Origin of the sequence: Bradyrhizobium sp. (assembly GCF_035652035.1) — a bacterium.
GTDB lineage: Bacteria > Pseudomonadota > Alphaproteobacteria > Rhizobiales > Xanthobacteraceae > Bradyrhizobium.
In genome coordinates this window covers 1-55658 of the sequence record NZ_DASREO010000104.1, presented here as the reverse complement: position 1 = coordinate 55658, position 55658 = coordinate 1, and the positions used below count along the sequence as shown (strand labels likewise).

Genomic DNA, 55658 nt, shown 5'->3' with positions numbered 1-55658 from the left:
AAGCCCTTGCCGGAAAGCATCACCCATGATCTCGCCATAGGCTAGAGCTGCCTCTTCCGTTAATCCAAAAATTCGACCAGCAACGGTGCCGCCAGTCAGCCAGCCCATGCTCTTGTCGCGCAGCGCGCTCGTCGGGCCGAACCTTCGCGATGCCGAAGGCGATCTCAGCGATCGTTATTGTCGGCAGAGCTAGTTCGGCATCGTATCGGACAAGCCAAGCGATCACCGCCGGGTCCGGCGCTTTTCGCAGTGTCTCCGACACGACATTGGTATCCAGGAAAATCAAAGATCCGGACCGGGATCGGCGCGGCGGGCCTCTCGAATAGTGGCCTCGATATCGATATCGGTCCCATAGTTGGCGGACAGCCGGGCATAGAATGCGGCGGCGGGCTCCCGTCCGGCCTCGCGGATCTCGTAAGCTTCTAGCGCGCGCTCGACAATATCGGCGATCGAGCGTTTCTCTCGCCGCGCAAGGCGGTGAGCCAGATCGCGCGCCTTCGCGCTGCGGACGGAAAGCTGTGGTTCGGCCATAGGAAGCTCCTTAATACAATAAAATAGCATCCAAAGTTCAAGCCATCAAGATGGCACTTGCCATCTTGATGGCTTGAGGCTTCGTGGTGCGCAAGCCACCAAATCGTCCAGCCCGTGCGGCGGGTGCATGCCCCCGGCGTCCGGTCCCACCCAAGGCGAAGCCGTCGAGCGAGAACCGCGTGGCGGCTTTGTCGTTCGCGACACGAGAAGTCGTTCCAGCCGCGATTACCAGCGCAGCGCGGCCGTGTGGACCGGCGCGTCCCACAGCGCGGTCAGCCGGTCGTCGAGCGTGGTGAGCGTGATGGAACAGCCAGCCATTTCCAGCGAGGTCACGTAGGAGCCGACCAGCGAGCGCGCGATTGTCACGCCGCGCTTTTCCAGGATGCGCCGCGCCGCCTGATACATCAGATAGAGCTCGAGCGAGGGCGTGCCGCCAAAGCCGTTGACCAGGAGCAGCGCCGGGCCGGAGGCACCGCCCTCGTAGTCGCTCAGGATCGCGCCGACCATCTGCTCAGCAATATCGCTCGCCTCCGTGAGCTTCACACGCTTGCGCCCCGGCTCGCCGTGAATGCCGACGCCCATCTCCATCTCATCGTCGGGCAGCGAGAATGTCGGCGTGCCGGCAGCCGGCACCGTGCAGCTCGTGAGAGCCACTCCGATGGATTTTGTCCGCGCATTGACCTCCTCGGCGAGCTTCGCGCAGCCTGGCAGGTCCGCGCCCTGCTCCGCTGCGGCGCCGACGATCTTCTCCACGACCAGTGTGCCCGCGACACCACGCCGGCCGGCGCTGTAGGTCGACTTGTCGACCGCGACGTCGTCATTGGTGATCACGCTGGCCGCGGGCCCATCGTAGATTTCCGCGGCCATCTCGAAATTCATGCAGTCGCCGGCGTAGTTCTTGACGATGAACAGCACGCCCGGCTTGCCGCCGACGGCGGTCGCGGCTTCCACGATCTGGTCCGGCGTCGGCGAGGTGAATATCTGTCCTGGGCACGCCGCATCCAGCATTCCGCGGCCGACAAAACCCGCATGCAGCGGCTCGTGGCCGCTGCCGCCGCCGGAGACAAGCGCAACCTTCTGCAAATTCGGCGCGCTGCGCCGCACGAATTTGCGCTCCGCGCCGAGCGCCACGATGTCGGCATGAACAGCGGCAAAGCCGTCGAGGCTCTCCGCCAGCATGGTGTCGACGGAATTGATGAATTTCTTCACGCGTCCCTCCCAGATCTTCCCTTGCTGCCATGCTCCTTTTTCGGAGCTATTTTTCGTCTTGCATGATCGCGATCAATCGCCGCGTAAACTCCTGCAACAGCGTATCGAGCTGCGCGTTTTTCTTGGCGCTGCCGAGATCGGGCAGATGCAGCGTCAGCATCCGCTCATGCGTGCCCTGGCTGAGCCGGCCGATGCGGCGCGGATGCGCCCGCGCATAGGCGCGCAGGAATTGCGACTTGGCCTGAGGCGGAAAATGGCAGACATCGAAAATGGTCGCGAGGTGCTGCACCGGGATCGGCACCGGATAGGCCGGATTGGAAATCTGGCTGACGAAGCTGCGGTTCTTGCCCATGGCATGCGCTAAGCGTATGCGCATGCCGGAGGGGCGGCTGTCCAGCACGTCCTTGAAGATGCGCTTGTAGGCCGCGACCGCGCCGGCATCGCCCTCTGCATCGAGTGCCGTGTCAGCCACCGCTTCCTCCGTGGCTCAGCCGGTCAATGGTCTGCTTGATCTGCGCCAGCGACGGCGCGTTTACCGACAATTCGCGCAAGCCGCTATGGAGGAGCTGTGGCACGCAAGCCGGATCGCTCGCCATGTCGCCGCACAGGCTGACGGGGACGCCCGCACGTCGCCCGTGCTCGGCCGTGCGCGTGATCAGTTCGATGACGGCCGGATGCAAAGGATCTATCAGGTTGCCGAGAGCCCCGTTGGTGCGGTCGCAGGCCAGGACATATTGCGCCAGATCGTTCGAGCCGATCGAGAAGAATGCGGCCTTGAAGTCGCCGATCGCCATCGCGGCGGCCGGCACCTCGACCATGATTCCAAGCTCCGGCAGCATCGCGCCGATGCCCTCCGCCTGCAAGTCGGCAACCGCTTGCGCAAACAGCGCGCGCGCCGCCTCCAGCTCCGCCGGCACGGTAACCATCGGAAACATCACCTTGAGATTTCCGCGGGTCGCGGCCCGCGCCAGCGCACGCAGCTGCACCTTGAACAGATCCGGACGCGCAAGACACAGCCGCAAGCCGCGCAGGCCGAGGAATGGATTCGCCTCGCCATCGGGCGTGAAGCCCGCGACCGGCTTGTCGCCGCCGGCATCGAAGGTTCTGATCGTCACCGGCTTCCCGTCGGCCCAGCGCAGCACCGCCTCATAGGCGCGATATTGCGTGTCCTCGTCGGGCATGCCGCCCGGCCCCGACAGCAAAAATTCCGTCCGCATCAGGCCGATGCCGTCGGCATATTGCGCGTCGGCGTGGTCGAGGTCTTCCACCTGTTGGATGTTGATCAGGAGCCTGATCTGCTCGCCGCGCCAGGTCGCGGCGGGGCGCCGCAGGATGGCGCGCGCAGACGCTCGGCTCTTGCGGTGCGCCTCGCGCCGCCGTTCGAACAGCGCGATCTGCTCGGCGCCGGGATCGAGCTCGAGCGTGGCGCTCTCGCCATCGAGCAGCGCCGTTGCCCCATCCGGCAGGCTCCCCAGCTGCACCACCATGGGAATGCCGCGGGCGCGGGCCAGCATCGCGACATGGCTGGTCGGGCTGCCGCGCAGCAGCGCCAGGCCGCCGCCGGCGGACCAGTCGATTTCCAGAAAGCGCGACGGCGGCAAATCGTCCGCGCAGATCACGGCACCGCGGGGGATTTTCGGCGCCTGCCGCTCGCCGCCCCGCAAAATGTGCAGCACGCGGTCGCGCAGATCGGCGAGATCCGAGGAGCGCGCCTGCAGATATTCGTCGTCGGCCGAGTTGTAGTCCTCGATCTGCGCGTCGAGCGCCGATAACCACGCCGCGTCGGCAGCGTGCCCGTTGCCGATGTCGACGAAGATCGGATGCATGAAATCCTCGTCCTCCAGCAGCGCAACCTGGAATTCGAGGATTTGCGCGGCCTCACCACCGGCGGCCGTCGCGAGTTCGGCGATCTGCTCGGCCGCGGACCGAGTGGCCTCACGCAAGGCCAAAGCTTCGTCCTCCGGCTTGCCGGCCGTGCGTGCGCGGTTCTCGCCGGCACTGATGCGGATGAAGGGCCCGCGCGCAAAACCGATCGAGGCGGTTCTGCCGCGAAAGCTCAGCCCTGCGACGTCCGCGCGCATGGTCATGCACCCGCATCCGGAAAATCGGTGGCGACGAGGTCGATCAACGCGGCAATCGCGGCCTCGGCATCCTCGCCATGGGCCTTGAACTCGATGGTGGCATCCCGCGGCGCGCGTAGCGCCATCACTTTGGCAACACTCTTGGCATTGATCCAATCGGCCGTCTCGGAAGCGCGGACGGAGACCTGGGACTGGAACCGCTTGGCGAGCTTGGTCAGTTTCACCGCCGGGCGGGCATGCATGCCGGCGGCATGGATCAGCCTCACCTTGCCGGTGACGAAGGGACCCTCTGCGGACGTCTCAAGCATATCCATATCCAATCCTGGCTCACCCGCCGGCCTGTTTCAGCCGGCAGTCAGTTCCTCGGCGACGGCCCTCACCTGCTCCAATGAGCTGCCGCCGGCCGCCTCGGTTGCCGCCATCACCGCACCCTCGACAATAGGGGCGTTGCAGACGACAACCATCTTCCGTCGCTCCGGCTCCAGCATCTCGACCGCCATCTCGCTGTTGGTCTCGGCGCCACCGAGATCGACCAGGATCGCGACGCCCTTTGCCGACCAGGCATCGTTGATGGCTTCCATGATCAGCGAGACATTGGTGCCGAGCCCGCCGTCGGGATTGCCGCCGCAGAACGCCACCTTCACCTCGCTGCCCACCATCTGCCGCACCATGTCGGCAGTGCCCTTCGCGATGTCCTTGGAGTGGGAGACGATCACAATGCTGACGGTCTCGCTCATGGCCGCGCCTCCAGCGTGCTGCAGACGGCGTGCACGAGCACACAGCTCGATCTCGCACCGGGATCGACATGACCGATGCTGCGGGCGCCGAGGAACGAGGCGCGGCCCTTGGTCGCCTGCATCGGAACCGTGCGCTCCACCGCCTCGCTCGCGGTGGTCCGCACCCGCTCGATCAAATCGGCGCGGCCGACGTCCGCTTTCAACGTCTCGAGCACGGGCACCAGCACATCGAGCATGGTCTTCTCACCGACATGGGAGCGGCCGCGCGCGCTCACCGCGTTCACCCCGCTGCCGAACACATCGGCCAGGTCCTCCGGCAACGTCTTGCCGGCCATCGCCTCGCCTGCCGCAAGGAAGAAGGAGCCGTAGAGTGGCCCGGATGCGCCTCCGACGGTCATCACCAGCGTCTTGCCGATGGTCTTGAGCGCTTCATCCAATGGCTGCGTGGAAATCGTATCGAGCTTGCCCAGCACGGCCTCGAAGCCGCGCTTCATATTGGTGCCATGGTCGCCATCGCCGATCGCCTGATCCAGCGCGGTCAATTCGCCGGCGCTGGCGATCACCTGTTCGGCGGCCACCTTGACCAGGGATTTGAAGGTATCGGGTTGCAACGTCATCGAGCCAGAACCTCATTGCTTCGCGGGCCGGCAATCCGGCGTCCCGCCGCATCGAAATAAAGCGGATGGTTGAGATGCAGCTCGACCTCTGCGCCGGGGTCGAGCGTCTGGTGCGGGTCGGCCAAAGTGACCAGTATCTCGCCCTTATAGGCGAGATGAACGTGATTCTGCTCGCCGAGATGCTCGACGCGGTGGACGCGGCCGATCAAGCTTCCGCCATTGCGCTTGCCGATTTCGAGATGCTCGGTGCGGATACCGATCGTCTCGGTGCCGTCGGGCATCGCCACGTCAGGAACCAGGCGCGCGGGCAGGAAATTGATCGGCGGCGTGCCAAGCCTGGATGCCACGTAGCTGTCGGCAGGATTTTCGTAAATCTCGCGGGGCGAGCCGAGCTGCAGGAGCTGCCCGTCCCTGATGACACCAATGCGGGAGGCCATGGTCATGGCTTCGACCTGGTCATGCGTCACGTAGAGGATGGTTGCCCCCAGCTCGATCTGAATCCGCTTCAACTCCAGCCTGAGCTCGGCGCGCAGCTTGGCGTCCAGCGAGGACAATGGCTCGTCCATCAGATAGATCGCGGGATCGCGCACCAACGCCCGGCCGATCGCAACGCGCTGCATCTCGCCGCCGGAGAGCCGCGTCGCCGAGTTCTTCAGCTTGCTCGAGATGTGCAGGAGCTCGGCGGTGTGCTCGACGCGCGTCTTGATCTCCGGCTCGCTGATGCGCCGCGCGGGCGAGCGCAGCGGAAAGGCGAGGTTGTCGTACACGCTCAAATGCGGATAGAGCGAATATTGCTGGAACACGAAAGCGATGTCGCGGCTGCCGGGCGGATCGCGCGTCACGTCGCGGCCATCGATGAGGATCGCGCCTTTATCCGGCTGCTCGAGGCCGGTGATCAGGCGCAAGGTCGTGGTCTTGCCGGCACCGCTCGGCCCCAGCAGCACGACCAACTCGCCGTCATCAACCGTGAACGACAGGTCGCGCACGGCCTCAATGGAGCCGAAGCGCTTACTGATGTTGCGCAAGGTCACGTCAGCCATGGCCAGCCACCCCGTAATTCGCGGTGCGGATCGCCGAGCCGCTGGTCGCGGCGAACAGTGCCAGCCGCTCAGCGCGGAAGTTGAGGCCGACGGCCTCGCCAATGCCGACATGCAGGCTCGACGGCAGCCGCGCCGCAACGCGGCCATAGGGGGTGTCCACGGTGACGATCTGGGTGGTGCCGAGATATTCCGCACCGAATACGCGCCCCTTCACCGGGGCTGTGTCCGAGAACCGAATATGCTCCGGTCGCACCCCAAGCACCAGGGGCCCCGCCGCACGCGCCTCGTGGATCTCCGGAATAGCGATGCGGGTGTCGTGGAAGCTGATCGTTTGATCGCCCGGCTTCAGGCCGCCTTCGAATTTCAAAAAGTTCATCGGAGGCGAGCCGATGAAATCAGCCACAAAGAGGCTTGCCGGCCGATCGTAGATCTCCTGCGGCGGGCCGATCTGCTCGACGCGGCCACCGTTCATCACCGCAATCGTGTCCGCCATCGACATCGCTTCGAGCTGGTCGTGGGTGACATAGATGGTGGTGGCGTGGATGCGGTCGTGAAGGTCGCGAAGCTCGCTGCACATCAGGTGGCGGAACTCGGCATCCAGCGCGCCCAGCGGCTCATCCATCAGGAACGCCTTGGGACGCCGCACCATGGCCCGCCCCAGGGCAACACGCTGCCGGTCGCCGCCGGATAGTTTCGAGATTTTGCTGGACAGGAGATGCTCGATGCGGAGCAGCCGCGCGGTCTCGGTCACCCGCGCGCGGATGTCGGCACGGCTCATGCCGCCGCATTTCAGGGGAAAGCCGATGTTCTGCGCCACATTCATATGCGGGTAGAGCGCAAACAGCTGGAACACAAAGGCGATGTCGCGGGCAGCGGCACGGCGGAAGGTGACGTCCTCGCCATCGAGCAGCACGCAGCCGTCGGTCGGCAGCTCAAGGCCTGCGATCATCCGCAAGGTCGTTGTCTTGCCGCAGCCGGAGGGGCCCAGCATGGCAAAGAACGAACCATCGGGAATCGTGAAATTCGAGCCCTGCACGGCGGTGAACTGATCGAAGGACTTGCGCAGGTTCTCGACGCGGATCTCGGCCATCGCCCTACTCCGGAAAATGGCTGACGACGACAAAGCCGAGCGTGCCGGCCAGGATCGTCACGAAAGAATAACTGTAGAGATCGAGCGAGAACGGCTGCACCAGCATGACGATGCCGCCTGCGATCAGCGCCATCGCAACCATCTCCCATGGTCCCCGTCGGAACCAGCGCGCCAAGCCGCGTTTATCGAGTGCTGCAGTCGTCATTTGCGCACCGCTCCGAAGGTGATGCCGCGCAGCAGATGTTTGCGCAGCAGAATGGTGAACAGCACGATCGGCACCACGAACAGCGTGGTCGCGGCGGCGACCGCTGGCCAGTCCTGGCCGCCCTCGCCGATGATGAAGGGAATGAATGGCGGCATGGTCTGTGCGTCGCCGCTGGTGAGCAGCACCGCGAAGGCATATTCGTTCCAGGAGAAGATCAGGCAGAAGATTGCGGTCGCCGCGATGCCGGTCACCGCCTGCGGCAGCACCACCTTCCGCAACGCCTGCAGCCGGGTGTAACCGTCGACCAGCGCCGCCTCCTCGTACTCGCGCGGGATCTCGTCGATGAAGCCCTTCAGCAGCCACACCGCGAGCGAGACGTTCACGGCGGTGTAGAGCAGGATCATGCCGAGCCTGGTGTCGGTCAGGTTGAGCTGCCGGTACATCAGATAGATGGGAATGGCGACCGCGACCGGCGGCATCATCCGGGTTGAGAGGATGAAGAACAGGAGATCGTCGGCGAGCGGGATCTTGAACCGCGAGAAGGCATAGGCCGCGAGCGTGCCGAGGAACACCGCAAGGAAGGTCGAGCCGAAGCCGATGATCAGCGAATTGATGAAGCGCGGCATCACCTTCGACGGGCCTGCGATCACCATGTCATGCTGGCGCACCAGCCTGTCGTACCAGGTGGTCGCCGGCGGCAGCTTTGCGATGAAGTCCGGCGTCTGGCGGGTGCGCACGGTGAACAGGTTCACATAGCCCTCCAGCGTCGGCTGGAACATCACCTTCGGCGGATAGGCGATCGCATCGCTCTGCGACTTGAAGGCGGTCGCGGCGATCCAGAGCAGCGGCAGGATCGAGATCACGGCATAGAGGATGACCAGCGTGCCGGCGATCGTCTTGGCCCGCGGGGTGGCCTCGACAATGGAATGGGCGGTGGATGTGCGAACCGCGGTCATCGTTGCTTCACCCGGTTGAGCGCCTTGACATAGATGTTGGCTGCGCCGAACACCGTCACGAACAGGATGATGGCGAGCGCGGATGAATAGCCGGTGCGCCACTTCTCGAAGGCCGCGCGCTTGAGCGTGATCGAGACCAGCTCGGTGGTCGAGCCGGGACCACCCGAGGTCAACAGGTTCACCATGTCGAACATCTTGAAGTTCTCGATGGCGCGGAACAGCACCGCGAGCATCAAAAACGGCACCGTCATCGGCAGCGTGATCGACCAGAACTGCCGCCAGGGCGAAGCGCGATCGACCTCCGCTGCCTCGTAGATGTAATCGGGGATCGAGCGCAGTCCGGCCAGGCAGATCAGCATCACATAAGGCGCCCACATCCAGGTATCGACCAGCACGATGGTCCAGGGCGCGAGCCCGACCTCGCCGGTCATGGAAAACGAGCTCGGCGGCACGCCGGTGAACAGCGAGACGAGATAGTTGAACGGGCCGATCTGCGGCTGGAACAGCAGCGTCCAGAAATTGCCGACCACCGCGGGCGAGAGCATCATCGGCAACAGGATGATGGTGGTCCAGAAGCTGTGGCCGCGGAAGCGCCGGTTGATCAGGAGCGCGAGGCCAAAGCCCACGAACACCTGCAATGCCACCGAGCAGATCACGAAGCGTGCGGTGGTCTGCAGGCGGTCCCAGACGTCCTCGTCGGTGAGGATGTCGCGGAAATTGTCGAGCCCCACGAACCGCAGCGGCAGATAGGACATGCTGAGGTTGAGGCTCGTGAAGGAGAGCCGGATCATCCAGATCAGCGGGAAGATGTTGATCGCAAGCAGCAGCGCGATCGTGGGTGCCACAAACAGCCAGGCGATCGAGCGGTCCGACAACCCGCGCGCCCGCCAGGCGGGGCTGGCCTTTGCCGGAACAGCGCGGGTCACCTGGGCGTCGTCGGGATGAATGATTGTGGTCATCTTGCACTTCGTCGGTGGCTGTTTCGACTTCCCCGGATCAACGCGATCCGGGGAAGCCCGCTCACATTTGCGGATCAGGTCACGTCACTCCGACGCCACCGTCTTGCCCTGCTCGCCAAAGACCTTGGTCCAGTCCTTGACCAGCAGATCGAGCGCCTGCTGCGACGTGCCCTTGTCGGCCACGACATAGTCGTGCACCCGCTTCTGCATGTCGAGCAGCAGCTGCGCATAGGACGGCTCGGCCCAGAAGTCCTTCACGATCGCCATCGACTCCAGGAACTGCGGAGCAAACGGCGCGCTCTTGGGGAAGTCGGACGCGTCGACCACGGCCTTCAGCGCCGAGTAGCCGCCGAGCTGCCACCATTTCTGCTGCACTGCAGGCTGCGCAAACCACTTGATGTAGGCAAGCGCGTCATCCTTGTGGTCGGAGGTCGCGACAACAGAGATGCCCTGCCCGCCAAGCTGGGTGAAGTGCGCCTTGGGGCCGGCCGGATTGACAAAGAAGCCGATCTTGTCGCCGCCGACATTCGGATCCTTGTAAAGCCCGGGGAAGAAGGCGAACCAGTTCATCTGCATCGCCACCTGGCCGGATTTGAAGGCATCCAGGCCCTCCTGCATGTAGGCATTGGTCATGCCCGGCGCGGTGCAGCACTTGTACAGCTCCTTGTAGAACTCCAGTCCCTTCGCCGCGTCGGGCGAATTGACAAAGCCCTGCATCTGGTAGGCCTTCTTCGGATTCTCGTACTGGAAGCCGTAATTATAGAGCACGTTGGTCACGCCCATGGTGATGCCTTCCGAGCCGCGCTCGGTGAAGATGTAGGCGCCATAGACCTTCTTGCCGTCGATCTCGCGGCCCTGGAAGAACTCCGCCACCTGCTTCAGCTCGTCATAGGTCTTGGGCGGTGCCAGGTCGCGGCCGTATTTGGCCTTGAAGGCGGACTGGATTTCGGGACGGGCGAACCAGTCCTTGCGGTAGGTCCAGCCGACCGCGTCGGCCATGGCCGGCAGCGCCCAGTAGTTCGGCGTGTTCTTCGGCCATTGCGAGTAGCCGACCACCGTCGCCGGGACGAAATCGTCCATCGAGATCTTCTCCTTGTCGAAGAAGTCGTTGAGCTTGACGTACCATTTGTTCTCGGCGGCGCCGCCGATCCACTGGCTGTCGCCGATGATGAGGTCGCACAGCTTGCCGTGCGAGTTGAGCTCGTTGAGGAAGCGGTCGGCATAGCTCGTCCAGGGCACGAACTCGTATTTCATCTCGATGCCGGACTGCTTGGTGAAGTCCTTGCCCAGCTCGACCAGCGCATTGGCCGGATCCCAGGCCGCCCAACACAGCGTAAGCTGCTTGCCTTCCGCGCGCGCTGGCCCGCTTGCGAGGGCCGACACCGCAACGCCCGCGAACAGAGCAAGCGCGCCGCCCGCCCATTTCGACCACCTTCCAGTCGTAGATTTTCGCATGTGGTTTCCTCTCCTGACGCATTCCCTCGCCGCAATCGGAAGCGCCCCGGTCCGAGGTGCGGCTTGTTCATCGATGCCCGTGAGGGCCTGCATGCGAAGGGGTTGCCGAGGAAAAGCACGCGCGCGTGCCACTCCGCACGAGCGTGATTGATTCCTTGGGCCGCCTCCAGGCGCGATGTTCAGTTTAGTTTAATACTAAACATCCGATACCAGTTTGCGAAACCCGTCAAGAGGGGATTTGTCGTCTCGAAATACGTTTTTCGATGCAAAGTATGGCTGCAAAACTGCCATACCTTGCACATGCGGACAGCAAAGCCGCAGTGCAGGTGGCGATCGGAGCCGCAGAGCGACCGACCTGCTGGATGTTTATTAAACGGGAGAGGCTAAACTGGTTGGCTCGCGACTGCTTGGCGCTGCAGATCAAATACCGCACGATACCACTGCTCCTGGCTTGCCGCTTCGCTTGCGGTTGCTGAGATTGACCAGCGCGGCTTCTCGCAGTCGTCCTCGAACTTCTCGGGCCCGAACCGACGGACTTCTGGTCGACGACTGCGCACCTTGTACGGGTACCGCAGCAGCGTACCGATCACCCCCTCGTCCAGCGGCTCGAGTGCGATGATGTGCTCGCAGTTGGTCAGCAGCGACCCTGCCGATCGCGACCATTTCCTTGATGTTCTCGCGGATCACCGCGAAGGCGCCGTAGCCGACCTTGCCGTCGGGCCGCAGGTAATAAGGCCGGATCAGGTAGCGCGGGGTCGATCTCGGCCTAGTCAACGAACTCGTCGATCGTGATAGTGCGCGTCGACTCAAGGGCAATGCAGCCGTAGGCAAAGTGCGTCCCTACAAGTTCGTCCCCTAATCGGGGCAAAGTAGGTCCCCTAGCCTGAAGCACATCAAGCCCCGCCGGCGACGGCGGGGTCTTTGTTTCTGATCGGACTATCTGATACCCGCAGCCAAATGCGTCGGTTGCCACTTGTCCGTGGATTCCGCGGCGGCGGAGCCGATCTTCGATGACGTGCTGCAGAGCGGCGCTGCCCTTAGCCGCGGAAGCCAATTTCGGGGACATCCTTTGATTGGCAAAGGTCAGTTGGCAGGCCGAAATGCAGCATTCGTCCAGTGCGATTTCAACTATTTGCCGAAGAACTAGGGGACGAACTATGCCCGGCGCCGCACGCCCCCCGGCGGCGGGGGCAAAGTTGGTCGTCGAGGCACCTGATTTCAACTACACTGCATCCCGTTGTTCGGTTCGGCTTCATTTTTTGGGATCAGATTCCGAATCTCCGCGAGAGCTTCCAGTGCAAGTTCGCAGGATCTGTCGATGAATTCCTCGCCCCGCGAAGTTGAGTTAATAAGGTTTCTCATTTCCGACTGATACTGGCGCTTCGCAAGATTCAACCTGTTTAGCGCGGACGACACGACGTGATCGGTGACTGCCGGACATTGTGCAATCTCCCCTAGAGCCGAACGATCGTACAAGTAGATCGCGGCAAGATCGAAGGCGTCGCGCGCCGTGTACGTCGATGCTCGATAGACTAATTTTTTGGTCGCGATTTCTGCAGACCGCTCCGCAGCAATGGAGCGGTCGCGAAACTTCATTTGATACGTTGGATTGTCGATGTACGATGGGGCGTTCAGAAAATCGATCTCACCAACGTCGCCCAGAATGAGTTTCAGATACTTGCCTGGCCATTGCCACGTATCGCAAAGCGACTTCGTCACCGGGTTGATATTGGGCGCGAGTTTCTTCAAGACAGTGCTTGAATCCAAGAAAATATCAATGTCGTAGCTGATCCGATGACCCAGGATCTGCGCCAAGGCAGTGCCGCCACCGAACGTCCAGGATCCGGGCCCGCCCTCCACACTATCAAGTGCGATCAGCGCTTTCTGCATGAGATCTTCCCACCTCGAAGGAAGCCATCTCCCTGATCCATCTTTCATTCTCGGACTCCGTGACCTGCCAGGTGTCGATTGCCTTCAATAGATCGTCGAACGACACGAAATGATCCAAGACGAGATTGTGAATCACGGAAACATCGACCTCATCAAACAACGCCTGCACGTACACGCGCCATTTTCGTTCGAAATTTTGGCCTTTCAGACATGCCAGCAAAGTGTCTTCGTCGATGCGGAAGGGCATCGGCGTGTTGATCGTGGTCACGGCCGCAGTCAGGTTCTTGAACGCACTCTTCGACATCTTCGAAATATGGTGCCATTCGGAGAAAGCCTCAACCACCTCCCCTGTTTTATCGTTAACTCCTCGCGCGGCCGCCGGATAAGTTATTGATAACGTTTACGTTATGCCGCGTCACGGGATTACGTGGATGGCGCTTGACCCTGGAGTGAACGGTCCTTCCCGACTTCGTTCTGGAGGGTTTGAATTAGGGGACGTACTTTGCCGGGCATCCTCCGATTTCGCCAATTCGCATGGAATTCGGGTTGTGAGATTCCAACAGCTTACAAAGGCACTAAGGGACGTACTTTGGTCGGCGCAGCAGTGCGTTGGTGACGACCCGAGCTCCCGCTCTCACCCTGGCCGTGGGCCTTGTCAAAAGGGATATCGAAATAGACCGTCCCCAGGCTGAACTCGACAGCCTCCAGGTCGAGCGTGTACTCCGGCGCAGCAACGGAATCGAACAGTAGCAGTCGGGAGCGCGGAGTAATGTTGGCATTGACGTTCGCGTTGAGCATCGCCGAGAGATACCCCGCCAATAATGAGCTTCTTGCCTCGATCGGCATCAGCATTTCCTTTTGTCGGCGCTGCAAAGGCTGCTCTCTGTGCGTTGCGTTTTTCTCCTTAGCTCTTGATCCCCTGCTCGAGCCGTCCCTCTTGCGACTCTAAGCCGGCATGCCCGAAATCAAGGGGCGGTGGGCGGCGACGCCTGGCGAAAAGGGAAATGCCGCCGCCCCAAAAGCAAAGGCCCCCGGCGAGCGGGGGCCTTTATTCTTGGACGATTTTAGACGGCGTCCTTCGCGGCCTTCACCGGCCTTGCGCGCACGATCTTGCGTGCCGGCTTGGCCTTGAACATCATCTCCTCGCCGGTGAAGGGGTTGGTGCCCTTGCGCGCCTTGGTGGCCGGCTTCTTGACCACCACGAACTTCGCGAAGCCCGGCACCAGGAAGACGCCGTTCTTCTTCAGTTCCTTGTGGCCGACATCGACCATGGTATCCAGGACGTTCTTCACGTCGCGCTTGGAAAGTTCGGTTGCAGTCGAGATCTTCTCGAGCAGCTGCGATTTGGACAGTTGGGTAGCCATTGTGTCTCCTCTGATTCGTCCGATGGCGATATTAAACGAACCGGCAAAAACCTAGAGTCTTCTGCGCGAAAATGTTGGATTTTTCCGGGGTTTTCAGCCTTTTTTGTTCATCAAGGCCGAGAAAACACGCTCCTGCAGGCATTTTTGCACCTTTCACGCGCTGCAGCGTGCCTCCAAGCGTCTTTAGACAGATTCGCAGGCGCGCGCAAAACCCCTATTTTGACAGGCTTTCGAGCCGCTCGCGATAGGCGGCAAAGCCCTGGACAAGGTCCTTGCCATCGAGCCATTCGCCCCGCTCGTTCATCAAGCCGGCCTCCAGCATGGCCGCCGCACAGGGCCAGTGCAGGTCAACCCAGCGGGCAATCTCAGGCTCGGGCATCCCTTCCCGCCTGCAGATCCGCGCCGACATTTCGCGCGCCAGGGGCTCAATATTGGAGGTCATAAGGCAGCGCGCTTAGCTCCGGGCGGCGACGATTTCAAGGCGGGCCTCTTCAAATGCTTCGCATTGCCTGGGCGGCGTCGACGTCGCATAGTGCGCGGCAGCATTGATCCGTCACGGGCATCGCCGATTACCTGATGCGTTGCCTTAACTGAACAGCGAGCGCCGAATGACCAGCAGGACCCGCCTGTCCCTTGCCGTCGCAATTGCCGCCCTCCTCGCCTCGCCCGCGCTTGCTCAAAGCAGTGTCGGCGGCCCGACCAAGCCGACCAACCATGTCGGCGGCGCGACCACACATCCCAATCCCGTCGTCCCGCCGACCAAGGGCGTGACGGCCAACGCCACGCCATCGACCACGACGAAAACTCCATCCAACCCGACGTCGACCAAGAAGAAGTAGCACGCGCGATCAGAATCCCGCCGTGACCGGCAGCTTGTCGAGCGAGCGCAGGCCCGGGCGACGGCGCCAGCGCACATCGGCCGGCTTCACGGCGAGCTGCAATCGCGGCCATCGCGTGAACAGGGCCTGCAGACCGCAGCCCGCCTCGATCCGGGCGAGCTGATGACCGAGGCAGAAATGGATTCCGGTGCCGAATGCGAGATGCCGGTTCGGCCGGCGTGCGAGGTCGAGCTTCTCGGAGTGATCATTGGCCGACGGATCCAGATTGGCCGCAACGATCATTGCCATCACCCGGTCGCCCTTTTTCAAGCTGACGCCGTCGAGCACGAGATCCTCGCGCGCATAGCGCGGCTTTGAAAATTGCACCGGCGCGACGAAGCGCAGGAATTCCTCGATGGCGAGACTGAGCCCGCCCCAGTCGGAGGTGAGCCTGGAGCGCTGCGCCGGATCCTGCAATAGCTCGAATGTCGCGCCGCTGATCAGATGGGTGGTGGTCTCCGAACCCGCGATCAGGAGCAGGAACAGCATCGCCACCATCTCATCGCCGCTGATGCGCAGCCCTTCGCTCTCGACCCGCACGAGCTCTGCGATCAGGCCTTCGCCGCCGCGCCTGCGTGCCTGGTCAAGCCGCGCCTCGAAATAGCGGCGCATCTTTCTCACCACGCCTATCATGGTGAAGAAGCTGATCGGTCCCGTGAGGCGGCCCATCGCGTTGGCCCAGGATATGAATTGCGGCCGGTCCGCCTGCGGCAGGCCCAAAAGCTCGCAGATCACCGACAAGGGCAGGATACGCGCAAAGCGCAGGACGAGATCGGCCGGCTCGCCATCCGCGAACAGCTCGTCCGCAAGACCATCGGCGATGGCGCGAATGCGCGGCTCCATGTCGAGCACGGCGTGGCGGCGGAACGCCTCATCGACGAGGCCGCGCAGACGCGTGTGGTCAGGCTCGTCCGTCGTGAGCATGTTGTTGGCAAGCACGGTCACGGTTGAAGGCATCCACCAGCGCAAGCCGGCCACCGTGCCGTCCTCCTTGCGCAGGGTGAAATGCTCCGAATCCTTCAGGACGCGCGCGGTGGCCTCGTAGGTCGTGGTGACCCAGACCCGCCCCATGACCGGAAAAGTGGTGGCGACGAAGGGCCCGAGCGCGCGCAAGCGCGCCACCGCAGCACCTGGATCGCGGAAAAATGCCTCGCTTGCGAAATCGACAGGCTGCGCCATGCATCGCTCCCGCCTGGTTGCGCCCGGAAGATGGGATGCGAACCCATCGGCGCAAGGTGTGGAACCCGCTGGACCAGATGGCGCTCGCTCAGCCGCTCCCAAGATGCGCGGCGAAGAAGCGCGTCACCCTTCCGATGGCATCTGATGTCGCAGGATCAGTATCGGAAAAATCAAAGCCGTGCGTCTTGCCGGGATAGATGACCTGCTCGGCCTCGCCGCCGGCGGCCTTGGCGAGGCGCACCAGCCTTTCGCCCTCACGCAAGGGAACGTTGCTGTCCGCCTCACCATGCAGTTCAAGCAGCGGCGGCAAGTGCTTGACCTCGCTTGCCATCAGGTCCGGCAGCCCGCCATAGAGCACGGCGAGTGCCGCAACCCGCTCATCGCGGAGCGCTGTGGCCGCGGCGACATAACCGCCGAGCGAAAAGCCGAGCAGACCAATGCGGCCGGAACTGTCGGGACGCGCCAACACCGCGCTGACCGCCGCCGAAATTCGCCTGACCCAGTCGTCGTACCGCGCAGTGTCATGCGCCTCCCGCTCCTGCTTGGTCCCATTTGCAAAGATGCGGACGTCAGCTTCGGAGAGGTAACGGACGAGATAGCAGTCAATCCCCGCGGCCTTTAGCGAATTTGCGTGGCGCTCATAGGCGGCGGGCTTCATTTCGATGCCGCGCGCGCCATGCAACAGCAGCACGGCCGAGCGTCGGGCCGTTCCGTCCGCGCCGACCCGCGACATCGTCATATCGCCTTCATCCGTCCTGACGATGAGCTGGTCTGTGGCAGCCGCCGCGGCATCGCCAAGCGCCGGAAGCAGCGCAAGACCGAGCAATGCGGTGCGTCGACTTATCCTTTGCATGCAATGTCTCGATACGTGATGTTGAGATTTGACTGCAGCGGGGCCTGACGCGCTACCCCGTCACATGGCGCACGGCGGCGCGGGCGAGGAAGCGCAGCTTTTCATTGAGCGGGAAGCGGCCGAAATTGGTCTTCACCGCGCCGAGCGTAAAGGCCGTCTTCCTGGAATAGTCGATCTTCACCGCGACGATCACCGGCCGGCCGGTAGCGGCGATGCTGCGGGCGCTGCTGATGGCCTCCGCGATCTCGCCGTTGTCGTTCATGGCGACAAAGGCCGCGCCGGTTGCCAGCGCGACGCCTTCGATGTTGAGCTTGCCGATGGTCGTGGCGGGCTTGCGGCCATAGGGAATCGATTGCGCCTGGGCGATCTGGGCAAGCTCGCCATCGTTGAAAACATAATAGACGACGCCGAGATTGTTGCTTGCGGCCGTCAGGATCTCCATGCAGGTCATCATGAAGGCGCCGTCGCCGACGATCGCCTGCACGCTGCGGTCGGGAAAGGCGAGCTTGGCGCCGATCGCCGCCGGCACCGCGTAGCCCATGCAGTTGAAGTCGGTCGGCAGGATCACGCTCTTGGGCGCGTGGATCGGCATCAGCTCGGCAGTCAGGAAGGTGTGGTTGCCGTCGTCGACGGCGAGGATGCCATCGTCGGGCGTCTGGCGCCGCAGCTCATCGAAGAAGCGGACCGGATTGACGATGCCGTTCGCATCATTGCGGTACCAGCTCTCGCGGTAGGCGGCCTTGTCCTTTTCTATCTGGCCGCGCAGCGCCTCGTTCGGCGGCCGCCGCGGCGCCTTTGCTTCCAGGCCGGCGAGCAGCTGCTTCAGCGCAGCCCCGGCATCGCCGGCAATGGCAACCTTGGCCGGATAATTGGCGTTGAACACGGCGGGGTTGATGTCGATGTGGATGAGATTGTCCGGCACGCTGGCGCCATAGCTGCCGGTAGCGATCTCGGCAAAGCGGGTGCCGATCGCGACCATGCAATCGCAATCCTTGAACGCGTTCTGGGCCGCCGGCACCGCCGAGGCGCCAAAGCCGAACCCGGTGTGCAGCGGATGATTGCCGGGAAACACGGACAGTCCCTGCAGCGTCGTCGCCACCGGCGCCTGCAGATAATCCGCAAGCTTGACAAGCTCGGCCGTCGCATCGCGCGTGCCCCAGCCGGCGAAGATGCCGGGGCGTTTTGCAGCGAGCAGCAAATCGGCCGCACGCGCGATCTCCGCGCCCGCCTCGAGCGTCGGCAGCTTTGCCGGCTGAAACTGCGGGAGATCGCTGACCTCGTCGGTCATCAGCAGGATATTGACCGGCAGCTCGACGAACACCGGCCCCGGCTCGCCCGAGGTCGCGATCTCATAGGCCTTGAACAGCGTCGGCACCACCTCCTCATGGCTGACCACACGAAACGTCGCCTTGGTCAGTCCACTCATGAATTTGTGGGTGTCCATCTGGTGCAGCTGATAGCGGTGCTCCGTGTCGGTGCGCGGTCCGCCGGAAATCACCAGCATCGGCACACCGTCAAGAAAGGCCTCGCCAATGCCGCTGGCCGCATGTGTGAGCCCTGCGGCCGGCACCACCGTCAGGACGCCGATGGAATCGGACAGCCGGCCGACCGCATCCGCCATGAAGGACGCGCCGCCCTCATGGGTGACCAGCACCTGGGTGATGCGGTTGGAGCTGTTGAGCGCATCATAAAGCTCGGTCGTGTGCACGCCGGGAATGCCGAAGGTGAAGCGCGCGCCGATCTGCTCCAGCGCATAGACGGTGAGCCAGGCGCCTGTCCGTTTCATGGGTGGTCCCCTATCCGTTCAAAGATCGCGGCCACAGATCGCCGCCGCCGCCCGTCGGCCGGAGAAGATGCAGCCGCCGAGAAACGTGCCCTCCAGCGCCCGCAGGCCATGCATGCCGCCGCCGCCGAAGCCCGCGGCCTCGCCGACCGCATAAAGGCCTGCAATCGGCTGTCCGGCAGAATCAAGCACCCGCGAGTGCAAATCCGTCATGATGCCGCCGAGGCTCTTGCGGCTGATGATGAATTCACGAACCGCGATCAGCGGCAATGCCTTGGTATCCCCGATCGGCTGGAACTTGCATAGACGGATACGGTCGCCGCGATAATTCCGCAAGTACGCGATGCGGCGCAGCTGCTCGTCATTCATCAGGCTTTTGCCCCGCGCGATCGTGGCGTCATAGGAGGCGACCGCATCCTGGACCGCCTCAAGCTCGACCGCCTGGTCGCCCTGCAGCGCGTTCATCTTCTCGACCAGCTCGGGCAGGGAATTGGCGGTGACAAAGTCCTGGCAGTGATCGAGCATCTCCTTCACCAGCCATTTGTTGCCGAGCAGGATGTCGCGCGCAAACCCGAGCTTGTTCTTCTCCCGGATCGACGGGTTGAACTCGGCGCCCGAGATCGCAAGCTCCTTGAGCGCAATCTTGCGGTTCATCAGCTGCCAGGAATATTGCCGCCCCTGGCCGCAGATGTCTCTCACCAGCCTGCGCGTGTCAAAGCCCGAGACCAGCGGCTGCGGCCCGATCCGCTCGCCCTTCCAGTTGAGCCAGAGCGCCGAGCGTGGCGGCACCAGCGACAGCCCGTGATTTTCCTTGCGCGGCCGCGGGTGGTGCACGCCGGCGGCGTAATTCCACATCCGGTCGAGGTGCGTGAGCACGCCCCCGAGTGCCGCCGTCGCATCATGCAGCCGCCCATCGGCGAAGCGATGCGAGCCGTTCAACAGCACCTCCGGCGGGCTCCCCCAATCGGAATGCCAGTTCTGCCTGACCCGCGCGAGGTCGCCGCCATTGATGCCGCCGGCGGCAACGACCACCTGCTCGGCCGCAACCTCGAACGGCGCGCCGGTTGTCTCATCGATCCCCGCCGCACCGCTCACGCGCCCGCCGGCTCGCGTGATCTGATCCACACGGTGATTGAAGCGCAAGGTCAATCGCCCCGCGTTCGGATGCGCCCTCAAGCCGCCTATCAGCGCGTCCGTGATGCCCTTGCCGGTGCCCCAGGCCACATGAAAGCGCGGCACCGAGTTGCCGGGCACGAACTCGCCGCGCTCGACCCAGTTCACCACCGGCAGGAAGCTCACCCCGAAACGCCGCACCCAATGGTGGATGTCGGCGGTGCAGCGCTCGACATAGGCCGCGGCCCAGGCGCGCGGCAAACGCTCCTCCTCGCCGAACTCCGCAAAGCTCAGCCAGTCGCGCAGCGCGAGATCTTGCGAATCCCGGATGCCCTGGCGTCTCTGCTCCGGCGAATCGACAAAGAACATCCCGCCAAAACTCTCGCGCGCCAGCCCGCCGAAGGCCGCCTCCTCGTCCCGGTCGAGCAGCGTAATGGTCTTGCCGCCATCCAGCAGATCGAGCGCGGTCGCAATCCCGGCGATCCCTGCGCCGACGATCAGGACATCGCAGTATTGGTCCGGCATGCCCCCACGCTCCCTCCGCCCCGCGATTGCTCTGTCGCTTGGGCACCTCGCAACGCGAGTAGCACGGTTCGAGGCCGCTGTGGATTGGAAAGATCAAATTGCGCAAATGCCGGCGACTGCACTCGGTTGAAGCGCTCAGCGGCCGGCGCTCAGTTGCCACGCGCGGCGCATTTGCGCATGTCTTCGATCCATCTCGCGCGCTTTTTCTCGTCAGCGAAGGTCAGCCCGTAGAGGTTCTCCCGGATCGGCTTGATTCCGGCGAAGGCCAGCATGCTGCGCTCGAATCCGCGCACCCCAAAGGCGCCGAAGTACCAGCGATAGAGCAGCGTGGGCATCCCCATGGTCACAACGATACGAGCCGAGCGCCCCGCGAGCAGGCGCTGGGGGAACGCCTTTTCCCTGTATTCCATGGCAAAGCCCGGCCGGAAAATATGTTCGAGAAATCCCTTGAAGAGCGCCGGCATGGTTCCGTGCCACAGGGGAAACAAGAACACCCAGTGCTCTGCCCAGCGCATGTCATCACGCGGCTGTACCAGGTCCGCCGGCAACGCGCCGGTCTCAAAGTCCTGTTGCGTGCGCAACAGAGGAAACTCAAGCTTCGCCACCTCAATGCGCCGGACCTGATGTCCCGACGAGACCGCTGTTTCGGCATAGGCGTCGGCCATCGCGTTCAGCAGGTGATGGCCGGCCGGATCCGGATGGCCCTGGATGATTGCGATACGCTTGGCCATAGAATGCTCCTGCGCGCGAGGCAGCTTGCGCCGCTCTTCCTAATGCGCCCGATTGGACCAGGCTTGATCTATGTCAGCGACGCCGGTGAATGCGCGTCTGCCCTTGCACTCCAGCGCATTGCGGCCGATCTTGACCGCGACGAATTGATCCGATCGCTGCCACCTGGAACTTTCGATCCTGCCACGCGTCCTAAGTGACGCCACGAAGGCCTGGCACGGGAGGTGCCGTGTCGAAGATTGGCACAGCAATTGTCGCCGTCCTGCTGGTGAGCGCCCTCTCTGGCGCTGCAGATGCACGTCGGCACCTTGGCCTCGGTCCACTCGCCGGGTTCACGCGTCTGTTTGCAGGCGGATTGTTCGTTCGCGGTCGTGTGCACCACCGCCATGCGCGCGTCCATCGGATCGAGCACGTTGCCGCGCCCTCGCAAGACGCCGTTGCGCCGACGAATGAGCGCGCTGGCGAAGAGAAGCTCGCTGTCGGGAGCCTGTTCACCGCCCCCGATTCACGCCGGCAGATCGCCGCAGATGCCGCGCTTGCCTTCTGGCATCGCGGCCAAAGCGCGACAGTCGGATGGTGGTCGCATGGCCACGGCGGATATGGCTGGGTCGGACCGCTGTTCTGGCCGTTCGCCGCTAATGATATTTATGGCTACACCATCTTTGCTGATGGCACAGGTTTCTGGGACTACGGCTACCCTGATGTCTATGCTGGACTCTTCGGGCCTTACGGCTATGACGAGTTGGCGGCCTATATGACGCCGAACTCAGGCGCCCGAACAGGGCGGAAGATTCCGCCGCTACAGCAATTCTGCGGTGCAGCCGAGCACGAAATTGCCGCCCTCGCTATCAGCCGAATCCAGCAGGCGATTCAGCCGAGCGATGAACAGCGCGCCGTGCTGGACCGTCTTGCCGACGCATCCAACTCGGCTGCGCAGAGCATTCAGGCGTCTTGTCCAACACAGGCCGCTTCAACTGCACCTGCGCGATTGGCCCTCATGCAACAGCGCGTTGCGGCCCTCCTCAAGGCCGTCACCTCTCTCGAACCACCGCTGCAGGAGTTCTATGACCTGCTGCATGACGACCAAAAAGCGCGCCTCAACGCGCTCGCCCGCAATCAACCCAAGCTGGCGGCCGCAACTGCCGAAATTGCGGCGCCAGCCCGGGGATGCGACGCATCCGGATCAGCTGCGTTGCAATGGCCGGCCGGCGAGATTGAGAGCAGGCTTCACCCGACGGAAGCCCAGCGCGAGCCGCTTGACCGGCTCCAGCGCGCAAACGCCGACGCCGTCGATCTTCTGAGCTATGAATGTCGGCCGACGGACGCGAACACGCCATCCGATCGCCTGGCCGCTGTGGATCGTCGGCTTGATGCCCTGCAACAGGCCATCAACCTGGTGATTCTTCCCCTGGAAGACCTTTACGCCAGCCTGGGCGATGAGCAGAAGGCTCAGTTCGAACGGATCGGCCAGGATCGCGCGCGGTGACGGTCGCGTAGCCCAACGCGACTTCGTCCGGCACCCTGGCTTATGTCACGGCAGACGGCGCCTCTGCCAGGAACCGGCCGATCCGTGCAATTGCCTGATGTGCTTCCGGCAACACCGGGACGAAGAGCTGGAAGCCATGCGGCATGCGCGGCCAGACTTCGAGCCGGCTTTGCGCGTTGTGCTGCCTCAACTTCTCCGCCATGCGTACGGCATCGTCGAGCAGGATCTCGTCGCTGCCGACCTGGATCAGCACCGGCGGTAATCCTGATGTGTCGCCGTAAAGCGGCGAGGCATAAGGATGTCGCGGATCAGCGCCGGCGAGATAGCAGCGCGCGAGGCTCGGCAGATCCCGAGCTGTGAGCATGGGATCCGACGCAGCATTTTCCGTCAGCGAGGCGCCGGTCAGGGCGAGATCGGTCCAGGGCGACATGGAAACGGCGGCGCGCGGCAATGGAGTGCCCCCATCGCGCAGTCTGAGCAACAGGCAGAGAATAAGGCCCCCTCCGGCCGAATCTCCCATGACGAACAGCTCACGGACGGCCGGCTGGTCGGCGAGCCAGTCATATGCAGCGACGGCATCGCCCAGCGCCACCGGAAAGGGATTTTCCGGCGCCAGTGGATATTCGAGCGCCCAGATATGGGCTTTTGCGGCGTTTGCAATGCGCCAGGTGAAATGCCGATAGTAGACCGGCGCTCCTGAAACGTAACCGCCGCCGTGCAGATAGAGCACGTGGCGGCCTGGATGCGAGGCCGGCGTCGTGATCCGGTGAAAGCGGAGCCGGCCGGCCTCGACCAGCCGGGTCTCGGTGCTGCGCGGCGGGCGCGGCACCCATCTCTCCATGCTGCGCATCCTGTCACGCCACGCCGCTACGCTGAAATCTCCGTCCCGGCGCTTCATGACGGTGCGCAGGCCAAGCCGCACGAGTTCGCCGCGGACGCTCATTCTCGGCCTTTATGGGTCAAGATGGTTCAAGGCCTGAGCGCCGCCGCTTTTGGCACTCGCAGTTGCTCGGGCCCGTCCGATTTCTCATTCACCAACAGGCCGTCCTCGATCTCGATGATCCGGTCGGCGAACGGAATGATACGGGGATCGTGGGTGACGACCAGCACCGCCCGGTCGCGTTCATGTGCGGTCTCCGCGAGAATACGCATGATCGTACGGCCATTGTCGCCATCGAGCGCCGAGGTCGGTTCGTCGGCGAGGATGACGGACGGGTTGGCGACAATGGCGCGCGCAATCGCAACCCTCTGCTGCTCGCCTCCGCTCAAGGCATTCGGTCGCGACCTTGCCTTCTGCTCAAGCCCGACCAGGCCAAGCGCTGCGCGCGCTCTTTTCGCCGCGGCCCGGCCGTGTTCGCCGCGGATATCGAGCGCCATCTGGACATTCTGCGCAGCCGTCAGGGTCGGAAACAGATGATAGGACTGAAACACAAAACCGAAATGGTCGCGGCGAAGCTTGGCCAGAGCCTCCTTGTCGGCATGCTCCGTCGAGGTGCCGCAGATGCTGAGCGTGCCCGAGCTCGGTGCCAGCATGCAGCCCAGAATGAGCAGCAGCGTGGTCTTGCCGCTGCCGGACGGGCCCATCAGCAGCGTGAGCTCGCCCCTGCGCAAGGAAAGGTCGATGCCGCGCAAGGCCTGCACCTGCCCGGCGCCTCTGCCGAGCGTCTTCCGGAGCTCCCTGGCTTCGATGATGATTTCATTCATCGCATGAATACCGTGGCAGGATCGATCCGGACCACGCGGATGATGGCCCCGATGCCCGAGCTCACGCACATGACAATCGTGAGCGCTAACAGGGCTGCGACCAGCCATGGCGTGATCACGATGGGTAATGCACTCTTGGCCGTCATCTCCACCACCACATAGCCGATCGCCGCGGCGAGGACGAAGCCGATCACCGCATTCAGCAGCGCCTGATAAATGATGACATTGTAGATGTAATTGTTGGACGAACCCATGGCACGGAGCGTGGCAAACTCGCTCAGATGATCTTTCGTCGATGAATAGAGCGTTTGCGCAACAATCACCGTGCCGACGATCACCCCGAGCAGAGCCCCCGCAAACAGCGCCGCCCCGGCACCGGTGCCGAACAGCCAGAACGAGCGGCTGCGGCTGCGGAATTCATCCGCGGTCAGCACCTCGGCGTCGCCGACCTGGGCACGGACGGCGTCGATCGCCTTGGCCCGATCCGTATCAGGCTTGAGGCGGGCGACCAGGTCGCTGGCGCGATTGGGAAACGTGCCGGTGTAGAGCCGCGCGTTCTTCAGATCGACGAAGACAAAGGGCGTGGTGGTGAACGAGCGGATGCCGTCCGTCAGCGCGACCACCTTGACCCGCCGACCGCGGATCTCGGCGGTGGCGCCAAGCCCCTTGATCCCGAGCCGGTCGAAATAGGATCGGTCCACGGCCACCCCGCCCGACTGCGAGAGCGCGTGGACATCCCCATCGACGACGTTCCAGGGCGATAGCACGCCCTCCTTCAAATCGGTGCCGATGACAAAAACGGGGGTCATCTCGCCCGAGTCGAGCCGCCAGTCCGAAAATCCAATGACAAGCGGCACCACGGACGCAACGCCATCCACCGCCGCAACCTTCTCACGCAGCTTGAGGTCGAGCAGCGAGGGGTCCTCGAAACATTTCGCGCCCTTCGGAATCACCCAGAGGTCGGCATTGGCATGGTCAATCATGGTCGTGACCATACGGCCGAAGCCCAGGAACAGACCCATCTGGATCATCACCAGCACGACCGAGAACACGATCCCGACGAGGGTGGCGATGAAGCGCAGCCGGTCGTGGAAGAGATTGCGCGACGCAAGCGTCATGACCAGAGACATCAGCGGCCCTCATGGTGTTTGGTCGGCAATCGCCCCTTTGTGCTGGACTGTTGCCGGACCCCGCACCAGCGCCCTGGCAGCCGTCCTGCCGAACGTCTTGCCGCTGGCACTCGCAGCCCAACTCAGCGCCAACGCAGCCGCGAAGACGACGAACACCTTAGCGTACGCGCTCAGTGTCGTGCCGATCAACGCATATTGCAGCCACAGCACAAAGACATAATGCACGAGATAGATGCCGTAGGCGTTGGCCGCGAGACTATCAAGCAGGCGATGACGCATGCGAAGCAGCCGCAATGTGACGGCGAGATAGGCCAGGACACCGGTCGCGCAGGCAACCGGAAAAGCCAGCGCCGCCGCCAACCTGTCCGAGACCGGGCTCGCGTTCCAGTCCGGCAGGGTCAGCGATGTCAGGCCGCCCCATATGCAGAAGCAGATCGTAGCCGCCGCGAGCCAGGCAAGCCAATTCCGCGCGAGAGGCCCGTCGAGGCGCAGCAGGCTTCGCGCCGAGCCGTCGCTGCCGATGGCGAAGGCCACGAAGAAATAGAGCAGGTATTGCAAAGGCCGGCAAAGCTGAAACGAGAACGGCCCGAGATAGGTCCAATCCCAGGGCGTAAAGGCCATCGCCAGCGGAACGTACGCCAGAACCGACAGCCCGACGAGCGCCGCGAAGAAGGTAAGCGATCGATCGCTCAGTTGCCCGACCAGGTCGCTCAACCTATCGCGCCATCGCGGTGCCAGGCCGTACAGGGCGGCCGCGAGCATGCTGAGCACGAACAGCTGCCACAAAAACCATTGCGGGCCCGAGGGCCACATCGGCAGCGCGCGCCAATGCCGCCAGAAGGCGATGAGCGACGGATCAGCGGCGGTCAGCCGATAGGACGCGTAATATGCAAGCGGGCTGAGAGTTGCGACGGCCAGCACGAAAGGCAGCCCGATGCGCCACCCTCGCTCGAAGAGATAGGCAAGAGGGCCCTTGCGAGCGAGGCTGATCGGCGCGAACAGGCCGGCGAGAAAAAACATCAGCGTCATCAAACTGATGTCCTGCCAGGCGCAAAACAGGTCGAAACCGAACCAGCGCTCGCGATCGATGATCGGGAAGGCAATCCATCGATAGGGTGTCGCATCAAAGGCAAAGGGCTGCGCCGGCTGCGACGCAAGGTAGGGCAGCACCGAATGAAAGGCGACCACCAGGAGGATGACGACGGCGCGCAGGTTGCTCAGTGGCACGTTCAGCTGTGAGGTCATGCGGCGCCGCGGCAGAAATTCCGGCTCCCTGACGGAACCAACTCGGAGGTGTCGCTCGTTGTTCCTAGCCACGCGCTGGCCTGAGCTCCGGAGATGAGAAATACCTGACATTTCTCCGCGACCTCGAAAGCCTGCGCTGCCCGTCACGACGACGCCGTCACGGGCCCGTGCAGCAATTGACTCCGGTACTGCCCCGGCGACAGGTTGAACCAGCGTTTGCAGGCGCGGAAGAAGCTCGACTGGTCGGCAAAGCCGAGCAGATAGGCGGCCTGCGCCAGTGACAAATGCAGCCGGCCGAGATACTGGTCCGCAAGCTCGCGGCGGGTGTCATCCAGGAGCTGCACGAACGAGGTCTTTTCGTCCTCGAGCCGTCGTTGCAGCGTTCGTTCGCTCATATGGAGCTCGGAGGCCACATCGTCGCGGCGCGGCTCGCCGTCCGGAAGCTTGCGGATGATCGCTTCGCGCACCCGATAGCTGGTCTGGGCGTGATCGAACTGCCGCAGATATTCGCCGGCGTAGCGCTCGTGCAATTCGGCGAGCTGCGGATTGAAGGTCGGCAGCTTGAGATCCAAATCGGCACGGGAGAATGTCAGGCTGTTGCGCTCGGCACCAAAGGTCACGGGGCAGCGAAACGCGGCGCGGTAGGGCAAGAGATCCGCAGGCGCCGGAAAAGCCAGTTCGACCGCGCACGGCGAAATCTCGCTGCGCACGATCCAGCGGCAGAAGCTCACCACGGTGACGAAGATATATTCGATGCGCTGGCGCGGGATCGGGCGCTCGCCGCCGAACAGCACAAAGTCGATGCGACTGCCGTCCGCCTCCTCGGTCATGGTCATCGTCAGCGCGTCCGAGAGAATGAGCAGATAGCGGATCAGGCGCTCGAAGGCGGAGCGCAGATCCGGGCAGGACATCATGGTGTAGCCGACCACGTCGAAGCTTGCCGGACGCGCCACCTGGTGCTGGGCGAGCGCAATCGCGGGGTTGCGCGAGCGCTCCACCGCAAGATCCCAGAGATGGCTCAGCTTCTCGGTCGCAAGCCGTGCGGACGGTCCCTCGATCTGCGCCGGGTCGACGCCGGCCGTCGCAAACAGCTTTGCGACATCGAGGCCCTCGGCAGCCAGCATCTCCGCCATGCCCCTCACCCACACGGCCGATGTGGTCCGCTTGCTCATCCCTTGAAACGTCCCCTTCGCGGCATTGGCCTTGCCCGGCCATCAGAATGGCTCCGTCGGTCACTGACAGGCCCAGGTCCGGCTGGCTAAATGCGTCGACCACTATATGACACGAAATCGCCCCCCTCGCCACGTCAAGCGGGGCGCGAGAGCAAGAAGGGACCGAGCTTCCATGACCAGGCACTGGCTATCCAGCTACGGCCCGCGGGTCCCCGCCGATATCGATCCGAACGCCTTTTCATCGGTGCGTGCCATGCTCGAGGGCGCGATGACGCGCTATGCCGACAAACCCGCGTTCCGCTGCTTCGGCCAGACGCTCACCTATGCCGATACCGACCGCCTGTCGCGCAATTTCGCGGCGTTCCTGCAAGCCAAGCTCGGCGTCAAAAAGGGTGACCGCATTGCGGTGATGCTGCCGAACCTGCCGGCCTTTCCGCTTGCCATGCTCGGCATCATCCGGGCCGGCGCGATCCAGGTCAATGTCAACCCGCTCTATACGCCGCGCGAGCTGGCGCACCAGCTCCACGATGCCGGGGTGAAGACCATGATCGTCTTCGCCGGCGTGTCGGCGACGCTTGCCGAAATCATCGGCGACAGCGGTGTTGAACAGATCATCAGTGTCGGCCTCGCCGACGGCACGCCAGCGCAGCTGCCGAGCCCTCCGGTCGATGCCAGGCTCAAGCACGTCACCGCGTTCACTGACGCATTGGCACTCGGCGCGGCGCTGCCGCTGTCCTCTCCGCCGCTGTCGGGCGACGACATATTATTCCTGCAATATACCGGCGGCACCACCGGACTTTCCAAGGGCGCGGCGCTGTCGCATCGCAACCTCGTCGCCAATACCGAGCAGTACAAGGCGTTCATGCTGGATGCCCTGCAGCCGGGCGAGGAAGTCGTCGTTACGGCGCTGCCGCTCTACCACATCTTCGCATTGATGGTAAATTTCATCACCTACTTCTCGATCGGCGCGGAGAACTGGCTGGTGCCCAACCCGCGCGACATGGCGGGGTTCGTCGAGACCTTGAAGCAGGCGCGCCCCACCGTCTTCACCGGCGTCAACACGCTGTTTGCCGGGCTCCTGATACAGCCGAATATCGGCGAGGTCGATTTCTCGCGGCTGAAGGTCGCGATCGGCGGCGGCGCCGCGGTGCTGCCGACGACCTCGGAGCAATGGCAGCGGCTCACCGGCAAGCACATCCTCGAAGGCTATGGCCTGTCCGAGACCTCGCCGGTGCTGACCCTCAATCCGATGACCCGCGAAGGCTTCTCCGGCACGGTGGGCCTGCCGTTACCGTCGACCGACATCAAGCTGCTCGGCGAGAACGATGTCGAGGTAGGTCCCGGCGAAGCCGGTGAAATCTGCGCCCGCGGGCCGCAGGTGATGCGCGGCTATTGGAAGCAGGACGAGGCCAACGCGAAGGCGTTCACGGCGGACGGCTATTTCCGCACCGGCGATGTCGGCGTGTTTGATGGTAGCGGCTATCTGCGAATCGTCGACCGCAAGAAGGACATGATCATCGTGTCCGGCTTCAACGTCTATCCCAACGAGGTCGAGGCCATTGCGGCGGCCTGCACCGGCGTTGCCGAATGTGCCTGCGTCGGCCGGCCCGATCAGAAGACCGGCGAGTCGATCGTGCTGTTCGCGTCCAAAATGCCGGGGACTGCGATCAACGAAGCCGACGTCATCGCACATTGCCGGCGCGAGCTCACCGCCTACAAGGTCCCGAAAGAGGTGCGCTTCGTCGAGGCGCTGCCGAAATCCAATGTCGGAAAGATCCTGCGCAAGGATCTGCGCACGCTGCTCTAGGGGCGCGGCAGGTCGCAGAGTTCCTTAACAAGGAACCGCTTCGCGACTTGGTAAACCATGCGTTAAGCAGTTTCGTCCCGGAGCGAAGATCCGCGCAGCATTAGCGGCAGTTGCAGGTAATCCGTGGTAGAGGTCGCACGCAGACGCCCGATCCTGCGCAATAATGCGGCAGTTTTTATGAACAACGGCGTCCAGCGGCTTAACCGTTTCTCCAGCGACACACGCCATAGTCGTGGCCTGTCAATTCGCAAATGCCAGGTTCAATTGTTGTGACATCCCTTGGACGTGTGATTTCGGTGCGCGGCTCGTCTGCCCGGGTCGGCATGTTGGCCGCAAGCCAGATGCCGATGTCGGAGATACGCGCAACCGTCGGCCGCTTCGTCTCCATCCGCTCCGGCGCCTCGACCATCGTCGCCATGATCACCGAGGTGTCCTGTGAGGATTTGCCCGTCACGGATACCTATGTCGCGACCGCTGGCGTCGACTTGCTCGGCGAGATCTTGCCCGGCGACCGCCCCAAATTCCAGCGCGGCGTCACCAATTACCCAACCATTGGCGATCCGGTCGCATTGATCAGCGCCGAAGAGCTGCGCACCATCTATGCACCGACCGGCGCCGACCAGATCAATGTCGGCACGTTGCAGCAGGACCGCTCGGTGACGGCCTATGTGGATGTCGAGGAAATGCTGTCGAAGCATTTCGCGGTGCTCGGCTCGACCGGCGTCGGCAAATCGACCGGCGTGTCGCTCCTGCTCAACGAGATCCTGCTGGCACGGCCGAACCTGCGCGTCTTTCTGCTGGACGTGCACAACGAATATGGGCGCTGCTTCGGCAGCCGCGCGATGGTGCTCAACCCGCGCAATCTGAAACTGCCGTTCTGGCTGTTCAATTTCGAGGAAATCGTCGACGTGCTGTTCGGCGGCCGCCCGGGCGTGCCGGAGGAGCTCGATGTGCTCGCGGAGGTCATTCCGCAGGCCAAGGCGATCTACACCCAATACCAGAACTCCGATCGCCTGGGGCTCAAGCGCGCCGATCCCAAGGCGGTCGGCTACACCGTCGATACGCCGGTGCCGTATCGCCTGGTCGACTTGATCTCGCTCATCGACGAGCGCATGGGCAAGCTGGAGAACCGCTCCTCGCGCATCATCTATCACAAGCTGATCTCGCGCATCGAAACCGTGCGCAACGATCCGCGCTACGGCTTCATGTTCGACAACGCCAATGTCGGCGGCGACACCATGGCCGAGGTGATCAGCCATTTGTTCCGGCTGCCCGCCAACAGCAAGCCGATGACGGTCATGCAGCTTGCCGGCTTCCCCGCCGAGGTCGTGGACTCCGTGGTCTCGGTGGTCTGCCGCATGGCCTTCGATTTCGGCCTGTGGAGCGATGGCGTCTCGCCGATGCTGTTCGTCTGCGAGGAGGCCCACCGCTACGCCTCCGCCGACCGCAATATCGGGTTCGGCCCAACCCGCAAGGCGATCTCGCGCATCGCCAAGGAGGGCCGCAAATACGGCGTCTATCTCGGCCTCATCACCCAGCGTCCCGCCGAGCTCGACGCCACCATCATCTCCCAGTGCAACACGCTGTTCTCGATGCGGCTTGCCAACGAGCGCGACCAGGCCCTGATGCGCTCGGCAGTCTCGGACGCCGCTGCGAACCTGTTGTCCTTTGTCCCGTCGCTCGGCAGCCGCGAGGTGCTGGCCTTCGGCGAAGGCGTGGCGCTGCCGACGCGGCTGCGCTTCAAGGAGGTGCCGGCCCATCAATTGCCGCGCAGCGAGGCCACCATCGCGACCGTGCCGTCAGTCTCCGCCGGCCATGATCTGCATTTCGTCGGCGCAGTGCTGGAGCGCTGGCGCGGCGCCACCTCCAACCGCGACGCGGCGCCCCCCGAGTCCGGGTTCGAACGTGTGCCGCCGCGCGCGCCGTCATTGATGGAAGCGCCGATGCTGCAGCCCTCCCAGGGCCTCGATCCCGACCGCTTCTCGCTGTTGAAGAAGCCGCTGCGCTGAACGCGGCAGCGCCGACGCGACATTCAAACCAGAGCGCTGCCCTCTCTATGCGAAGCTCTGGGCTATCCGGGGTGCGACGTCCATGACGATGTCCCGATAATGCTCGATCGGCCGCGGCCGACCGATCAGATAGCCCTGCATCTCGTCGCAGCCTTCGCGCACCAGCGTGGCCAGCTGCTCCGCCGTCTCGACACCCTCGGCCAACACGGGAAGATCGAGGCCGTGTGCAAGGCCGATGACGGCGCGGACGATGGCGAGCGAACGTTCGGTTCGACCGATGCCGATGACGAAGGAGCGGTCGATCTTGATCCGGTCGAGCGGGAATGCCTCGAGATAAGAGAGCGACGAATAACCGGTGCCGAAATCGTCGAGCGAGATCCGCACCCCGAGCGATTTCAGCGCTTCCAGCACCGACCTCGCATGCGGCGCGTCCTCGACCAGCACGCCCTCGGTGAGCTCGAGCTCGAGCCGGGCCGCTTCGATTCCCGTCTCCTCCAGGACGTCGCGCACCAGGCCCTCCAGATTGCCCCGCCGGAACTGAACAGCGGAGACGTTGACCGCGACCTGCAGCGCGCCCTGCCATGAGGCCGCCTCGCGGCAGGCCTCGCGCAGCACCCATTCGCCGATCGGCACGATCAGGCCGCTCTCCTCGGCGAGCGGTATGAAGTCCGAGGGCGGAATGCGGCCGCGCAACGGATGCTGCCAGCGCACCAGCGCCTCGAAGCCGATGATCTGGCCCTGCTTGGACTGCTGCGGCTGATACTCCAGGAACAGCTCGTTGTTGGCGACCGCGGAGCGCAGATCCTGCTCCAGCGCGCCGCGCTCGCGCAGCTGCTTGTCCATCGCGGCGGTGAAGAAGCGGATGGTGCCGCGCCCTTCATGCTTGGCACGGTAGAGCGCCGCGTCGGCATTGGCGAGCAGGCTGATCTGATCGGCTCCGTCGCGCGGATAGACGGCAAGGCCGACACTGAGATTGAGGTCGAAAGCATGGCCGGAGATCTCGATCTTCTCGCCCAGCGCGTCATGCAGGCGGGTCGCGAGCAGCTCCGCGGCCGAGGCCGCCGGCGCAGCCTCGCAAACCGCGACAAACTCGTCGCCGCCGACGCGGGCGATGAAGGCGTTCGGCCCGGCCTGTGCAAAGCGGCGCGCGACCTCGCGCAGCACCTGGTCGCCGGTGGCATGGCCGTGGAGATCGTTGATCTGCTTGAAGCGGTCGAGATCGATGCAGAGCACGGCAAAGCCGCCGCCAGCCTCGCGCGCCCGCGCGATCAGGCGCGTCAAATGATCGTCGAGCGCCGCCCGGTTCGGCAGGTCGGTCAGCCCGTCGTGCCAGGCGAGATGGCGAATCCGCCGCTCCGTGCGGTTGCGCTCGGTGACGTCGATCGCAACGGTGACATGGGCGTCGCGACCGTCATAGCGCAGCGCGCGAGATTCGACCGCAAGCTCGATCACGCGGCCATCAGAGGTACGGTGCCGGCGCGAGGGGCCGGTCTCCGCGATTGACGGCACCGCCTGCAGGTCCAGCTCATGCATCGCAAGCAGGTCATCGCCGCTATAGCCGTAATGCCCGCACATCGCGGCATTCACGGCCAGCAGGCGGCCGGTGTCGGCGTCCGTGACCCACATCGGCAGCGGATTTTCCTCGAACAACAGCCGGAACGAGGCCTCGCGGCGCTTCAGCTCGGTGATGTCGATGCGCACGCCGATATTGCCGCCGTCGGCGGTGCGCCGCTCCTCGATCCGCAGCCAGCGGTCGCCCGCCAGCTGCTGCTCGTGCGAGCAGTGATCCTGCATGCGCCGCGCCAGGCGCTCGCTCAGCCACTCCTCCTCACGGCCGATGGCGTCAGCATAAAGCCCCCGGGACAGACCGTCCCGCACGACCTCTTCGAAGGTCATGCCGGCTCTCAGAATGTCATGACCTAGGGAATAGATATCAGCATACTGCCGGTTCCAGAGAACCAGGCGATCATCCCTGTCGTAGACGGCGAGGCCTTCGGACACCACGTCGAGCGCTTCGGTCAGCCTGGTGTGGATGCTGCGCGCGCGCGCCTCGGCGCGTTCCGCATTGGCCTTGGCCTCGGTCAGGGCCTGCTCGGTCTGGTGGCGCTGGGTGATGTCCTCATGTGTCGCGACCCAGCCGCCATCAGGCATCGGACGATGGCAGATGCGCACGACCCGCCCGCTGGCGAGCTCGACGATACTGTCGGATTCCTTGTCCGTGATGACGGGACTGTCGCGCCAGCGCAGATATTCTTCGCCGGTCATTTTTGGACCGGCGCCTGCCTTGAAGCGGAGCTCGACGATGTCCTTCAGCAACATGCCCGGGCGCACGTCGTCGGGCGAAAGGCTGTAGATTTCGCAATATTGGCGGTTGCTGACGATCAGCCGCTTCGCGCCGTCGAAGAAACAGAGGCCCTGCGACATGTTGTTGAGCGCGGTGTCGAACCGCGCTGCGATCGTCTCGGCCCGGGCATGTTCGGCGCGCGTCCGTTCGCTTTCGGCGGCGAGCCGCGAGTGCGATGCGACCAGTTCGACCATCGCAGCGAAACTGGTGTTGAGCATCCGCACGAACAGCGCCAGAAACAGCGCGAGATTGACACCGATCGCAACCAGCGCCGGTTCGCCAGACAGCAGGAACAGCACCGCGATCGGCAGTCCGGAAATCAGCAATGTCAACCGCGCGGCACTCGGCAGGCTGCCGAGACAATAGGCGCTGATCGCGGACGCCATGAAGATGGTGAGCGAGATCGGCGCCCGCAAGCCAGGATCAACCGAGCCGAACAGCACGACAGTCCAGACCGAAAAGCCGACATCGAGGATCAGCGTCAGCGTGCGTCCCCGAAGGAGATGAGCGCGGGCCTCCTCAGGCGTCGGGACATGGTCCTTCAATCGCAGCCAGCAGGCCATCCGGTAGATGCTGGCTGCAATGAGCACGCCAGGAAAGGCAAAGCGGAGCCACCATGAGAAGTCCGACGGCAGCACGACGGCAACGCTGATGCTGTCGAGCACAAGGATCGCATAGAGCAGCGGAACCTGGGCGGTGAGCGCGCGGAACTGCTCGCGCAACAGCGCGCGATCAAGCGGCGTGTCGGCATCGCCGACCGAAAACCAGCCGCCGATCGTCCTCAGCATCCCTGTGCGGGGCATTGTCACACGTGTTTCGCTCCCTCTCCCGCCTGGACAATAGGACGCCCGCGCGAAAAGCCGCGTAAACATCCATGGTCAATGCGCGCTTAAGCGCCCGCAGAAGTGGCTTACCAGGGGTTAACGGCCGGGGTAACCTTGGATGGAATCGCGTTTTCCTCGGAGACACTCGACAATGACCCAGCCGCCCGCCAAACGTTTCCCCGCGCCCGCGCTCGACAAGCTGCCGGACGACATCCGCGCTCGCCTGCTCGCTGTGCAGGAAAAGTCGGGCTTCATTCCGAACGTGTTCCTCACCCTGGCGTACCGGCCGGCCGAGTTCCGCGCCTTCTTTGCCTATCACGACGCACTGATGGACAAGGAGAGTGGGCTCACCAAGGCCGAGCGGGAGATGATCGTGGTGGCGACCTCGGCCGCCAATCAATGCCAGTATTGCGTGATCGCGCATGGCGCCATCCTGCGCATTCGCGCCAAGAACCCGCTGATCGCGGATCAGGTCGCGGTCAACTACCGCAAGGCCGACATCACGCCGCGCCAGAGGGCGATGCTGGATTTTGCCCTGAAGGTCGCGCTCGAGGCGCATGTGGTGTCGGAGTCGGATTTTGCGGCGCTCGCCGCCCACGGCTTGTCCGACGACGACATCTGGGACATCGCCGCGATTGCCGCCTTCTTCGCACTGTCGAACCGCCTCGCCAATGTCACGGGCATGCGGCCGAATGACGAGTTTTACCTGATGGGGCGCGTGCCGAAATAGCGGCGGACTTCAAGCGCGGCGAGATGAATGAGCCATGCGGCGCGCTTGCGCGTCGTGCCATGAGGCGTGTGGCAATCCTGCCAATATTGACGTGAATCAATGCATGAACGACGGATCGTGGGAGGCTTGAATCGCCTCAAGGCTCCTGAAGGGAGGTGAGGTTCATGCACATGTATGAAACGACGACTGGCCGGCGCCAGAAGCCGGGCTACATGGGTCTGTTCGCCATTACATTCCTGTTCGCGTCGATCTTCCTCGCATGGGCTGTGATGCGGGCGTGGTGAAGACAAGCTTTGCGACCGGAATGATGTGATACCCACCCGATTTGATTCGCGCCGAAGGCGCAAGCGATGAGATCATCGCGTTCGCCTTTCAATTGAGCGGAATTTGTCGAAGGCCGCTAGACAATTGCAAGCTCAACACAGCCTCCGGGTCCGCATCATGATTAAAACGTCTCCGTCACCTTGCTCAGCTGCGGTGGCCGGTCCGGGTCAAAACCCCAGGCTCGTGCGGTGGCCTCGATCATGCGATAGGCCGGTACCAGCATGGTGATGGCGTCGGTTGCCGCGTCGTCGTCGCCGATCCAGGGCAGCGACGCGCTTGGTCCGCCGGCAAGATGCAGCGCGATGCGGCTGGCACGCAAGTCATCCGCAAGCTGGTCCACCGTCGCTGCGGTCTCGTCATTCAGGCGCATCAACAGCACCGGCGTCCTGGCCGAGAGCGCCGCGCGAGGCCCATGCTGCAGCTCGGCGGCGGAAAAGCCGAGGGCCGGCAGTCGCAGGATCTCGGCAAGCTTGAGCGCGATTTCGCGCGCCGGGCCAAGCCCGAGGCCACGCGAGGCGACGAACACCGCGGAGGCATTGGCGAGATCGGTAGCGATGGCCGACCAGTCGAGCGCCGCAGCGCGCGCAAGCCGCTCCGGCAGACGGTCGAGCGCGGAGCGCAATGTCGCATCATCGGCCAGCGCCGCGATGAGCTCGGCGCCCGCGGCCATCGAGCCGACCACGGTCTTGGTCGCGGCGACGGATTGCTCGACGCCGGCCTCGATCGGAATCACGAACTCCGCCGCATCCGCCACCGGCGACGGCACGACGTTGACGATCGCGACCGTGCGCGCGCCTGACTCGCGCGCCGATCTGGTCGCGGCGACCAGGTCCGGGCTGCGCCCGGACTGTGAGATCACGATGAACAATGCATGATCGAGGCAGAGCGGTTTGCGAAACGCCGTGATCACCGAGGGCGCGCTGGCGGAGACCGGCAGATGCAGCCGCGTCTCGATCAGATAGCGCAGGAACACGCCAGCGTGTCCCGAGCTGCCGCGGCCGCACAGCACGGCGAGCGGCGCTGTGCTGATATCGAGCTGGCCGGCGATATCCGAGATCGCCCGCCGCCTGCGCAGGATGCGTGCTGCGACTTCGGCGCTGTCATTTGTCTCGCGGGCCATTGCGGAGCGCGCGGGATCCGTCGTCTGCTTGCTGCTCTGCATCATCGGCTGATCTTGTCGGAGAGATCGGCGAACACGCCGCGCAGATTGCCGTTATGGCTCGCGAGCCACTTTTCGGCCTCCGCCCTGTCATAGCCGAGCACCACCAGCGCGGCGGTCTTGATGTCGCCGTCGGTCTGTTCCAGCGCGACCGCCGCCTGCGTCTCGCTGCAGCCGGCGATACGCGCGACCATGATCTCGGCACGGCGCTTCAGCTTCACATTGGTCGGCGGCATGTTGACCATCATGCCGCGATAGACACGACCAAGGCGCAGCATGATTCCGGTCGAGATCAAATTGAGCACCACCTTCTGCGCGGTGCCTGCCTTCATCCGGGTCGAGCCGGCGATCAGCTCGCGCCCGGTCTCGACCAGCACCGGAAACCGGGCCTGCTCGAGCAGCGGCGTATCGGGATTGTTGGCCATGCCGATGGTCACCGCGCCACGCCTGCCGGCCTCCCGCAATGCCGCCACGGTGAACGGCGTCGTTCCCGATGCGGCGACCGCGATCACGACGTCATGCGGCGACGGCTCGGCCGCCGCCATCTGCCTGATAGCGTCGTCGACGTCGTCCTCGGCGCCTTCGATGCTGGTGGTGAAGGCGCTCTCGCCCCCGGCGATGATGAAGCGTAGCCGCGCTGTCGGCCAGGCGAAGGTCGGCGGCAGCTCCGCGCCGTCCTGCACGGCCACCCGGCCCGAGGTGCCGGCGCCGACATAGATCAGGCGCCCGCGATCGCCGAGCGCGCGATAGGCGGCTTCGGTGGCCGCGGTCATGGCGGGAAGCGCGTGGCCGATCGCCGCGACCGCCGCAAGCTGGCCCTCCCACATCGCCTCCATGGCGGAGGCAAGCGCCCAGGCGTCGAGATCGGCAAAGCGGGGGTCGACTTCTTCCGTGGCCATGCGCGATCCGCCTCCTTGAGGGGACTGAATGCGGAACTTGAAAAACCTGGCCGCGTCCGGCCACCAGCTCGAACGCGCCTGATCACCCATTGCAACGCGAAAACACGGTTCCGGGTTCGGCCTCACCCGGCGGCGCTCTGCTCAAATTGACGCTGGCAGGCCACCCAAATGTAGGATCATGCGGCCGCGGTTGAAGATGTTACACTGGCTCTCAGCCAAAAGCGCTGACCAACGCCGACAGACGAGCCCATGGACGACCAGCCTTCCTCCGCTGCCTTCACCATCGCCGCGCCGCAGCTGTTCGACGGCACCGCCATGCGCGGACCGGCGCTGGTCACCGTGGCGGACGGCCTGATCGCGGATGTCAGCTTCTCCGGCGCAGCACCCGCCGCAACGGTCACGCTGCCGCCGGAGACCATCCTCGCGCCGGGATTCATCGATATCCAGGTCAATGGCGGCGGCGGCATCCTGCTCAACGACGAACCGAGCGCAGCCGGCATAAGCCGTATCGCCGCGGCGCACCGGAGCTGCGGCACCACGGGCCTGTTGCCGACGCTGATCACCTGCAACGTCGAGACCATGGAGGCGCTTGCGGCTGCGGCACCGGGCGCCCTGCAAATCCCGGGGGTGCTCGGGTTTCACCTCGAGGGCCCGGCGCTGAACAAGGCGCGCAAGGGCATTCATCTGCAGTCCGAGATCCGCGTGCCCGACGCGCGCGACCTTGCCGCGATCAAGAGCTTTGCCAGGTTCGGCCGCTCCCTGGTGACGCTGGCCCCCGAATGCGTGCCGGCTGCGCTGATCGAGGAGCTCGTTCAGGCCGGCTTGCGGATCGCGGCCGGCCACAGCGACGCCACCGCCGTGGAAATGGCCCGGGCTGCCGACCGGGGGATCACCGGGGTCACCCATCTCTTCAACGCCATGTCGCAGCTGACCGCCCGGGCGCCCGGGGTGGTCGGCGCCGCGCTCGACGACGAGCGGCTGTTTGCCGGCATCATCTGCGACGGGCTTCACGTCGACCCCGTGAGCCTGCGTCTCGCCTTTCGCTGCAAGGGCCCGGACCGCCTGATGCTGGTGACCGACGCGATGCCGCTGGTCGGCGCGGCGCAGCGGGAGTTCCTGCTGCAGGGCCGACGCATCACGCTGGACAACGGCCGCCTGACCGGGCCGGACGGGACGCTCGCCGGCGCGCACCTGACGATGATCGAGGCCGTGCGTAACGCCGCCACGTGGCTCGGCATCGACCTGTCCGACGCGCTGGCGATGGCCTCGCGCACGCCGGCGATGTTTCTGGGACTGGGCCGCGAACTCGGTGCGGTCCTCGCGGGTTACCGTGCCGACCTCGTCGCCTTCAATGACCGCTTTGATGTCATCGAGACCTGGATCGGCGGCCAATCAACCCAGGACGCGGCGCCGCAGCAACGGAAGGTGTCGTCATGATCGAGGCCATCAGCGCCGTCACCCTTGCAACCCACGACATGGAAAGCGCCGTGCGGTTTTACCGATCGCTGGGCTTCGATCTCCTGCATGGCGGCGAGACCGCCGCCTTCTCCAGCTTTGGCGCCGGCCCCAATTATCTCAACCTGATCGCCCAGCCCGAGCAGCGGCACTGGTCGTGGTGGGGTCGCCTCATCTTCTATGTCGACGATGTCGATGCCATGTACGAGCGGGCGCTGCGGGCAGGCCTGGAGCCCTCGACCCTGCCCCGCGATGCCGAATGGGGCGAACGCTATTTCCACCTGACGGACCCCGACGGCCATGAGCTCAGTTTCGCCCGGCCGCTGCGGGGCGCGGCATAGCGCCGCGCGCGCGAGGCCTACCAAGGTATCGAAGCCCGCCTGCTGGACTTGGCTGCGGATTTCGCGGCAGATTTGCTGATCCGGCCCCGACAGCACCTGTCACATAAGCTTCACGAGCCATTTTTATCTGGGGACGCCGGCATTTGCCGCAGGATTGGACCAGGGGATTATCAGGCGATCATGAGCAGCGTCGACGTGCGATCGGTGACGAAGGCGTGGGGCGAGACGCGCGCGGTCGATGATGTCTCCTTTTCCGTCGGCAAGGGGGAGCTGGTGGTGCTGCTCGGCCCCTCCGGCTGCGGCAAGTCGACCATGCTGCGGATGATCGCGGGCCTCGACGAACCCACGACAGGCATGATCGCGATCGAGGGCCGCGATGTCGGAGGACTCACGGGCTCGGCGCGCGGCGTTGCGATGGTGTTTCAGTCCTACGCGCTGTTTCCGCACCTGACCGTGGCCGACAACATCACCTTTGGCCTCTCGGTGCGCGGCACCTCCAGGCAGGAAATCGCCGAGCGGCTGAAGCGGACGGCGGCGCTGCTCGATCTTCAGAAGCTCCTGTCGCGGAAGCCCGCGCAACTCTCCGGCGGCCAGCAGCAGCGCGTCGCGCTTGGCCGGGCCCTGATCGCGGAAGCGCCGGTCTGCCTGCTGGACGAGCCGCTCTCCAATCTCGATGCGCAGCTGCGCCAGGAGCTGCGCCGCGAGATCCGCGCGCTGCAGCAGCGGCTGGGTATTACGATGATCTATGTGACCCACGACCAGACCGAGGCCATGAGCATGGCCGACCGCGTCATCCTGATGCGCGGCGGCCGCATCGAGCAGAACGGCCGTCCTGCCGAGCTCTACGAGCGGCCGGCGAGCCTGTTCGCGGCGCGCTTCATCGGCGGAACGCCGATGAACCTGCTCGAGCTCGACGACGCGCCGCAGGGCGCGATCATTGCGGGCACCGCGGGGCCGGCGCTGTTCACGGGCCAGGGACGGGGCCGCGTGCTGGGCCTCCGACCGGAGGATGTCAGCGTGGATAGCGCGAATGCACGGGCGTCCCTTCACGCCACTGTCACCGCGGTCGAATATCTCGGCGCCGAGGCGCTCGTCACCTGCAGCCTCAACTGCAACCTTGGCGCAAGGCCGATCCAGGCCCGCACCCGCGGGGATGGCGCGCCACCGATCGGCGCCAGAGTAGGGCTGAGCTGGGAGGCCGGGGCCACTCACCTGTTCAATGGCACAAGCGGCGAGCGTCTCGACATCGGCGCCGCCACGCACGCGCCAGAACTCCACAAGGTTACGACTTAAAGAAAGTATCAGCGCATGAACATGTTTGCCAAATTCACCACTGCAGCGACGCTCGCGGCGGCCGTTCTCGGCAGCTCAGCCGCTTGCGCAACCGAGCTCACCTTTTATTACCCGATCGCGGTCGGCGGCCCCATCACCAAGATCGTCGACGGCTATGCCGCCGAGTTCACCAAGCAGCACCCCGATATCACGGTGAAGCCGGTCTATACCGGCAGCTATCAGGACTCCATCGTGAAGGCGATGACCGCGGCCAAGGCCGGCAACGCGCCCGACATCGCGATCCTGCTGTCGACCGACATGTTCACGCTGATCGATAACGACCTGATCGAGCCCTTTGACGCGCTCGCAACGAGCGACGCCGACAAGGCCTGGATCAAATCGTTCTATCCGGCCTTCATGGAGAACAGCCAGGCCGGCGGCCATACCTGGGGCATTCCGTTCCAGCGCTCCACCATCGTGCAGTACTGGAACAAGGATGCGTTCAAGGCCGCCGGCCTCGATCCGGAGAAGCCGCCGAAGAGCTGGGACGAGATGGTCGCCATCGCCAAGCAATTGACCAAGCGCGATGCGTCGGGCGCGGTCACGCAATGGGGCCTGGAAATCCCCTCCTCCGGCTTCCCCTATTGGCTGTTCCAGGCGCTCACCACCCAGAACGGCGCAATCCTCGCCAACCAGGACGGGACCAAGGTCGCCTACAACGATCCCAAGGTGATCGAGGCCGCGCAGTTTTTCGCCGATCTCAGCCGCAAATATGAGGTCATGCCCAAGGGCATCATCGATTGGGGCACGACGCCGAAGGATTTCTTCGAAGGCAAGACCGCGATGATGTGGACCACCACCGGCAATCTCACCAATGTCCGCAACAACGCCAAGTTCGCGTTCGGCGTGGCGGCGATGCCGGCCAAGGTCCGCGGGGGATCGCCGACCGGCGGCGGCAACATCTATGTCTTCAAGACCGACGACAAGGCCAAGCTGAAAGCCGCGGTGGAATTCGCCCGCTTCCTCTCGACGCCCGAGCGTGCCGCCGACTGGGGCATCGCCACCGGCTATGTCGCGACCCGCCCCGATGCCTGGGAGACCGAGGCGATGAAGAAGTACACCGCCGACTTCCCGGCCGCTGTCGTGGCGCGCGACCAGCTCAAGGACGCGGTGGCGGAATTGTCGACCCACGACAATCAGCGCGTCACCAAAGCGCTCAACGACGCACTGCAGGCGATCCTGACCGGGGCAAAGGAAGCAAAGCCCGCGCTCGACGACGCGCAGGCTGAAGCCACCCGTATTCTCGCACCTTATCAGCACTGACAAAGTGTGCCGGCTGGTGAGAGGTCACCGGCCGGCACTCTCTCTCACATGGGCAAATCGCATCCGGCTCGGCTGAACATCCATTTGCAGGGCTGGCTGCTCGCGCTGCCGGCGGTGGTGCTGCTTGCGACCTTCACCCACGTGCCGGCGGTCGAGACCATCATCGACAGCTTCTTCTCGACCCCGCATGGCAAGCGGGCGGCCACCTATATCGGCCTCGACCAGTACCGCACCATGCTGGCCGATCCAGTGTTCTGGCTGGCGTTCCGCAACAACCTGCTGTACGCGCTGATCACCGTGCCGCTGGCAATCGCGCTTGCGCTTGTGATGGCGCTGTGGGTGAACGGCAAGATCAGGGGACGCGCAGCGCTGCGGCTCGCCTTCTTCACCCCGACCATCCTGCCCATGGTCGCCGCCGCCAATATCTGGCTGTTCTTCTACACGCCCGATTACGGCCTTTTGAACCAGATCATCCGCCTGTTCGGCTTTGCCAGCGTCAACTGGCTCGGCAATCCCGCAACCGCGCTTGGCGCGCTGATGGCCGTGACGGTCTGGAAGGAAGCCGGCTTCTTCATGATCTTTTACCTCGCCGCGCTGCAGCAGGTGCCGCCGGTGCTCTACGAGGCCGCGCGGATGGAGAATGCCTCGCGCTGGCTGATCTTCCGCCGCATCACGTGGCCGCTGTTGATGCCGACCACGCTGTTCGTCGCCGTCAATGCGCTGATCAATGCCTTCCGCGTCGTCGACCAGGTCATCGCCATGACCGGCGGCGGTCCGAACAACGCGACCGCGCTGCTGTTGTTCTACATCTACCAGGTCGCCTTCAGCTTCTGGGACTCCGGCTATGCGGCGGCGCTGTCGACGGTGCTGTTGTCGACGCTCGCGGCAATCGCCTTCCTGCAGTTCTTCCTGCTCGACCGCAAAATTCATTATCGCTGAGGACGCATGCCGGACCGCTCGACCAGGTTGATCTCGACAGCAGCGGTCTGGCTGTTCGCGCTCGCCTTCGCCTTGCCGCTGCTCTACGCGATCTGGGCCGCCTTTCACCCCTCGGCCTTCGCGACCCATTTCAATCCCACAGCGCCCCTGACATTCGACAATTTCGTGCGCGCCTGGACGGCCGCGCCGTTCGCCCGCTACTTCCTCAACACCATCCTCCTCGTGCTCGGCATCATGGCCGCGCAGTTCGTGATCTGCACCCTCGCAGCCTTTGCGCTCGCACGCTGGGAGTTCTTCGGCTCCGGCGTGCTGTTCGCACTGATGCTGGTGCAGCTGATGGTGACGCCCGACGTGCTGATCCTGGAGAATTACCAGACGCTCAAGACAATGGGCCTGATCGACACGCTGACCGGTGTCGGCCTGCCCTATGTCGCCTCCGCCTTTGGCATCTTCCTGTTGCGCCAGACCTTCAAATCGATCCCGAGGGAACTCGACGACGCCGCGCGGATGGAGGGCGCGAGCACGCTACAGACGATCTGGCGCGTCTATCTGCCGCTCGCCCGCCCCGTCTACGTGGCCTATGGCCTCGTCTCCGTCAGCTATCACTGGAATAATTTCCTCTGGCCGCTGATCGTGACCAACTCGGTCGAGACCAGGCCACTCACCGTCGGCCTGCAGGTGTTCGCCTCCGTCGACCAGGGCGTCGACTGGTCGGTGATCTCGGCCGCCGCGCTGATGACCTCGGCGCCCCTGATGATCGCTTTCCTGTTGTTCCAGCGCGCCTTCATCCAGAGCTTCTTGCGCGCGGGGATCCGGTAAGGACGGCTTGGCCCAGGACGAGACCAGCCGATGCCGGCGAGCGACAGGTTGCCGGCCTCCGCAATTTCAATGCACCCGCGCGAAGCTGTCCATACGCGCATTGTTGCGGAAAGCGGCAGGCTCTCTCGCTCAATCGCTGATAGCCGCTCAAAGCGGCAGCAGCTATGGTTTGGGGAGTGAGAAGCAACCATGAAGACCTGCGGGGCATTGAAGGGTCTTGATTTTCCCCGAAAAAATCCAGCGACGGCATCGGCCACCGTGAACGGATGACAATGACCCACTCCGACGAGCTGTCCGCATACAAAATGTTCGGCCGCAGCGATTGGGCGGCATTGCGCTCCAACACGTCGCTGCCCCTCTCGGATGCGGATCTTTCGGTGCTTCGCGGCTTGAACGAGCCCATCATGTCTGCCGAAGTTGCAGACGTGTACCTGCCGCTCGTCCGCCTGTTGAACCTCCATTTCTCGGCGGCTCGCAACCTCATGCGCGTCAAGGCGGAATTTCTCGGTCGGCCGTCACGCGCTTCGCCCTACATCATCGCGCTGGCAGGGAGTGTTGCTGTAGGCAAAAGCACGTTTGCCCGCGTCCTTTGTGCGCTTCTGGCTCGCCTAGCGGATCATCCGCGTGTCGAGCTGGTTACGACCGACGGCTTCCTGCACCCCAACGCCGTTCTGGAGGAACGCGGGTTGATGCGGCGCAAGGGGTTTCCCGAGAGTTACGATCTGCCGCGGATGCTAGCCTTCCTCTCGGCCGTAAAGGCCGGCGAACGCACGCTCGAGCTCCCCGTCTACTCGCATCTGATCGGCGACGTCATTCCGTCGGAACGTCAAGTCGTCCGCAAACCGGACATCCTCCTTTTCGAGGGCCTCAATGTCCTGCAGGCGCGCGGGACCGCACCCGTGGTCGTCTCGGATTTCTTCGATTTTTCGATCTACCTCGATGCCGATCAGGATGACATCCAATCCTGGTACGTCGAGCGCTTTCTTGGGCTGCAGCGAACGGCCTTCCGAGACCCCGCGTCCTATTTCCACCACTACAGGGACCTCCCGCCGAAGGACGCGCGCGAAGTTGCGGACAGGTTATGGCGCGAGCATCATCGCGCCAACCTCCGGGAGAACATTCAACCGACGCGGACGCGGGCCGACGTCGTGCTGCGCAAGCGTTCCGACCATTCTATCGGCGAAGTCTGGTTGCGGGAAACATAGCGCCGCGTGCGGTGAAGGCCTTCGATCGAGCACGGCTTCGGCATCCTTGTCGTACCAAAGGCAAATCGTGTTCTTTGCCATTGCGCGTCCTCTCAGCTACAACTAAAAGTTGCCGGCCGAACCAGCGCGCCGGGCTCGTCGTCCCTGCGCGCCGGGATGCTGAGGCTGGTCAGATCGTTCTCACCTTCGACGATCTTGCGGTTCGCGGATGCTTCGCCGCGTTGTGAACCTCCCGCGCCGCTACCTGGCTGTGCTTCTTGACAGGCTGCTCCGCGTGCTGGGTTTTGGCCCCGCGGTGAGAGGCGTATTCCTTGCCGTCGATCGGTGCGACGTGCGGCGGATCGCGATCAAGGTACGGCCGGCCGATTCCGAACTCCTCGCCGTGCACGTCGATCCATTTCCACAACGCTTCGCTCGACGCGTAGCGCTGGTCGCGTGTCTCGCCCTTGATGCTCACGAGGTCAGCCGCGAGCCCATGGCCATAGCCGCCACGCGAGCTCCCGCCATGGTAGGACCGATCACTCGCCGCCTTCAGGCCGCTCGCGATCGATTGACGGTAGTCATCGCGGAACGCGCTGGTGATGCCAGGCGCGAGCCCCGCCGCCTCCGCCGCGCGAAGCAGGTGAAAGAGCTTGAGCTTGAAGCTTCCATCCATGCCGCCAACCACGTAGTCCATGATCGGCATGCCCACACGTTCGGCCGCCTTCGGATCCTTCCAGCCGAAATCCTCATCGACAAGTTTCGTGAAGCTCTTCGTGACAGTCACGGTCTTGCCGCGCTTCTTGACCGTCACCTTCCTCTGTTCTTCGACCTTGATGCTGTCCTCCTTGGGCGTCCGCTGATAGATCGCCCACAGGTATCGATCGATGCAGGCATCCTCTGCCGGACACGCGTCAGGAGTGTCGACAGGATTCACAGCGTTCGGGACGTCGTTTGGCAGCCGATCCGACGGGCTCGCCATTGCCAGCTGCAGGGCCGGTGCTGCGGCGGGCTGCGGCTGCGGCGAAGCGACTGCGGCCGCCATCTCGGCGACCGGCTTCGGCTCACCCGCCTCATGGGCTGGATCAGCCATGCTCAGAGCCGCCGCCTCAACGGGCGGCGTTGGCGACGACGGCATCTGCGACGAAGCGCCCGGCGCTGGCTCAACGTTCAGCTTCGGCTGGTCCGCGACGGCCGTCGGCTCGGCCGCCACCTTTGTCACCGGCTCCGCTGCGGTCGCCGGATCGACGGGCCCGAGCAAGACATGACCGGGCAAGACTTGGCCGGGCAAGACTTGGCCGGGCAAGACATGAGGAACGGCACTTGCCCGCGGTGCGTCCACCAGTTCGACAGCGGCGGCCAAGGATGGCAGGCGGCGATCCTCGAACAAGGCGGCGCCGGTGTTCTGGATTCCGGCCGACCCGAATCCGGAAAACCAGGCGACAATCAAACCCGCCACAACGGCCGTTTGGAACAAGCCCAACACTTGCGCAGATCGCTGCGGATTCATGGTCCCAGCCTCCATAGGCTCAATCCTGAGCCGAGTCGCACAGCCAAGCATCCAGAGCACGATTGTCCGCCGACCCCCTCGGCCAGCAAAGCCGCAAACTGCGGCTCAATCGCCTTTTTCAGGGGATTGTTGCCCCAACGCAACGCCTGCCACAAGCATCGTGTTTGGCGCGGGAGGTGCGTCGGTCCCGGCATCAGGTCCAGAGCTCCAGGGTGAAGCGGCGAAGCGGAACGCTCCCTTGGGTCCTACTTGACGTATCCAGAACACAACGCCTGCGCCCATTCCGGACGATTGTTTGCCCGCGCACGCGCGGATGCCGACTCCCAATCATATTCCAGGGCAAGAAGCTCGACCTGCCAGTCCCTGCCCTTTTTCGTGAGGGTCGCATAGCGGGCGTGTGGCGAGCGATACTCCAGGTTCGCAGCAAACGGAATGTCCGCGAACACCGGGCATCCCACGCTTCCCGGATTCAGTATCAAGCACCCGCGCGGACCGCGGACGACCGCCTGGCGATGGCTGTGCCCACACAGCACCACCTGCGCCGCCAGCTCGTTTCCCAGTCGCTGTTCCAGAACCTCCCGACGCGCAGGCGCGAAACGACCGTCGTCGAGCGCTTCCTCCAACAGGCACGCGCTGTCGTCATCCGGCGTGCCATGGCAGGCCAATATCCCGTCTTCCAGGCGGAGTTGGGACGGCAGACTGTGCAGCGCGCGCCTCTGCTCCGCGGTCAATGCGTCACGCGCAAACCTGCCGGCCGACGAAAGCCGCTGCTCGGGATACTCCTCAATCCACCGATCATGGTTTCCGCGCACCGTCGGCAGCGCCAGCGACTGCAAGGCCTCGAAGGTTTCCCTCGGCCACAACGGGCTGGTGACGCAATCTCCCAGATTGATGGTGGTGTCGACACCACGCGCCGTAATGTCGGCCAGCACGGCCTCCAGAGCGGCCAGATTTCCATGGACATCAGAAATGATCGCCAATCGCATCGCATCGCTCCACCGAGGCCAGCAATTTAGCGCAACTTCCAGAGACCGTCGCTGATGTTCTTTAGGCTTCGCCGCCACAGGCGATCACCGCTGACTGGCCACGGCGACCAGATAGACGCAGCGCTTTCGTTGCCGGTTTTCGAACCGACAATCGGTTGGTGAGCCCAACTGCAAACAGTCCCCCTCGCGCAATTCGTGGGTCTCCTCACCTTCGGTGAAATGGAGTATTCCGCTCAACATCCAGATTTGCTGATGAATGAAGGTGTACGACGACGCCGGATAGGCGATCGAGGCACCCGGCGGAAGTTCGCCGCGCACAAGCTGGATCGCGCTCGCGCCGTCCGGAGAGATTGCCGTTCTCGTAAATCCCGTCTGCGGATCCTGCCAGACGCTCTGCTCATCGGCACGCACAAGGCGCGATACCGCGCCCTCGGCTCTCGCCAGAAGCGTGGAGACTGTAAGCCCAAATGCCCCCGAGAGATGACCGAGCAGCGCAGCTGTCGGGCTCGATTCGCCGCGCTCGATCTTGCTGATCATGGCTTTCGACACACCGGAGCGTTCGGCGAGTTCGCTGAGCGACCACCCGCGGGCTTCCCGCTCGGCCTTGACGCGGGTCGCCAGGCCGATGTCGAGCGCGTTGACAATATGAGACATTTGCGCGCACGCATTGGATGTCGGCGGCTTGCAGGCGCCCGATGTGACGTTTTGGACGGCATGGGATCACGATACGCTGCTCGCGGTTGGCGCACTGAAACGGCTTGCCGATGACCATGGCGAAGTGAAATCGATGCACACGGCCCGGCAGGCGCGACGACAAGGCGCCGCCAGCGCGATGCTTAGGACCATCATCGCGGCCGCACGCGGGCGCGGCATGTCGCGCCTGAGCCTGGAAACCGGCTCGTGGGATTATTTCCTGCCCGCGCACGCCTTGTACCGGAAACACGGTTTCGTCGAATGTCAGCCGTTCGGCGATTATGCCCCGGATCCGAACAGCGTTTTCATGACGCTTGATTTGGGTCGTTGATGGGCCGGAGGCTGCCGACGTTAGGTTGCCTGACCGTGCTGTTACAGGCTGCTTGGAGAAAGCAAGGAGCTTGTGATGGCACCACGCGGTCTCGCTGTCGCGACGGATCAAGGACGGCGATTTCACCACACGCGGGGCCGTATTGTGAGGGCCGATTTCATCGCGCAGGAAGTGTGGGCCGATGGCCTCCCCGCCACTTTTAGGCTTAGCTCGGCTTCATTTTCGCACGCGCCATGTCGTGATCTTGCCCGCAGAAGCGGCGTCGATCCGTTCCAGAAAGTCAGGCGCTTCTCCCCGAGCAAGTGTTGCCTCCAGGCCGTCTGGAGCGCGCTCAATAATGCTTCGATTTGGATCCGTTTGGCAAATCACCACGTAGTCGACGTGCCGGTCCGATATCATTTCATGCGCTACCGACGGCCGCGCCAACATCAGCTTTAACATTGCCAGGTTGCCGTCATTGTTGCGATGATAAGGCGCTCCGAAGACGTCGTGGTTGGTTTCCACCAGAATTGCCGGTCCGAGATCGATGGGCGCCATCACACGTCCTTTTGGAAGTTGTTTCAAGGACGCAACGTCCGAGGGGTTTTGGCATCTTGAGGCTTCAGGAGCGAGGTCCATCTGTTCTGGCGGAAAGATCAGGTAGATCAGTGGCGCCATCGGCGGGCCGATCGTTGCAAACATCGCCGGTGAAACGACGAATGCCAGCACTGCCAGGTTGCGTCCGATGGCAAGCGAGGGCCAGACGATAGCGGCACCCGCGGCAAACAACGGGGCCGCCGCCACGGCGGCGCCTCCCGTACCTCGCATTTCCCATACGCTAATCGCGAATAAAGGGGCGAGCGCTGCGATGCCAACCACCCAGCGGAACCGCTCGGAAGGTTTCGATCGAACCAGGGCCGCCGCAGCGATCCCCAAAGCAATCAATGGAAACGCATAGAAGCCGAGGACCTCCTCCGGACCGAGCCGGAGCATCGTCGCAAGTGAGATCGTTTCCTGAACCTTGTCGAGCCATAACGACACGACAATCGGATCGAGCTGCCCATAAGGCGACGCGATGTGTCCGGCAAATAACCAGACCATCGCGCCGATCAAAGCGATCGCCGATGCGGTCGCAGTGGCCACACGCAGCCACAGCGCAGTGTGGTAGCGATCGATTCCGACCATGGCCGTCAAGCCAACACCTCCCCCAACAGTCAACAGCAGAAGTGGGCCGCCCAGGGAGTCAAAGACGGGTGCCACGAGTCCCGGCAGTGGAAGCAGTGCCAATGCGAGCACGAGTGACGATGCTGCCAATGCGATCGCAAACGCCAGGACTTGTCGCCTAACGGGTGCGCCTCGCCAGATGAAAAGCCCCACCACAGCAATGCTGATCGCCGCGATCACGGGCAGCATTTCAACGCCGATCGCCAGCGACAACGCTGCCATGAAGCCGGCCAGCGCAGCTTTGAACGTACTGCGCTCGATCTGCAGCGTGAATAGAGTGAGGGCCAGCAACAGATCAATCTGGGCATTGTGGTGATCTATCGCGCCCGGTCGAAAATGAACGAGTGCGGGCACGGCCAGCAGCGTGAGCACAGCTGCAGCGATCTGCGCAGCTACGGAACCATTGCTCATCTGCCGCGCAATTGTCACAACAAGCGCGACCGCCGCAGCGAACAGAAGCAGGGGCCACACAAACAGCGTCACAGCCTCCGCATCGTGCGTTCCGATCAGCGGCTTCAGCAAAGCAACAAACATCGCCAAAGGCGCGTCGATGATGCGCGACCAGTGCATCAGCACGCCGGGTGGGTCCAATCGATATTGCATGAGGTCAAGCCAGCCTTGCCCGTTCAAGAGATCGCGAACTTCGACCAACCGCATCGTATCGTCGGTAGACATCGCGTCGAATACGCTGGTCTTGATCCAAAGCAATTTGATCGCGAGCACCGCTGCCAGTGCGAGGACCGTTATCAGGATGCCTGATCCGTCGCTGCGCCGCTCTTTCGGCAACGCGCCGGAGGTCGAAACGAGATCGGACATGGCTTCCTCATTGATGATGCGGCGTTAACAGGCGGCATGCGAAAAAAGGAGCAGCGAACTATCGATTGGTTTGATATTGCAGGGCGGCCTCAACGGTCAGGCTCTCCATTGGGTCGGACGTGCCCATAGAGACGAGCTTCTGAAGCAGGCGAACCGCCAAGAAGATCGAACCGCCGGCAACGGCGGCTCCTCCCACGACATCTATGACGTAATGCGCGCCGATCACCGGCGTGGCCGCTATCATCCAGGTGCTGAGGCCGATCGTTACCCACCGCAAGCCCCGAACCGGCCATAACGCCCAACAATAAAGAACAGCCGACGCTGTGTGGAAGCTAGGAAATGAAACGATACCCACCAGCTTAAATAGCTCAAGGTGGCGCAACGAGCCATTGCGCAAGGCGACGATGTCCCGGAGCTGCGCCACATAATTCGACGAATCAAGCAGCGGAAATCGCTCTGCCGGGGATAGGTTCAAACCGTAGTAGGTCCCGACGGCCGGCACGAATATTGAGATCACGATGGTCACGGCGAGCGCAATATTCAGCGCGAGGACGAATTGCTGCAGCCGAATTAGCCGCGACACCATTGTTAAAGCGATGGGAATGCCGAGTAACGGCCACTTGATGAGTCCGTAGCCATTGTTCAGATATTTCACAAGCCAACTGTGGTCGTTTACAAACGCGGCAATCAATTGAGGATCTAGACCGATGGCGCGGTCGATCAGCAATAGCGTGTGATCCTGCAGCGGGCAATTCAACGCATTGGCGACGTAGCTGAGGGGGCCGACAATCGCCGTGACCAGGATGAAACTTGGGCGGTGGAACCGAACCAAAAAATCAACTTGGGATCTGCGAAAGCGAGTGCCGAACCATAAGCGATGAGAGCTAGTGAGAGCCCGATCGCGATGGTCGTGCCGAAGGCGAGTGGTTCCAATGAAAATGCCGTGCAGGCGATCGCAACCAGCAGCACGGTGCCCATTGCGACTGTGGGCAGCCAATTTAAGCGAAATGCTTGCCAGGCAAAGCTGCCTTCACTTTCGTTCATGCTCTACCGAAAATTGCAATGTGTCGATAAACTTCAGGTAGCAAGCCTATCTCGGCTCTCCCTAACGCTTTCTAAAAGTGCACGCTTCACTTTCAGCGTCCGAACGAGAGGGCCTTGGAGAGGCGTTCGCGGTCCCAACCATCAAAATCGTCCGGACCGCCGCTTGAGTTGGCAAGGATGAAGTTGATCGGGAGCCCGCCAGTCACCGCGGCAGCGCCGCCGCCCCGCATACCAGCCATCCGCAAATTGCCCGTCGTGCCAATCTGCCGCAGGCGGCTGCCCTTGCAATTTCGGCAAATCGGAAGCATCCTTTTCACATCCCGCCTCACCCAAGAGGGGGCGCATCGCGATCGTCATGAGGCGCGAGGCGGGTTGCGGTGGACGCGAGGGGGCTGACTGACGAGCGGCGCCTTCAGCGGACGAGCGAAATCGTGTGGTCCTGGCGCCCCAAAGGCTGGCGCTAATGCCGACGATGCGCAAGCGCATCGCGGCGGACGGTGGCAATCGGCAAGGTTCACCGAGGAGATCACGTATAAGCCGTAAACCACTGCGCAGGGAAGGCCGGTGTGATTCCGCCTGTACCTGTGGTCTTCGCGCTTTCGCGCAGTTTTTTCGCGCGAGGGCACGCGGGTGCATGCGGACACCCGGTCTTCCCTGCGCCCTCCGTTGTTCGAGGGCGACACAACAGCAAGACTCGGGCGCGAATTGCGCCGCGAGGATGCGGAGTCACATGGGTACGTCATTGCAAGGAGCCAAGCGATGAAGCAATCCAGAATCGTATCCGTGGCCCTGGATTGCTTCATCGCTTCGCTCCTCACAATGACGGATGCTAACACCGTCATCCTGAGGTGCTGGAGCGAAGCGGAGGCCTCGAGGGATGAACGGCCCCGCTGCCAGCATCCGAGGCCGTCGCCCTTCGAGGCCCGCCGCTTCGCGACGGGCACCTCAGGGTGACGGATCTAAAACTTCACATGCTCTCAGGGTGACGGTTCAAGAGTTTCACCGGTTCGTAGCTCGAGGCTCACGGCCCCCCCTACGCATCCTCCGAGGGGCCGCACCAGCCGGGCAGATAGATCGCGTCATGGGTCTTGGCGAGGCGCAGCGCCTTCTCCATCGCCTTGTCGAAATCCTCCTCGACCAGCTTGCGCGCCATCTGGCGACGCAGGAAATCGGCCCAGAGGAATTCGGAGAACGGCGTGGTGTCCTTGGCAAAGCCGCCGGAGCGGCGGAGTTCACCCGCGAGACTGCGGAATGGATCGTCCTTGAGCTCGCGGATCGATTTCGGCAGGTCCTTGAACGGGCGACGCTCGCCCTTGTTGTCGTAGGGATAGACCCAGCGCTTGTTGTCCATCACGTTCCAGAACGCGTCCTTCCGCACCATGCGCAGGTCGCCGATCACGGTCACCAGAATATCCTCGATGCCCTCGTCGTGCAGGGCGCGGGCGAGGTGATGATGATCGACCACGTAATACCGCTCGTCCGGGCCGTAGACGACCGGGATCATGTGCTTGCCGATCATCTCCGCCTGCTTCTTGGCCGAGGCCTGCTCGCGGAAGCGCCGGCGCTTTTCCTTGACCTCGCGCATGCCGACTGTCATCTGCGTCGGGCGCAGCGACAGGATCGGGATCGGGTGGACTCTGGGTTCGCGCGTCGTGTGCATGAGATATCCTCACGGATTGGTCGCCAAATTGCTTGTTCGGAAAACGCACGATTATGACACGATGGCAAGACCGGTCACAGGGGTTATCACACGCCATTGCAAGGCATTGCTACCTCTACGGGAGACGAAAGAAGGATGTTGAACGGCCACAGTGAACGGGTCGCCAAGCCGCGTGTCGTCAGGATCGGCGGCCGCGAGATCATTGCCGAAGGCCTGCATCTGAATTTCTGGGCCGACATCAGCCATCGCTGCATGACGGCCACCTGGCCCTCCTTCATCGCCGGCGCGGCGCTGGTGTTTCTCGCCTTCAACGCGATCTTCGCCTGCTTCTACTGGATCGGCGACCAGCCGATCTCGAACGTGCCTGCCGGCGGTTACATCGACTATTTCTATTTCTCGATCGAGACGCTCTCGACCGCGGGCTACGGCGACATGCATCCGCAGACCCATTACGGTCACTTCGTGGCGGCGATCGAGCTGTTCACGGGCATCTTCTCGATGTCGTTGATGACGGGATTGGTCTTCGCGCGCTTCTCGCGGCCGAGCGCGCGGCTGTTGTTTGCGGCCAGCCCGGTGATCTCAAATCACGAGGGCGCGCCGACCCTGATGATTCGCTTCGCCAATGAGCGGCAGAACATCATCGGCAATGCGACCGCGCGGCTCTGGATGTTCAAGAACATCACGACAGCCGAAGGCCAGCCGTTCCGCCGCTTCTATGAATTGCCCCTGCTCCGCAACGAAAGCCCCGCACTCGCCTTGAGCTGGACGCTGCATCATGTGGTGGATGAGGCCAGCCCGCTGTTTGGGATGAGTCCGGAAGAGCTCGAGGCGACCGACGTGTCGCTGATGGTGGTGGTCTCGGGCTATGACGTTGTTGCGGCGCAAACCGTTCACGCCCGCAAACCCTACCAGCATTCCGACCTCCGGTTCGGACACCGCTATGTGGATGTGCTCAGCATCTCCGACGACGGCCGCGTGCGAATCGACTACGGCAGGTTCCATGATACTTTGGAGGGATGATGGCTGCGATTTGACATGGTGTTCACAAGATTTTCTGTGAGAAGCGCGCAAGCCCGTGCTAGATATTTATTCGACGATTTCCGGAGCCGGCAGCCGTGAAGACCCAGCGGCCCATCGTGCAAGACGACGATCATCGCGTGATCCAATTCAGGCCGCGCAACGCGCTTCACGCCTCCCAGTTGCAGGCGCCGCTGCAGCCGCAGACCAGGCAGCCCGAGAAGCTGATCGAGCCGCTCGATCTGTCGCGCTACGAGAAGCCGCGGGCCGCACCGGACGATTTCCGCCAGCGCATGCTCGCCAATATCGCCGCCTTCGCCTTCACGGTGGCGCTGACCGCGGTCGGGATCTGGCTTGCCATGAGCATCGCCGACCTGCGCAGGACCCAGGACTGCGTGCTGATGGCCCGGCGCGACTGCGTGCGCATCTCCATCCACTAGAGGTGGCCGTCCGGCAGTCCTCCCGATCATTCAAAAAGCCCCAAAATTCGGCAGAACGTAGCCTTTTCGCCTCCATTGAACTAAAGGCGGCGCTCCGATATACGGGCACTCGACTCCCAGGCGGCGGGGATCGAGGGCCACTCTCGGGCGCGGATGGCCACCTGCCGCAACAATCTGGATTTATCTCCAATATATCAAAGGCTTAGTGATGTCCTCAACATTCGATCAGGTCGCCACGATCATCGCCGAAACCTGCGACATCCCGCGCGACACGATCACGCCGAATAGCCACGCCATCGACGATCTGGGCATCGACAGCCTCGATTTTCTTGATATTGCGTTTGCCATCGACAAGGCATTCGGGATCAAGCTGCCGCTGGAGAAGTGGACCCAGGAGGTCAACGACGGCAAGGCGACTACGGAGCAGTATTTTGTGTTGAAAAACCTGTGCGCGCGCATCGACGAACTGGTCGCCGCCAAGAACGCGGGTACCTGATCTCGGTCTCATGAGAATCGAATATTTCCAGCTGATCGATCGCATTCTCGACCTCAACCTCGACGAGAAGACGATCACGGTCGAGGCCCAGGTTCCCAAGGA

At 63.5% G+C, this 55658-nt stretch carries 55 protein-coding genes and 3 pseudogenes (1 of these 58 running past the window's edge); 18 read left to right on the top strand and 40 right to left on the bottom strand.

Annotated features, from left to right (window positions below):
* The 20 genes and pseudogenes from VFB05_RS29740 to VFB05_RS29645 all read right to left on the bottom strand — a co-directional run.
* Positions 1 to 286, bottom strand: a pseudogene (locus VFB05_RS29740) (type II toxin-antitoxin system VapC family toxin) (it extends 126 nt beyond the left edge of the window).
* Complete coding sequence (locus tag VFB05_RS29735) at positions 283 to 531, bottom strand: type II toxin-antitoxin system VapB family antitoxin (RefSeq protein WP_325019293.1); 249 nt, start codon at positions 529 to 531, stop codon at positions 283 to 285. Before VFB05_RS29735 ends, VFB05_RS29740 begins: the two are co-directional and overlap by 4 nt.
* Before the next feature lie 225 nt (positions 532 to 756).
* Positions 757 to 1740, bottom strand: a complete 984-nt coding sequence (dhaK, locus tag VFB05_RS29730) for a dihydroxyacetone kinase subunit DhaK (protein WP_325019291.1) — start codon at positions 1738 to 1740, stop codon at positions 757 to 759.
* A gap of 46 nt (positions 1741 to 1786) precedes the next feature.
* The gene (locus VFB05_RS29725; RefSeq protein WP_325019289.1) at positions 1787 to 2212 is read right to left on the bottom strand and encodes a hypothetical protein; all 426 of its coding nucleotides are present in this window, start codon (positions 2210 to 2212) and stop codon (positions 1787 to 1789) included.
* Positions 2205 to 3827: a phosphoenolpyruvate--protein phosphotransferase gene (gene ptsP, locus VFB05_RS29720; RefSeq protein ID WP_325019287.1), complete on the bottom strand. Its 1623-nt coding sequence runs from the start codon at positions 3825 to 3827 to the stop codon at positions 2205 to 2207. Before ptsP ends, VFB05_RS29725 begins: the two co-directional genes overlap by 8 nt.
* Positions 3824 to 4129 carry an HPr family phosphocarrier protein gene (locus VFB05_RS29715; protein WP_325019285.1) on the bottom strand — a complete coding sequence of 102 codons (306 nt, stop codon included), beginning with the start codon at positions 4127 to 4129 and terminating at the stop codon, positions 3824 to 3826. Before VFB05_RS29715 ends, ptsP begins: the two co-directional genes overlap by 4 nt.
* A gap of 36 nt (positions 4130 to 4165) precedes the next feature.
* Positions 4166 to 4558, bottom strand: coding sequence for a dihydroxyacetone kinase phosphoryl donor subunit DhaM (gene dhaM, locus VFB05_RS29710; protein WP_325019283.1), 393 nt, complete (start codon positions 4556 to 4558; stop codon positions 4166 to 4168).
* Positions 4555 to 5175, bottom strand: coding sequence for a dihydroxyacetone kinase subunit DhaL (gene dhaL, locus VFB05_RS29705; RefSeq protein WP_325019281.1), 621 nt, complete (start codon positions 5173 to 5175; stop codon positions 4555 to 4557). The genes dhaM and dhaL overlap by 4 nt, the downstream gene beginning before the upstream one ends.
* Positions 5172 to 6215, bottom strand: a complete 1044-nt coding sequence (locus tag VFB05_RS29700; RefSeq protein ID WP_325019279.1) for an ABC transporter ATP-binding protein — start codon at positions 6213 to 6215, stop codon at positions 5172 to 5174. Before VFB05_RS29700 ends, dhaL begins: the two co-directional genes overlap by 4 nt.
* On the bottom strand, positions 6208 to 7305 hold the full coding sequence (locus tag VFB05_RS29695; protein ID WP_325019277.1) for an ABC transporter ATP-binding protein: 1098 nt from the start codon (positions 7303 to 7305) through the stop codon (positions 6208 to 6210). The genes VFB05_RS29700 and VFB05_RS29695 overlap by 8 nt, the downstream gene beginning before the upstream one ends.
* A gap of 4 nt (positions 7306 to 7309) precedes the next feature.
* On the bottom strand, positions 7310 to 7510 hold the full coding sequence (locus tag VFB05_RS29690; protein ID WP_325019275.1) for a hypothetical protein: 201 nt from the start codon (positions 7508 to 7510) through the stop codon (positions 7310 to 7312).
* Positions 7507 to 8466, bottom strand: coding sequence for a carbohydrate ABC transporter permease (locus VFB05_RS29685; protein ID WP_325019273.1), 960 nt, complete (start codon positions 8464 to 8466; stop codon positions 7507 to 7509). The genes VFB05_RS29690 and VFB05_RS29685 overlap by 4 nt, the downstream gene beginning before the upstream one ends.
* Complete coding sequence (locus VFB05_RS29680) at positions 8463 to 9425, bottom strand: sugar ABC transporter permease (RefSeq protein WP_325019271.1); 963 nt, start codon at positions 9423 to 9425, stop codon at positions 8463 to 8465. Before VFB05_RS29680 ends, VFB05_RS29685 begins: the two co-directional genes overlap by 4 nt.
* A gap of 84 nt (positions 9426 to 9509) precedes the next feature.
* Positions 9510 to 10880, bottom strand: coding sequence for an ABC transporter substrate-binding protein (locus VFB05_RS29675; protein WP_325019269.1), 1371 nt, complete (start codon positions 10878 to 10880; stop codon positions 9510 to 9512).
* Between the two features lie 548 nt (positions 10881 to 11428).
* A pseudogene (locus VFB05_RS29670) lies at positions 11429 to 11697 on the bottom strand (Ku protein); the annotation flags it as partial.
* 401 nt (positions 11698 to 12098) lie between these two features.
* Positions 12099 to 12770 carry a nucleotidyl transferase AbiEii/AbiGii toxin family protein gene (locus tag VFB05_RS29665; protein ID WP_325019267.1) on the bottom strand — a complete coding sequence of 224 codons (672 nt, stop codon included), beginning with the start codon at positions 12768 to 12770 and terminating at the stop codon, positions 12099 to 12101.
* The gene (locus VFB05_RS29660; protein WP_325019265.1) at positions 12745 to 13113 is read right to left on the bottom strand and encodes a hypothetical protein; all 369 of its coding nucleotides are present in this window, start codon (positions 13111 to 13113) and stop codon (positions 12745 to 12747) included. Before VFB05_RS29660 ends, VFB05_RS29665 begins: the two co-directional genes overlap by 26 nt.
* A 221-nt stretch (positions 13114 to 13334) precedes the next feature.
* Positions 13335 to 13616 (bottom strand): hypothetical protein, encoded by a 282-nt coding sequence (locus tag VFB05_RS29655; RefSeq protein WP_325019263.1) that lies wholly within the window; start codon positions 13614 to 13616, stop codon positions 13335 to 13337.
* A gap of 218 nt (positions 13617 to 13834) precedes the next feature.
* Complete coding sequence (locus VFB05_RS29650) at positions 13835 to 14134, bottom strand: HU family DNA-binding protein (protein ID WP_325019261.1); 300 nt, start codon at positions 14132 to 14134, stop codon at positions 13835 to 13837.
* 214 nt (positions 14135 to 14348) lie between these two features.
* The gene (locus tag VFB05_RS29645; protein ID WP_325019259.1) at positions 14349 to 14513 is read right to left on the bottom strand and encodes a hypothetical protein; all 165 of its coding nucleotides are present in this window, start codon (positions 14511 to 14513) and stop codon (positions 14349 to 14351) included.
* A 229-nt stretch (positions 14514 to 14742) separates the two neighbouring features.
* On the opposite strand from VFB05_RS29645, the gene VFB05_RS29640 reads away from it, so the two are divergent.
* A complete protein-coding gene (locus tag VFB05_RS29640; RefSeq protein WP_325019257.1) occupies positions 14743 to 14973 on the top strand; it encodes a hypothetical protein in 231 nt (76 codons plus the stop codon).
* A gap of 9 nt (positions 14974 to 14982) precedes the next feature.
* Here the strand turns inward: VFB05_RS29640 and VFB05_RS29635 are convergent, their stop codons facing one another.
* The 5 genes from VFB05_RS29635 to VFB05_RS29615 all read right to left on the bottom strand — a co-directional run bounded on the left by VFB05_RS29635 (position 14983) and on the right by VFB05_RS29615 (position 21196).
* The gene (locus tag VFB05_RS29635) at positions 14983 to 16191 is read right to left on the bottom strand and encodes a cytochrome P450 (RefSeq protein WP_325019255.1); all 1209 of its coding nucleotides are present in this window, start codon (positions 16189 to 16191) and stop codon (positions 14983 to 14985) included.
* Between the two features lie 88 nt (positions 16192 to 16279).
* The gene (locus VFB05_RS29630) at positions 16280 to 17044 is read right to left on the bottom strand and encodes a dienelactone hydrolase family protein (RefSeq protein WP_325019253.1); all 765 of its coding nucleotides are present in this window, start codon (positions 17042 to 17044) and stop codon (positions 16280 to 16282) included.
* A 52-nt stretch (positions 17045 to 17096) separates the two neighbouring features.
* Positions 17097 to 18830 carry a thiamine pyrophosphate-binding protein gene (locus VFB05_RS29625; protein ID WP_325019251.1) on the bottom strand — a complete coding sequence of 578 codons (1734 nt, stop codon included), beginning with the start codon at positions 18828 to 18830 and terminating at the stop codon, positions 17097 to 17099.
* A gap of 18 nt (positions 18831 to 18848) precedes the next feature.
* The gene (locus tag VFB05_RS29620; RefSeq protein ID WP_325019249.1) at positions 18849 to 20465 is read right to left on the bottom strand and encodes an FAD-binding dehydrogenase; all 1617 of its coding nucleotides are present in this window, start codon (positions 20463 to 20465) and stop codon (positions 18849 to 18851) included.
* A gap of 149 nt (positions 20466 to 20614) precedes the next feature.
* Positions 20615 to 21196: an NAD(P)H-dependent oxidoreductase gene (locus tag VFB05_RS29615; protein WP_325019247.1), complete on the bottom strand. Its 582-nt coding sequence runs from the start codon at positions 21194 to 21196 to the stop codon at positions 20615 to 20617.
* 227 nt (positions 21197 to 21423) lie between these two features.
* Between VFB05_RS29615 and VFB05_RS29610 the strand changes: the two genes are divergently transcribed.
* Entirely contained in the window at positions 21424 to 22680 is a 1257-nt protein-coding gene (locus tag VFB05_RS29610; protein ID WP_325019245.1) for a Spy/CpxP family protein refolding chaperone, read from the top strand.
* A gap of 40 nt (positions 22681 to 22720) precedes the next feature.
* Here VFB05_RS29610 and VFB05_RS29605 read toward each other — a convergent pair whose 3' ends face one another.
* The 5 genes from VFB05_RS29605 to VFB05_RS29585 form a co-directional block, all read right to left on the bottom strand.
* Positions 22721 to 23623 (bottom strand): alpha/beta hydrolase, encoded by a 903-nt coding sequence (locus tag VFB05_RS29605; RefSeq protein ID WP_325019243.1) that lies wholly within the window; start codon positions 23621 to 23623, stop codon positions 22721 to 22723.
* A gap of 26 nt (positions 23624 to 23649) precedes the next feature.
* Complete coding sequence (locus VFB05_RS29600; RefSeq protein WP_325019241.1) at positions 23650 to 24384, bottom strand: ABC transporter ATP-binding protein; 735 nt, start codon at positions 24382 to 24384, stop codon at positions 23650 to 23652.
* Positions 24381 to 25514 carry an ABC transporter permease gene (locus VFB05_RS29595; protein ID WP_325019239.1) on the bottom strand — a complete coding sequence of 378 codons (1134 nt, stop codon included), beginning with the start codon at positions 25512 to 25514 and terminating at the stop codon, positions 24381 to 24383. Before VFB05_RS29595 ends, VFB05_RS29600 begins: the two co-directional genes overlap by 4 nt.
* 9 nt (positions 25515 to 25523) lie before the next feature.
* Positions 25524 to 26759, bottom strand: a complete 1236-nt coding sequence (locus VFB05_RS29590) for an acyltransferase (protein WP_325019236.1) — start codon at positions 26757 to 26759, stop codon at positions 25524 to 25526.
* 143 nt (positions 26760 to 26902) lie between these two features.
* On the bottom strand, positions 26903 to 27931 hold the full coding sequence (locus VFB05_RS29585; protein ID WP_325019234.1) for an AraC family transcriptional regulator: 1029 nt from the start codon (positions 27929 to 27931) through the stop codon (positions 26903 to 26905).
* Positions 27932 to 28103: 172 nt separating this feature from the next.
* On the opposite strand from VFB05_RS29585, the gene VFB05_RS29580 reads away from it, so the two are divergent.
* Together VFB05_RS29580 and VFB05_RS29575 are read left to right on the top strand one after the other, a co-directional pair.
* Complete coding sequence (locus VFB05_RS29580) at positions 28104 to 29738, top strand: AMP-binding protein (protein ID WP_325019233.1); 1635 nt, start codon at positions 28104 to 28106, stop codon at positions 29736 to 29738.
* A gap of 251 nt (positions 29739 to 29989) precedes the next feature.
* Positions 29990 to 31747, top strand: coding sequence for an ATP-binding protein (locus tag VFB05_RS29575; protein WP_325019231.1), 1758 nt, complete (start codon positions 29990 to 29992; stop codon positions 31745 to 31747).
* Between the two features lie 45 nt (positions 31748 to 31792).
* Here the strand turns inward: VFB05_RS29575 and VFB05_RS29570 are convergent, their stop codons facing one another.
* Positions 31793 to 34894 carry an EAL domain-containing protein gene (locus tag VFB05_RS29570; protein ID WP_325019229.1) on the bottom strand — a complete coding sequence of 1034 codons (3102 nt, stop codon included), beginning with the start codon at positions 34892 to 34894 and terminating at the stop codon, positions 31793 to 31795.
* A 172-nt stretch (positions 34895 to 35066) separates the two neighbouring features.
* Between VFB05_RS29570 and VFB05_RS29565 the strand changes: the two genes are divergently transcribed.
* Positions 35067 to 35645, top strand: a complete 579-nt coding sequence (locus tag VFB05_RS29565; protein ID WP_325019227.1) for a peroxidase-related enzyme — start codon at positions 35067 to 35069, stop codon at positions 35643 to 35645.
* A 445-nt stretch (positions 35646 to 36090) separates the two neighbouring features.
* Here the strand turns inward: VFB05_RS29565 and VFB05_RS29560 are convergent, their stop codons facing one another.
* Positions 36091 to 37134, bottom strand: a complete 1044-nt coding sequence (locus VFB05_RS29560; RefSeq protein WP_325019225.1) for an SIS domain-containing protein — start codon at positions 37132 to 37134, stop codon at positions 36091 to 36093.
* Positions 37131 to 38027: an N-acetylmuramic acid 6-phosphate etherase gene (locus VFB05_RS29555; RefSeq protein WP_325019223.1), complete on the bottom strand. Its 897-nt coding sequence runs from the start codon at positions 38025 to 38027 to the stop codon at positions 37131 to 37133. The genes VFB05_RS29560 and VFB05_RS29555 overlap by 4 nt, the downstream gene beginning before the upstream one ends.
* Positions 38028 to 38276: 249 nt before the next feature.
* Between VFB05_RS29555 and nagA the strand changes: the two genes are divergently transcribed.
* The 7 genes from nagA to coaA all read left to right on the top strand — a co-directional run bounded on the left by nagA (position 38277) and on the right by coaA (position 45381).
* Positions 38277 to 39464: an N-acetylglucosamine-6-phosphate deacetylase gene (gene nagA, locus VFB05_RS29550; protein WP_325019221.1), complete on the top strand. Its 1188-nt coding sequence runs from the start codon at positions 38277 to 38279 to the stop codon at positions 39462 to 39464.
* Positions 39461 to 39823, top strand: a complete 363-nt coding sequence (locus tag VFB05_RS29545; protein ID WP_325019219.1) for a VOC family protein — start codon at positions 39461 to 39463, stop codon at positions 39821 to 39823. Before nagA ends, VFB05_RS29545 begins: the two co-directional genes overlap by 4 nt.
* 180 nt (positions 39824 to 40003) lie before the next feature.
* Positions 40004 to 41116, top strand: a complete 1113-nt coding sequence (locus VFB05_RS29540; RefSeq protein ID WP_325019217.1) for an ABC transporter ATP-binding protein — start codon at positions 40004 to 40006, stop codon at positions 41114 to 41116.
* Between the two features lie 15 nt (positions 41117 to 41131).
* The gene (locus tag VFB05_RS29535) at positions 41132 to 42418 is read left to right on the top strand and encodes an ABC transporter substrate-binding protein (protein WP_325019214.1); all 1287 of its coding nucleotides are present in this window, start codon (positions 41132 to 41134) and stop codon (positions 42416 to 42418) included.
* Positions 42419 to 42466: 48 nt separating this feature from the next.
* Complete coding sequence (locus tag VFB05_RS29530) at positions 42467 to 43357, top strand: sugar ABC transporter permease (RefSeq protein WP_325019212.1); 891 nt, start codon at positions 42467 to 42469, stop codon at positions 43355 to 43357.
* 6 nt (positions 43358 to 43363) lie between these two features.
* Positions 43364 to 44176, top strand: a complete 813-nt coding sequence (locus VFB05_RS29525) for a carbohydrate ABC transporter permease (RefSeq protein WP_325019210.1) — start codon at positions 43364 to 43366, stop codon at positions 44174 to 44176.
* Positions 44177 to 44442: 266 nt separating this feature from the next.
* The gene (gene coaA / locus VFB05_RS29520; protein WP_325019208.1) at positions 44443 to 45381 is read left to right on the top strand and encodes a type I pantothenate kinase; all 939 of its coding nucleotides are present in this window, start codon (positions 44443 to 44445) and stop codon (positions 45379 to 45381) included.
* A 169-nt stretch (positions 45382 to 45550) separates the two neighbouring features.
* Here the strand turns inward: coaA and VFB05_RS29515 are convergent, their stop codons facing one another.
* Positions 45551 to 46453 carry a hypothetical protein gene (locus VFB05_RS29515; protein ID WP_325019206.1) on the bottom strand — a complete coding sequence of 301 codons (903 nt, stop codon included), beginning with the start codon at positions 46451 to 46453 and terminating at the stop codon, positions 45551 to 45553.
* On the opposite strand from VFB05_RS29515, the gene VFB05_RS29510 reads away from it, so the two are divergent.
* On the top strand, positions 46452 to 46628 hold the full coding sequence (locus VFB05_RS29510; RefSeq protein ID WP_325019204.1) for a hypothetical protein: 177 nt from the start codon (positions 46452 to 46454) through the stop codon (positions 46626 to 46628). The two genes, VFB05_RS29515 and VFB05_RS29510, sit on opposite strands and share 2 nt — an antisense overlap.
* A gap of 487 nt (positions 46629 to 47115) precedes the next feature.
* Here the strand turns inward: VFB05_RS29510 and VFB05_RS29505 are convergent, their stop codons facing one another.
* Complete coding sequence (locus VFB05_RS29505; RefSeq protein WP_325019202.1) at positions 47116 to 47856, bottom strand: metallophosphoesterase family protein; 741 nt, start codon at positions 47854 to 47856, stop codon at positions 47116 to 47118.
* Between the two features lie 84 nt (positions 47857 to 47940).
* Entirely contained in the window at positions 47941 to 48510 is a 570-nt protein-coding gene (locus VFB05_RS29500) for an XRE family transcriptional regulator (RefSeq protein WP_325019200.1), read from the bottom strand.
* A gap of 28 nt (positions 48511 to 48538) precedes the next feature.
* Between VFB05_RS29500 and VFB05_RS29495 the strand changes: the two genes are divergently transcribed.
* Entirely contained in the window at positions 48539 to 48880 is a 342-nt protein-coding gene (locus VFB05_RS29495) for a GNAT family N-acetyltransferase (RefSeq protein WP_325019198.1), read from the top strand.
* Positions 48881 to 49096: 216 nt separating this feature from the next.
* On the opposite strand, the gene VFB05_RS29490 is transcribed toward VFB05_RS29495, so the two are convergent.
* From VFB05_RS29490 to VFB05_RS29475, 4 genes are all read right to left on the bottom strand, one after another.
* Positions 49097 to 50899, bottom strand: a complete 1803-nt coding sequence (locus VFB05_RS29490; protein WP_325019196.1) for a hypothetical protein — start codon at positions 50897 to 50899, stop codon at positions 49097 to 49099.
* A 58-nt stretch (positions 50900 to 50957) separates the two neighbouring features.
* Positions 50958 to 51626, bottom strand: coding sequence for a phosphatase PAP2 family protein (locus VFB05_RS29485; protein ID WP_325019194.1), 669 nt, complete (start codon positions 51624 to 51626; stop codon positions 50958 to 50960).
* 26 nt (positions 51627 to 51652) lie between these two features.
* Positions 51653 to 51943: a hypothetical protein gene (locus VFB05_RS29480; RefSeq protein WP_325019192.1), complete on the bottom strand. Its 291-nt coding sequence runs from the start codon at positions 51941 to 51943 to the stop codon at positions 51653 to 51655.
* A gap of 1033 nt (positions 51944 to 52976) precedes the next feature.
* The gene (locus VFB05_RS29475) at positions 52977 to 53603 is read right to left on the bottom strand and encodes a ParB-like protein (protein WP_325019190.1); all 627 of its coding nucleotides are present in this window, start codon (positions 53601 to 53603) and stop codon (positions 52977 to 52979) included.
* Positions 53604 to 53738: 135 nt separating this feature from the next.
* Between VFB05_RS29475 and VFB05_RS29470 the strand changes: the two genes are divergently transcribed.
* From VFB05_RS29470 to VFB05_RS29455, 4 genes and pseudogenes are all read left to right on the top strand, one after another.
* The gene (locus VFB05_RS29470) at positions 53739 to 54623 is read left to right on the top strand and encodes an ion channel (RefSeq protein ID WP_325019188.1); all 885 of its coding nucleotides are present in this window, start codon (positions 53739 to 53741) and stop codon (positions 54621 to 54623) included.
* Between the two features lie 95 nt (positions 54624 to 54718).
* Positions 54719 to 55060, top strand: a complete 342-nt coding sequence (locus tag VFB05_RS29465) for a hypothetical protein (RefSeq protein ID WP_325019186.1) — start codon at positions 54719 to 54721, stop codon at positions 55058 to 55060.
* Positions 55061 to 55268: 208 nt separating this feature from the next.
* Entirely contained in the window at positions 55269 to 55556 is a 288-nt protein-coding gene (locus VFB05_RS29460; protein WP_325019184.1) for an acyl carrier protein, read from the top strand.
* A gap of 10 nt (positions 55557 to 55566) precedes the next feature.
* Positions 55567 to 55658, top strand: a pseudogene (locus VFB05_RS29455) (beta-hydroxyacyl-ACP dehydratase); the annotation flags it as partial.

What these genes read in the sequence shown, in the direction of transcription:
- VFB05_RS29735 (WP_325019293.1), bottom strand. Translation starts at nt 531, where the DNA reads ATGGCCGAACCACAGCTTTCCGTCCGCAGCGCGAAGGCGCGCGATCTG.
- ptsP (WP_325019287.1), bottom strand. Translation starts at nt 3,827, where the DNA reads ATGACCATGCGCGCGGACGTCGCAGGGCTGAGCTTTCGCGGCAGAACC.
- VFB05_RS29715 (WP_325019285.1), bottom strand. Translation starts at nt 4,129, where the DNA reads ATGCTTGAGACGTCCGCAGAGGGTCCCTTCGTCACCGGCAAGGTGAGG.
- dhaM (WP_325019283.1), bottom strand. Translation starts at nt 4,558, where the DNA reads ATGAGCGAGACCGTCAGCATTGTGATCGTCTCCCACTCCAAGGACATC.
- dhaL (WP_325019281.1), bottom strand. Translation starts at nt 5,175, where the DNA reads ATGACGTTGCAACCCGATACCTTCAAATCCCTGGTCAAGGTGGCCGCC.
- VFB05_RS29700 (WP_325019279.1), bottom strand. Translation starts at nt 6,215, where the DNA reads ATGGCTGACGTGACCTTGCGCAACATCAGTAAGCGCTTCGGCTCCATT.
- VFB05_RS29695 (WP_325019277.1), bottom strand. Translation starts at nt 7,305, where the DNA reads ATGGCCGAGATCCGCGTCGAGAACCTGCGCAAGTCCTTCGATCAGTTC.
- VFB05_RS29690 (WP_325019275.1), bottom strand. Translation starts at nt 7,510, where the DNA reads ATGACGACTGCAGCACTCGATAAACGCGGCTTGGCGCGCTGGTTCCGA.
- VFB05_RS29685 (WP_325019273.1), bottom strand. Translation starts at nt 8,466, where the DNA reads ATGACCGCGGTTCGCACATCCACCGCCCATTCCATTGTCGAGGCCACC.
- VFB05_RS29680 (WP_325019271.1), bottom strand. Translation starts at nt 9,425, where the DNA reads ATGACCACAATCATTCATCCCGACGACGCCCAGGTGACCCGCGCTGTT.
- VFB05_RS29675 (WP_325019269.1), bottom strand. Translation starts at nt 10,880, where the DNA reads ATGCGAAAATCTACGACTGGAAGGTGGTCGAAATGGGCGGGCGGCGCG.
- VFB05_RS29665 (WP_325019267.1), bottom strand. Translation starts at nt 12,770, where the DNA reads ATGCAGAAAGCGCTGATCGCACTTGATAGTGTGGAGGGCGGGCCCGGA.
- VFB05_RS29655 (WP_325019263.1), bottom strand. Translation starts at nt 13,616, where the DNA reads ATGCCGATCGAGGCAAGAAGCTCATTATTGGCGGGGTATCTCTCGGCG.
- VFB05_RS29650 (WP_325019261.1), bottom strand. Translation starts at nt 14,134, where the DNA reads ATGGCTACCCAACTGTCCAAATCGCAGCTGCTCGAGAAGATCTCGACT.
- VFB05_RS29645 (WP_325019259.1), bottom strand. Translation starts at nt 14,513, where the DNA reads ATGCCCGAGCCTGAGATTGCCCGCTGGGTTGACCTGCACTGGCCCTGT.
- VFB05_RS29640 (WP_325019257.1), top strand. Translation starts at nt 14,743, where the DNA reads ATGACCAGCAGGACCCGCCTGTCCCTTGCCGTCGCAATTGCCGCCCTC.
- VFB05_RS29635 (WP_325019255.1), bottom strand. Translation starts at nt 16,191, where the DNA reads ATGGCGCAGCCTGTCGATTTCGCAAGCGAGGCATTTTTCCGCGATCCA.
- VFB05_RS29630 (WP_325019253.1), bottom strand. Translation starts at nt 17,044, where the DNA reads ATGCAAAGGATAAGTCGACGCACCGCATTGCTCGGTCTTGCGCTGCTT.
- VFB05_RS29625 (WP_325019251.1), bottom strand. Translation starts at nt 18,830, where the DNA reads ATGAAACGGACAGGCGCCTGGCTCACCGTCTATGCGCTGGAGCAGATC.
- VFB05_RS29620 (WP_325019249.1), bottom strand. Translation starts at nt 20,465, where the DNA reads ATGCCGGACCAATACTGCGATGTCCTGATCGTCGGCGCAGGGATCGCC.
- VFB05_RS29615 (WP_325019247.1), bottom strand. Translation starts at nt 21,196, where the DNA reads ATGGCCAAGCGTATCGCAATCATCCAGGGCCATCCGGATCCGGCCGGC.
- VFB05_RS29605 (WP_325019243.1), bottom strand. Translation starts at nt 23,623, where the DNA reads ATGAGCGTCCGCGGCGAACTCGTGCGGCTTGGCCTGCGCACCGTCATG.
- VFB05_RS29600 (WP_325019241.1), bottom strand. Translation starts at nt 24,384, where the DNA reads ATGAATGAAATCATCATCGAAGCCAGGGAGCTCCGGAAGACGCTCGGC.
- VFB05_RS29595 (WP_325019239.1), bottom strand. Translation starts at nt 25,514, where the DNA reads ATGTCTCTGGTCATGACGCTTGCGTCGCGCAATCTCTTCCACGACCGG.
- VFB05_RS29590 (WP_325019236.1), bottom strand. Translation starts at nt 26,759, where the DNA reads ATGACCTCACAGCTGAACGTGCCACTGAGCAACCTGCGCGCCGTCGTC.
- VFB05_RS29585 (WP_325019234.1), bottom strand. Translation starts at nt 27,931, where the DNA reads ATGAGCAAGCGGACCACATCGGCCGTGTGGGTGAGGGGCATGGCGGAG.
- VFB05_RS29580 (WP_325019233.1), top strand. Translation starts at nt 28,104, where the DNA reads ATGACCAGGCACTGGCTATCCAGCTACGGCCCGCGGGTCCCCGCCGAT.
- VFB05_RS29575 (WP_325019231.1), top strand. Translation starts at nt 29,990, where the DNA reads ATGCCAGGTTCAATTGTTGTGACATCCCTTGGACGTGTGATTTCGGTG.
- VFB05_RS29570 (WP_325019229.1), bottom strand. Translation starts at nt 34,894, where the DNA reads ATGCCCCGCACAGGGATGCTGAGGACGATCGGCGGCTGGTTTTCGGTC.
- VFB05_RS29565 (WP_325019227.1), top strand. Translation starts at nt 35,067, where the DNA reads ATGACCCAGCCGCCCGCCAAACGTTTCCCCGCGCCCGCGCTCGACAAG.
- VFB05_RS29560 (WP_325019225.1), bottom strand. Translation starts at nt 37,134, where the DNA reads ATGATGCAGAGCAGCAAGCAGACGACGGATCCCGCGCGCTCCGCAATG.
- VFB05_RS29555 (WP_325019223.1), bottom strand. Translation starts at nt 38,027, where the DNA reads ATGGCCACGGAAGAAGTCGACCCCCGCTTTGCCGATCTCGACGCCTGG.
- nagA (WP_325019221.1), top strand. Translation starts at nt 38,277, where the DNA reads ATGGACGACCAGCCTTCCTCCGCTGCCTTCACCATCGCCGCGCCGCAG.
- VFB05_RS29545 (WP_325019219.1), top strand. Translation starts at nt 39,461, where the DNA reads ATGATCGAGGCCATCAGCGCCGTCACCCTTGCAACCCACGACATGGAA.
- VFB05_RS29540 (WP_325019217.1), top strand. Translation starts at nt 40,004, where the DNA reads ATGAGCAGCGTCGACGTGCGATCGGTGACGAAGGCGTGGGGCGAGACG.
- VFB05_RS29535 (WP_325019214.1), top strand. Translation starts at nt 41,132, where the DNA reads ATGAACATGTTTGCCAAATTCACCACTGCAGCGACGCTCGCGGCGGCC.
- VFB05_RS29530 (WP_325019212.1), top strand. Translation starts at nt 42,467, where the DNA reads ATGGGCAAATCGCATCCGGCTCGGCTGAACATCCATTTGCAGGGCTGG.
- VFB05_RS29525 (WP_325019210.1), top strand. Translation starts at nt 43,364, where the DNA reads ATGCCGGACCGCTCGACCAGGTTGATCTCGACAGCAGCGGTCTGGCTG.
- coaA (WP_325019208.1), top strand. Translation starts at nt 44,443, where the DNA reads ATGACAATGACCCACTCCGACGAGCTGTCCGCATACAAAATGTTCGGC.
- VFB05_RS29510 (WP_325019204.1), top strand. Translation starts at nt 46,452, where the DNA reads ATGCTCAGAGCCGCCGCCTCAACGGGCGGCGTTGGCGACGACGGCATC.
- VFB05_RS29515 (WP_325019206.1), bottom strand. Translation starts at nt 46,453, where the DNA reads ATGGCTGATCCAGCCCATGAGGCGGGTGAGCCGAAGCCGGTCGCCGAG.
- VFB05_RS29505 (WP_325019202.1), bottom strand. Translation starts at nt 47,856, where the DNA reads ATGCGATTGGCGATCATTTCTGATGTCCATGGAAATCTGGCCGCTCTG.
- VFB05_RS29500 (WP_325019200.1), bottom strand. Translation starts at nt 48,510, where the DNA reads ATGTCTCATATTGTCAACGCGCTCGACATCGGCCTGGCGACCCGCGTC.
- VFB05_RS29490 (WP_325019196.1), bottom strand. Translation starts at nt 50,899, where the DNA reads ATGTCCGATCTCGTTTCGACCTCCGGCGCGTTGCCGAAAGAGCGGCGC.
- VFB05_RS29480 (WP_325019192.1), bottom strand. Translation starts at nt 51,943, where the DNA reads ATGAACGAAAGTGAAGGCAGCTTTGCCTGGCAAGCATTTCGCTTAAAT.
- VFB05_RS29475 (WP_325019190.1), bottom strand. Translation starts at nt 53,603, where the DNA reads ATGCACACGACGCGCGAACCCAGAGTCCACCCGATCCCGATCCTGTCG.
- VFB05_RS29470 (WP_325019188.1), top strand. Translation starts at nt 53,739, where the DNA reads ATGTTGAACGGCCACAGTGAACGGGTCGCCAAGCCGCGTGTCGTCAGG.
- VFB05_RS29460 (WP_325019184.1), top strand. Translation starts at nt 55,269, where the DNA reads ATGTCCTCAACATTCGATCAGGTCGCCACGATCATCGCCGAAACCTGC.